Origin of the sequence: Chryseolinea serpens (assembly GCF_900129725.1) — a bacterium.
GTDB classification, from domain to species: domain Bacteria; phylum Bacteroidota; class Bacteroidia; order Cytophagales; family Cyclobacteriaceae; genus Chryseolinea; species Chryseolinea serpens.
The window spans coordinates 2,652,583-2,710,253 of record NZ_FQWQ01000001.1 but is presented as its reverse complement, the minus strand read 5'-3'; the positions used below and the strand labels follow the sequence as shown (position 1 = coordinate 2,710,253).

Annotated in this window: 47 protein-coding genes (2 of these 47 only partly in view); 23 read left to right on the top strand and 24 right to left on the bottom strand. The window is 51.9% G+C overall.

Annotated elements, in window-relative coordinates; genetic code table 11:
* From BUB30_RS10820 to BUB30_RS10780, 9 genes are all read right to left on the bottom strand, one after another.
* Nucleotides 1-1,319: the 5' portion of a complex I subunit 4 family protein gene (locus tag BUB30_RS10820; protein ID WP_073133531.1), read on the bottom strand. 295 nt of this gene lie to the left of the window's left edge; only the first 1,319 of its 1,614 coding nucleotides appear in the window; the start codon lies at nucleotides 1,317-1,319; its stop codon lies beyond the left edge, outside the window.
* Between the two features lie 28 nt (nucleotides 1,320-1,347).
* Nucleotides 1,348-3,288, bottom strand: a complete 1,941-nt coding sequence (locus BUB30_RS10815; protein WP_084138020.1) for an NADH-quinone oxidoreductase subunit 5 family protein — start codon at nucleotides 3,286-3,288, stop codon at nucleotides 1,348-1,350.
* A gap of 3 nt (nucleotides 3,289-3,291) precedes the next feature.
* On the bottom strand, nucleotides 3,292-3,600 hold the full coding sequence (gene nuoK, locus BUB30_RS10810; protein ID WP_073133529.1) for an NADH-quinone oxidoreductase subunit NuoK: 309 nt from the start codon (nucleotides 3,598-3,600) through the stop codon (nucleotides 3,292-3,294).
* Nucleotides 3,601-3,604: 4 nt separating this feature from the next.
* Entirely contained in the window at nucleotides 3,605-4,123 is a 519-nt protein-coding gene (locus BUB30_RS10805; RefSeq protein ID WP_073133527.1) for an NADH-quinone oxidoreductase subunit J family protein, read from the bottom strand.
* The gene (locus tag BUB30_RS10800; RefSeq protein WP_245804063.1) at nucleotides 4,120-4,869 is read right to left on the bottom strand and encodes a 4Fe-4S binding protein; all 750 of its coding nucleotides are present in this window, start codon (nucleotides 4,867-4,869) and stop codon (nucleotides 4,120-4,122) included. Before BUB30_RS10800 ends, BUB30_RS10805 begins: the two co-directional genes overlap by 4 nt.
* A 65-nt stretch (nucleotides 4,870-4,934) precedes the next feature.
* Nucleotides 4,935-6,956 carry an ATP-binding protein gene (locus BUB30_RS10795; protein WP_073133519.1) on the bottom strand — a complete coding sequence of 674 codons (2,022 nt, stop codon included), beginning with the start codon at nucleotides 6,954-6,956 and terminating at the stop codon, nucleotides 4,935-4,937.
* A 4-nt stretch (nucleotides 6,957-6,960) separates the two neighbouring features.
* Nucleotides 6,961-8,043 carry a complex I subunit 1/NuoH family protein gene (locus BUB30_RS10790; RefSeq protein WP_073133517.1) on the bottom strand — a complete coding sequence of 361 codons (1,083 nt, stop codon included), beginning with the start codon at nucleotides 8,041-8,043 and terminating at the stop codon, nucleotides 6,961-6,963.
* Nucleotides 8,044-8,136: 93 nt separating this feature from the next.
* Entirely contained in the window at nucleotides 8,137-8,949 is an 813-nt protein-coding gene (murI, locus tag BUB30_RS10785) for a glutamate racemase (RefSeq protein ID WP_073133515.1), read from the bottom strand.
* A gap of 60 nt (nucleotides 8,950-9,009) precedes the next feature.
* A complete protein-coding gene (locus BUB30_RS10780) occupies nucleotides 9,010-9,747 on the bottom strand; it encodes a tripartite tricarboxylate transporter TctB family protein (RefSeq protein WP_073133513.1) in 738 nt (245 codons plus the stop codon).
* A gap of 131 nt (nucleotides 9,748-9,878) precedes the next feature.
* On the opposite strand from BUB30_RS10780, the gene BUB30_RS10775 reads away from it, so the two are divergent.
* The 3 genes from BUB30_RS10775 to ispE all read left to right on the top strand — a co-directional run bounded on the left by BUB30_RS10775 (nucleotide 9,879) and on the right by ispE (nucleotide 13,650).
* Nucleotides 9,879-11,876, top strand: a complete 1,998-nt coding sequence (locus tag BUB30_RS10775) for an ATP-binding protein (protein WP_178377073.1) — start codon at nucleotides 9,879-9,881, stop codon at nucleotides 11,874-11,876.
* A gap of 89 nt (nucleotides 11,877-11,965) precedes the next feature.
* A complete protein-coding gene (locus BUB30_RS10770) occupies nucleotides 11,966-12,778 on the top strand; it encodes an enoyl-ACP reductase FabI (RefSeq protein WP_073133509.1) in 813 nt (270 codons plus the stop codon).
* Nucleotides 12,779-12,840: 62 nt separating this feature from the next.
* The gene (gene ispE, locus BUB30_RS10765; protein ID WP_073133507.1) at nucleotides 12,841-13,650 is read left to right on the top strand and encodes a 4-(cytidine 5'-diphospho)-2-C-methyl-D-erythritol kinase; all 810 of its coding nucleotides are present in this window, start codon (nucleotides 12,841-12,843) and stop codon (nucleotides 13,648-13,650) included.
* Between the two features lie 290 nt (nucleotides 13,651-13,940).
* Here the strand turns inward: ispE and BUB30_RS10760 are convergent, their stop codons facing one another.
* The 4 genes from BUB30_RS10760 to BUB30_RS10745 form a co-directional block, all read right to left on the bottom strand.
* Entirely contained in the window at nucleotides 13,941-14,852 is a 912-nt protein-coding gene (locus tag BUB30_RS10760; RefSeq protein WP_073133504.1) for a DMT family transporter, read from the bottom strand.
* Nucleotides 14,853-15,989, bottom strand: a complete 1,137-nt coding sequence (locus BUB30_RS10755; protein ID WP_073133502.1) for an LptF/LptG family permease — start codon at nucleotides 15,987-15,989, stop codon at nucleotides 14,853-14,855.
* 21 nt (nucleotides 15,990-16,010) lie between these two features.
* Complete coding sequence (gene tgt / locus BUB30_RS10750; RefSeq protein WP_073133500.1) at nucleotides 16,011-17,141, bottom strand: tRNA guanosine(34) transglycosylase Tgt; 1,131 nt, start codon at nucleotides 17,139-17,141, stop codon at nucleotides 16,011-16,013.
* Nucleotides 17,142-17,204: 63 nt separating this feature from the next.
* Complete coding sequence (locus tag BUB30_RS10745) at nucleotides 17,205-18,272, bottom strand: LacI family DNA-binding transcriptional regulator (protein ID WP_073133498.1); 1,068 nt, start codon at nucleotides 18,270-18,272, stop codon at nucleotides 17,205-17,207.
* Between the two features lie 215 nt (nucleotides 18,273-18,487).
* Here BUB30_RS10745 and BUB30_RS10740 point away from each other — a divergent pair, with 215 nt between their 5' ends.
* From BUB30_RS10740 to BUB30_RS10700, 9 genes are all read left to right on the top strand, one after another.
* The gene (locus BUB30_RS10740; RefSeq protein ID WP_073133496.1) at nucleotides 18,488-21,604 is read left to right on the top strand and encodes a SusC/RagA family TonB-linked outer membrane protein; all 3,117 of its coding nucleotides are present in this window, start codon (nucleotides 18,488-18,490) and stop codon (nucleotides 21,602-21,604) included.
* An 18-nt stretch (nucleotides 21,605-21,622) separates the two neighbouring features.
* Nucleotides 21,623-23,242 carry a SusD/RagB family nutrient-binding outer membrane lipoprotein gene (locus BUB30_RS10735; RefSeq protein WP_073135059.1) on the top strand — a complete coding sequence of 540 codons (1,620 nt, stop codon included), beginning with the start codon at nucleotides 21,623-21,625 and terminating at the stop codon, nucleotides 23,240-23,242.
* A 136-nt stretch (nucleotides 23,243-23,378) separates the two neighbouring features.
* Nucleotides 23,379-26,663 carry a VCBS repeat-containing protein gene (locus tag BUB30_RS10730; protein WP_084138019.1) on the top strand — a complete coding sequence of 1,095 codons (3,285 nt, stop codon included), beginning with the start codon at nucleotides 23,379-23,381 and terminating at the stop codon, nucleotides 26,661-26,663.
* Between the two features lie 99 nt (nucleotides 26,664-26,762).
* Nucleotides 26,763-27,863 (top strand): glycosyltransferase, encoded by a 1,101-nt coding sequence (locus BUB30_RS10725; protein ID WP_073133494.1) that lies wholly within the window; start codon nucleotides 26,763-26,765, stop codon nucleotides 27,861-27,863.
* Nucleotides 27,851-28,459 carry an RNA polymerase sigma factor gene (locus BUB30_RS10720; RefSeq protein ID WP_073133492.1) on the top strand — a complete coding sequence of 203 codons (609 nt, stop codon included), beginning with the start codon at nucleotides 27,851-27,853 and terminating at the stop codon, nucleotides 28,457-28,459. Before BUB30_RS10725 ends, BUB30_RS10720 begins: the two co-directional genes overlap by 13 nt.
* A gap of 41 nt (nucleotides 28,460-28,500) precedes the next feature.
* Nucleotides 28,501-29,130: a 16S rRNA (guanine(527)-N(7))-methyltransferase RsmG gene (gene rsmG / locus BUB30_RS10715; protein ID WP_073133490.1), complete on the top strand. Its 630-nt coding sequence runs from the start codon at nucleotides 28,501-28,503 to the stop codon at nucleotides 29,128-29,130.
* A gap of 131 nt (nucleotides 29,131-29,261) precedes the next feature.
* Nucleotides 29,262-29,801 carry a hypothetical protein gene (locus BUB30_RS10710; RefSeq protein ID WP_073133488.1) on the top strand — a complete coding sequence of 180 codons (540 nt, stop codon included), beginning with the start codon at nucleotides 29,262-29,264 and terminating at the stop codon, nucleotides 29,799-29,801.
* A gap of 210 nt (nucleotides 29,802-30,011) precedes the next feature.
* The gene (locus tag BUB30_RS10705; RefSeq protein ID WP_073133486.1) at nucleotides 30,012-30,953 is read left to right on the top strand and encodes a transporter; all 942 of its coding nucleotides are present in this window, start codon (nucleotides 30,012-30,014) and stop codon (nucleotides 30,951-30,953) included.
* On the top strand, nucleotides 30,943-32,496 hold the full coding sequence (locus BUB30_RS10700; RefSeq protein WP_073133484.1) for a vanadium-dependent haloperoxidase: 1,554 nt from the start codon (nucleotides 30,943-30,945) through the stop codon (nucleotides 32,494-32,496). The genes BUB30_RS10705 and BUB30_RS10700 overlap by 11 nt, the downstream gene beginning before the upstream one ends.
* Before the next feature lie 243 nt (nucleotides 32,497-32,739).
* Here BUB30_RS10700 and BUB30_RS10695 read toward each other — a convergent pair whose 3' ends face one another.
* From BUB30_RS10695 to BUB30_RS10680, 4 genes are all read right to left on the bottom strand, one after another.
* Nucleotides 32,740-33,492: a lysophospholipid acyltransferase family protein gene (locus BUB30_RS10695; protein ID WP_084138017.1), complete on the bottom strand. Its 753-nt coding sequence runs from the start codon at nucleotides 33,490-33,492 to the stop codon at nucleotides 32,740-32,742.
* 121 nt (nucleotides 33,493-33,613) lie between these two features.
* Nucleotides 33,614-34,951: a Gfo/Idh/MocA family protein gene (locus tag BUB30_RS10690; RefSeq protein WP_143164855.1), complete on the bottom strand. Its 1,338-nt coding sequence runs from the start codon at nucleotides 34,949-34,951 to the stop codon at nucleotides 33,614-33,616.
* 64 nt (nucleotides 34,952-35,015) lie between these two features.
* On the bottom strand, nucleotides 35,016-35,963 hold the full coding sequence (locus BUB30_RS10685; RefSeq protein ID WP_073135054.1) for a formylglycine-generating enzyme family protein: 948 nt from the start codon (nucleotides 35,961-35,963) through the stop codon (nucleotides 35,016-35,018).
* 404 nt (nucleotides 35,964-36,367) lie between these two features.
* The gene (locus tag BUB30_RS10680) at nucleotides 36,368-37,561 is read right to left on the bottom strand and encodes an RsmB/NOP family class I SAM-dependent RNA methyltransferase (RefSeq protein WP_073133480.1); all 1,194 of its coding nucleotides are present in this window, start codon (nucleotides 37,559-37,561) and stop codon (nucleotides 36,368-36,370) included.
* 181 nt (nucleotides 37,562-37,742) lie between these two features.
* Between BUB30_RS10680 and BUB30_RS10675 the strand changes: the two genes are divergently transcribed.
* From BUB30_RS10675 to BUB30_RS34560, 4 genes are all read left to right on the top strand, one after another.
* Nucleotides 37,743-38,681, top strand: coding sequence for a hydroxypyruvate isomerase family protein (locus BUB30_RS10675; protein ID WP_073133479.1), 939 nt, complete (start codon nucleotides 37,743-37,745; stop codon nucleotides 38,679-38,681).
* Nucleotides 38,682-38,861: 180 nt separating this feature from the next.
* The gene (locus BUB30_RS10670) at nucleotides 38,862-41,699 is read left to right on the top strand and encodes a CHAT domain-containing protein (protein WP_073133477.1); all 2,838 of its coding nucleotides are present in this window, start codon (nucleotides 38,862-38,864) and stop codon (nucleotides 41,697-41,699) included.
* Between the two features lie 331 nt (nucleotides 41,700-42,030).
* On the top strand, nucleotides 42,031-42,873 hold the full coding sequence (locus BUB30_RS10665; RefSeq protein ID WP_143164854.1) for a tail fiber protein: 843 nt from the start codon (nucleotides 42,031-42,033) through the stop codon (nucleotides 42,871-42,873).
* Nucleotides 42,874-42,938: 65 nt separating this feature from the next.
* Nucleotides 42,939-44,519, top strand: a complete 1,581-nt coding sequence (locus BUB30_RS34560; protein ID WP_084138016.1) for a T9SS type A sorting domain-containing protein — start codon at nucleotides 42,939-42,941, stop codon at nucleotides 44,517-44,519.
* 213 nt (nucleotides 44,520-44,732) lie between these two features.
* On the opposite strand, the gene BUB30_RS10655 is transcribed toward BUB30_RS34560, so the two are convergent.
* A complete protein-coding gene (locus BUB30_RS10655; RefSeq protein ID WP_084138015.1) occupies nucleotides 44,733-45,215 on the bottom strand; it encodes a TPM domain-containing protein in 483 nt (160 codons plus the stop codon).
* 28 nt (nucleotides 45,216-45,243) lie between these two features.
* Entirely contained in the window at nucleotides 45,244-46,032 is a 789-nt protein-coding gene (locus tag BUB30_RS10650) for a ThuA domain-containing protein (RefSeq protein WP_073133469.1), read from the bottom strand.
* Between the two features lie 149 nt (nucleotides 46,033-46,181).
* Here BUB30_RS10650 and BUB30_RS10645 point away from each other — a divergent pair, with 149 nt between their 5' ends.
* Nucleotides 46,182-47,177: an aldo/keto reductase gene (locus BUB30_RS10645; protein ID WP_073135053.1), complete on the top strand. Its 996-nt coding sequence runs from the start codon at nucleotides 46,182-46,184 to the stop codon at nucleotides 47,175-47,177.
* 212 nt (nucleotides 47,178-47,389) lie between these two features.
* On the opposite strand, the gene BUB30_RS10640 is transcribed toward BUB30_RS10645, so the two are convergent.
* The 3 genes from BUB30_RS10640 to BUB30_RS10630 form a co-directional block, all read right to left on the bottom strand.
* Nucleotides 47,390-47,899 carry an SLOG cluster 4 domain-containing protein gene (locus BUB30_RS10640; RefSeq protein WP_073133467.1) on the bottom strand — a complete coding sequence of 170 codons (510 nt, stop codon included), beginning with the start codon at nucleotides 47,897-47,899 and terminating at the stop codon, nucleotides 47,390-47,392.
* Between the two features lie 66 nt (nucleotides 47,900-47,965).
* Entirely contained in the window at nucleotides 47,966-48,376 is a 411-nt protein-coding gene (locus BUB30_RS10635; RefSeq protein ID WP_084138014.1) for a putative signal transducing protein, read from the bottom strand.
* Nucleotides 48,360-50,366 (bottom strand): glycoside hydrolase family 97 protein, encoded by a 2,007-nt coding sequence (locus BUB30_RS10630; protein ID WP_073133463.1) that lies wholly within the window; start codon nucleotides 50,364-50,366, stop codon nucleotides 48,360-48,362. The genes BUB30_RS10635 and BUB30_RS10630 overlap by 17 nt, the downstream gene beginning before the upstream one ends.
* A gap of 25 nt (nucleotides 50,367-50,391) precedes the next feature.
* Here BUB30_RS10630 and BUB30_RS10625 point away from each other — a divergent pair, with 25 nt between their 5' ends.
* The gene (locus BUB30_RS10625) at nucleotides 50,392-50,913 is read left to right on the top strand and encodes a 5' nucleotidase, NT5C type (RefSeq protein WP_073133461.1); all 522 of its coding nucleotides are present in this window, start codon (nucleotides 50,392-50,394) and stop codon (nucleotides 50,911-50,913) included.
* 9 nt (nucleotides 50,914-50,922) lie between these two features.
* On the opposite strand, the gene ygiD is transcribed toward BUB30_RS10625, so the two are convergent.
* Nucleotides 50,923-51,747 (bottom strand): 4,5-DOPA-extradiol-dioxygenase, encoded by an 825-nt coding sequence (ygiD, locus tag BUB30_RS10620; protein WP_073133460.1) that lies wholly within the window; start codon nucleotides 51,745-51,747, stop codon nucleotides 50,923-50,925.
* 176 nt (nucleotides 51,748-51,923) lie between these two features.
* The gene (locus tag BUB30_RS10615) at nucleotides 51,924-52,451 is read right to left on the bottom strand and encodes a YceI family protein (RefSeq protein ID WP_073133458.1); all 528 of its coding nucleotides are present in this window, start codon (nucleotides 52,449-52,451) and stop codon (nucleotides 51,924-51,926) included.
* Nucleotides 52,452-52,644: 193 nt separating this feature from the next.
* On the opposite strand from BUB30_RS10615, the gene BUB30_RS10610 reads away from it, so the two are divergent.
* From BUB30_RS10610 to BUB30_RS10590, 5 genes are all read left to right on the top strand, one after another.
* Complete coding sequence (locus BUB30_RS10610; RefSeq protein ID WP_073133456.1) at nucleotides 52,645-55,386, top strand: vWA domain-containing protein; 2,742 nt, start codon at nucleotides 52,645-52,647, stop codon at nucleotides 55,384-55,386.
* A gap of 117 nt (nucleotides 55,387-55,503) precedes the next feature.
* Nucleotides 55,504-56,016 carry an RNA polymerase sigma factor gene (locus tag BUB30_RS10605; RefSeq protein WP_073133454.1) on the top strand — a complete coding sequence of 171 codons (513 nt, stop codon included), beginning with the start codon at nucleotides 55,504-55,506 and terminating at the stop codon, nucleotides 56,014-56,016.
* Entirely contained in the window at nucleotides 56,006-56,506 is a 501-nt protein-coding gene (locus tag BUB30_RS10600) for a hypothetical protein (RefSeq protein WP_073133452.1), read from the top strand. The genes BUB30_RS10605 and BUB30_RS10600 overlap by 11 nt, the downstream gene beginning before the upstream one ends.
* A gap of 93 nt (nucleotides 56,507-56,599) precedes the next feature.
* The gene (locus BUB30_RS10595) at nucleotides 56,600-57,148 is read left to right on the top strand and encodes a DUF4252 domain-containing protein (protein WP_073133450.1); all 549 of its coding nucleotides are present in this window, start codon (nucleotides 56,600-56,602) and stop codon (nucleotides 57,146-57,148) included.
* 87 nt (nucleotides 57,149-57,235) lie between these two features.
* A protein-coding gene (locus tag BUB30_RS10590) for a DUF4252 domain-containing protein (RefSeq protein WP_073133448.1) crosses the window boundary here: on the top strand, nucleotides 57,236-57,671 show its 5' portion. It continues 50 nt past the right edge of the window; the window shows 436 of its 486 coding nt (coding positions 1-436); the start codon lies at nucleotides 57,236-57,238; its stop codon lies off the right edge, out of view.

The window sequence follows — 57,671 nt, the reverse complement described above, 5'->3', positions numbered from 1 at the left end:
GGGCCACCCAGGCCGGCCGATTTGAAGGCCCCCAGAAAGACCATGATCTCGGCAATGAATCCCGAAAAGCCAGGCAGCCCCAACGAAGCAAAGAAGGCAACCAAAATGAATGCGGTATAGGTTGGCATTTTACCAGCCAAGCCCGAATAATGTGAGATGGTGCGGTCGTTCGTGCGATCGGCGAGCACACCCGCCAGCACAAACAGCATGGCCGAAATGAGTCCATGGCTGAACATCTGGTACACGGCCCCCGCCGTTCCCTCCGCGGTGAACGACGCCAGTCCCAACAACACAAAACCCATGTGTGATACCGACGAGTAGGCGATGAGCCGCTTCAGATCTTTGCTGGCCATGGCATTGAGGCCCCCATAAATAATGGAGATCACCCCCATGAGTCCCACAAACCATCCGAGGTGAAAAGCCGCATCTGGAAAAATGGGGAACGCGATGCGTGCCAGACCATAGCCTCCGATCTTCAACAACAGCGCGGCCAGGATCACCGAAATCGGCGTCGGTGCCTCCACGTGCGCATCGGGCAGCCAGGTGTGCACCGGCACCATCGGCAATTTGATCGCAAAGCCAAAGAACAAAAGCAGGAACGCCCACGTGCGCGCCGAGAACGGACCCAGTTGCAATGCGCGGTGCGGATCGAGCACGGACGTTGAAATAAAATTCGAGGCATCGGCCATGTGCAACAGGTTGAAGCTGTGCACCAGTTGGCCGCTCGTAGACGGATCGTGCACCGAAACATACAACGCGATCATCACGATGAGGATCAGGATGGAGCCGAGCAGTGTATAAAGAAAGAATTTTATGGAAGCATACTCACGCTTCGGCCCGCCCCACAACGCGATGAGAAAGAACATCGGCAGCAGCATGAACTCGAAGAAGAGATAGAACAACAGGAAGTCCAGCGCCGTGAAACTGCCAATGATCGCCGCATTCAGGATGAGGAGCAGGATGAAATATCCTTTCACGTTTTGCGTGATCTTCCAGGAGGCGATCGTGGCGATGAAGAGAATGAAAACGGCCAGGGCCACCAACGGCAAACTCAAGCCGTCGACGCCCACAAAATAAGACGCTTTCAATATGCCCCAGTTGCCCATGTTCAACGTGATCCACGGTTTCAGTTCCACGAATTGAAGCCCCGCGCCGGCTTGATAATTCAACAGCAATACCAACAGGAACATGACTTGCAATACATTCACCACGACGGTAATGATCCGGAAGGTCGCCGTGGAAGTGGCGGGTAAGAAAAGACTGAGCAGCGCTGCCAGCAGGGGAGTGAACAGTAAGAGCGAAAGGAGGTATTGCTGCATTTAACTGGTCTTTAGGACTGCATACGGTTTAAAGCAGGGTCCAAATTATGAAAATTATGATTGCGAAAGTGGCCCAGAAAATATAAAGCTGGATTTTCCCACCCTGAAAAGACCGGGTAAACGAACCCAGCCCTTTTGCTGCGCCCGCCACACCATCGACCAGGCCGTCCACGATCGCGCGATCAAACCAACCGGTGAGGTGGGCAACGATCAGTTGCGCGTAGGCTGTGGCATGAAGGAAACCGTCGATCCATTTTTTGTCGGCGTGGTGTGTCAGCGCCGCCAGTTGAAGGATCGGTTTTTCCACGAACTGTTTCAGGAGGCGATCGAAATAGAAAGCGTTTAACAACAAGGGGGATCCCACGGTGACTTGTCGCGTGACGTAAGCAACGCCAAGAGCCAGGATCACCCAAATCGCCGACGCGATGGATACCATTCCGGAATGGAACGGTTTAGCTTCGCCGATGTTCGTATACATCCAGCCGTAAAAATTGAAAGGATTCCACGAGAACCAGATCCACAACGAGACGCCGGCCAGCACGGCCATGGGCGCACGCATCACGGCCGGTGGCTCCGAAATGTGGAGCTGCGCTGTAGCGGTTTCGGAGCCTTTGAAAATTTTCCAGATCATTCTGAACGTATACACCACGGTGAGAAAGGACACCAATGCGACCGCCGCCAGGATGAGCAATTTCCAGGAGAAGCCTTCGCCATGCCATTGCACGAGCGCGGTGAGGATGGCATCCTTCGACAAGAACCCGGACGTGAGGGGCAAGCCGGCCAGCGCGCTTCCGCTGATCACAAAAATCAGAAAGGTGAAGGGTAGTTTTTTTTCCAAGCCACCCAGGTTGCGAATGTCCTGCACATCAAAATGCACGTGGCTTTGATGTTGTGCCTGGTGCAGCGAGTGGATGACGGCACCTGCAGCGAGAAAGAGGCAGGCTTTGAAGAAGGCGTGCGTAAACAAATGCAGCAGCGCAGCTTGAGGCGAGCCGGCTCCGAGGGCCACTACCATCAAGCCGAGTTGAGATAGGGTGGAGTAGGCCAGGATCTTTTTGATGTCGTGTTGCGCCAGGGCGGATACCGCGCCGAGCAGGGCTGTTATGCACCCCACCACGGCAACGATGTGGAGCGCGGGCACCGTGAATAGAAAATGCACGCGCGCTAATAAGAACACGCCAGCCGCCACCATGGTAGCCGCATGGATCAAAGCCGAAACGGGCGTGGGCCCCACCATGGCGTCGGGAAGCCAGGTGAATAATGGAAACTGTGCAGACTTGCCCACGATGCCACAAAAAATGCCCAACGATGCAAGCGTCATCCAGGTGGGATCAACCGGCATGTGTTGCAGGGCGGCAATATCGAAACTGTGCCCATGAGCCCACACGATCATGAGGCCAACCAGGAATCCGGCATCGCCCACGCGGTTGATGATGAAGGCGCGTTTGGAGGCTTCGGCCGCTGCAGGGATCTCATGCCAGTGACCGATGAGCATGTAGGAAGAAAAGCCGACCAGTTCCCAAAACACAAACGTCATCAGCAAATTGCCCGACACCACGATGCCTTGCATGGCGAACGTGAAAAATCCGAGCATGGCAAAGTATCGCTGAATGCCCGCGTCGCCCGCCATGTATCCCACCGAGTAGAGATGCACCAGGAACGAAACACCGGTGACGATGAACAGCATCAGTGCCGAAATATTGTTGATGTAGACGCCGGCTGAAAAAGAATATCCCGCCAGCGAAAACCACTCAAGCCGATACGCAAACGGCGGATGATTCCAGGCCTGGTACAACACCACGGCCGACGCGAGCGTGCCCAACAGGAGCAGGAACGATGCGAGCACCGAAGTGATCCACGAATATTTTTCAGAGATATAGAACGATAGAACAAACGAAAGCAACGGGAACGCCAGCGCGGCCACAAGGCAAAAGTGAAAGAGGAATGAGTATGTGTGAATCGCGTCCAAACGTCAAAGGTTTAGTTCATTCACGTCGTCGGGAACAGAAGTCTGGTATTCCCGGTAGATGCGGAGCACGATGGCCAGGCCCACGGCGGCTTCACACACGGCCACGACAATGACAAAGATAGCAAACATCTGCCCTTGCAGGTTGCCCGGATGCAGGCGGTTAAAGGCTACCAGGTTTAGGTTGGACGCGTTCAGCATCAGCTCCAATCCCAACAACACCAGGATCGTGTTCCGCTTGCTGATGACCACCACAAGCCCTACCGAAAAAAGAAAGGCGCCAAGATAGAGGAAGTGGTGTACAGGAACGTTCATAGCGTCAGACGTTTTTGGATTTGCGTTCTGAAGCGATCACCGCGGCGCCAATCAGCGCCATCAGCAACAGGATGCCGGCCGTTTCGAAGGGGAGCACATAGTCGCTCATCAGCAAGGCGCCCAGGGTTTGTGTAGTGTCTAAGGTCGTGGGTGTCGCGGCTTTCGCCGGATGCGCTACGAAGGTTTCCCGCGACAGGAGATACATCAGCATGCCAAAGAAAGCGAGACCCACCAGGGTTGCCGAAATGGAACGGGTGTGTTCGATGACCAGGGGTTTCCCGCCCAGTCGTGTGGTTAACATGATCCCGAAAATGATGACCACCAAAATCCCCCCGGCATACACCAGGATTTGCGTGACGGCAACAAATTCTGCGAAAGCCAAAATATAAAGTCCCGCCAATGCCAGCAATACGGCAATGACGAGCAGCGCACCATAGAATACATTCCGGACAAACAACAACGCCCCGGCAGCACCGGCAGCGATGATCTCAAAAAAGTAGAACAGGAACGACGGTGCATTCATGATGGCGACGTTGATGAGCCGGGCGGTTTTATCTTGGGCTTGAACACGGGCTTTGCAGGGGAGGCCGTCTTCGGTGCTTCTTTCTTTTCTTCTGTACCAGCCGTTGACGCGGTTGACGAAGGTGTAGCAGCAGCGGCCGCTTTATTCTTTTGGAAATCTTCAAAAAGTTTTTTCTTCTCTTCAATCTCTGCCGGCGTCATTTCGCCGAACACAAAATTATGCTCGCGGATGTCGGTCACGCTGAAGTCGTACACCTTCGTCATCGTGAGGCATTCGGTGGGGCACACGGTGGTGCACAATCCACAGAAACAGCATTTGCCCATGTCGATATCAAACGTGGCGGCGTAGATCCGTTTGGATGTTCCGTCGGAGGTTTTGCCGATCTCTTCCGTGGCCCGGATCGGTTCGATGGTAATGCAATTTACGGGACACACCTTTGCGCACTTGTCGCACACAATGCAGTCGTCGATTTCATTGTGGAGGCGGTAGCGGCCCGTGTCGGGTACGGGCTGCATTTCGTAGGGGTATTGAATGGTGGCAATGCCTTCGCGCGATGTGAAATAGTTTTCTTCGGCGATGCTGGTCACGGCCTGGGTCTTGCGGGCCTGGAGCAAATGCGCGAACGTCACCTTCAGTCCCGCGCCGAGCGAACGAAGGGTGTCGGTGATGTTGTGCCAGTAGGAGGTGTCTTTGCCCATATTCATTTGCGATAGCAAAAATAAAAGGGAAAAGGATGTGGCGAACATTTAGGGTGGATTATTCCACAGAAGATTCCCCCTGGAAAACGAACAGGTGTTAGACCGGGTCTGGCTTAGCTGGCTTTGGGCAGCGTGAAATAGAACGTGCTGCCTTTGCCCTCCTCGCTTTCCACCCAGATCTTGCCGCCGTTCTTCTCCACAAATTCTTTGCAGAGAATGAGGCCAAGACCCGTGCCTTTTTCGTTGGCAGTGCCCCGCGTGGTGTAGGGAGCGGTTTTATCGAACAGGATCTTGAGCACGTCCGTGTTCATACCCACGCCGTTGTCGGCAACCGAGATCACCCATTGTGTGCCTTTTTCCTGGCTCTTGATGGTGACCTTGCCGCCGTCGTTGGTGAACTTCAGGGCGTTGGTCATGAGGTTTCGGATCACGAGGTTGATGGTGTTGGAATCGGCAAAGCCAATGGTGTTTTTTGGCACTTCGTTGACGAGCTCAATGTCTTTGTGGTGCACAGAACCCAGCAGCTGAATATTTTCCTCCACGATCCTTTGGATGTCGATTTTGGCGGCCTGCAGGCTCAGCTTGTCCATTTGCAGGAGCGTCCAATCCAGCAGGTTGTTGAGGAGGGTGCGCGTGTGATTGAAGCGCGCCTTCAGTTCGCGTACGTGGCCCGGCAATTCGGTTTCACTCACGGCGCCTTTGTCGAGCAGGTCAAGCAACCCGCTGAGGGCGTTGATGGGCGAGCGCAGGTCGTGTGAAATGATGGAGAAGAATTTGTCCTTCACCTGGTTGAGGCGTTCCAGCTCTTCGCTGCGTTTCTCCATCTCTTCCTGGTGTTGCAGCAGCAGCATGTTGATCTGGCGGCGGCGACGGCCACTGCGATAAACGGTGATCAGCAGGATAACGGTCAGCGCCACGACCACCACGAGGATGTTGCGCACGAACTCTTGTTTTTTCAATGCATTGGTCGTGTTTTGATCCTTTTGGCTGAGGTAGGCGATCTGTGAATCGCGCGACTCCGTTTCGAGACGCATTTGGTCGCGGATCAATTTGCCCTGCATTTCCTGGCTGAACAGCGTATCTTCCAAAAGCTTGAATTGCTTATAATATTCCAGTGACCTTTTGTAGTCCCCTTTCTTCTCCCACAGGAGCGAAAGCTGGTTGAAACACTTGATCTCCAATACGCGTGCGTTCAATTCCTTGGCTACGGCGAGGCTGTTTTCAATTTTGCTGAGTGCCTGGGCGTAGTCGCCTTCTTTGGTGTAGACAATGCCCCGGCCTAACTCAACTTCGGCTACGCCAAACCGGTCTTTCGTGCGGGCGTTGAGCGTGTAGGCCGAGTCGTAATGTGCGCGGGCATTTTGAAAGTCACCCTTGGCCAGGTAGATGGTGGCCAGCTTGGAATGCACTTTGGGTTCCAGCGAATTCACATGGAGCTTGCGCGTCAGTTCCAGGGCGCGGTTGAGGGTTGCCAATGCCGAATCATACTCGTTCTTGCGCAGTTGCACATCGCCGATCTCGTCGTAGGCATAAGCGATGCCCTCATCGTCCTTTTGCTTTTCGCTCATTTTTTTTGCGAGATTCAGGTGATCCAGGGCGCGTTGGTATTGTCCCAACTCTTTGAACACGCGACCCACGTTGTGGTAGGCCACCAGCATGCGGAACGTGTCTTTGACGGCCGTGGCAATGCGGTGTGATTGGGTGAAGTAGAAAAAGGAATCGTCGTATTCGCCGAGTTCGTAATAGTCGTTGCCGATGTTGTTATAGTCGCGGGCGATCTTCACGCTGTCTTTCAGCTCGATGTCGTTCTCCAGCGAAAGGTTGTCGAAGTGGATGGCGTTGCTATGGTCGCCGCTGCTGGTGAGCAAATAGGCCTTGCTTTGGAAGGCAAGGACTTTCAATTCGGGCACCCCAAGTTTTTCGGCCAGGGTCACCGCCTCGTCCGTGTAGCGGGTGCTGGCATTGAAGTTTATGTATTGGTTTAGGGTGGACAGGCGGACAAGGGCTCTCACGCGTGTGGAGTCCGGCAAAGAACCCTTCAGGGCTTTTTGCAAGCTGTCAATTTCATGCGGCGCCTGCGCATGCAGGGCGGCCTGTGAACATACAAAGAGTAGGATCCAAAAAGTTTTTTTCACGCGATCAACTAAAAATTAATTTCCAAAATCCGCATACAACCACCAATACCAATGCAATCGGTGTCAAATATTTCCATGATACATTCATTAATTGGTCAACCCTGAGACGGGGAAAAGTCCACCTCACCCACATTTGCATGGCTACAAAAAACAAGGACTTGGCCAATAACCAAAAAATCCCCCACAAGGTTGATTCCCATGAGCCCGCTGCTCCACTTGTCCAATCAGCAAAACGTAGCGCAGCGATGTTCGGTAAGGGAGTGCTCCAGCTGCCAAAAAATAATACTGCCCCTAATATACTTACTAAAAGCATCATTCCATATTCGGCCAGCATTATTACGGCCCACCGGAAGCCCGAGTATTCTGTCTGAAACCCTGCCACCAGTTCCGATTCTGCTTCCGGCAAATCGAACGGTGCCCGGTTGCACTCGGCCAGAGAGGCAATGAAAAACACAACCCAAGCCACAAACAATAACGGCATCCGGAAGACATTCCAGGTGGTGAATCCGCCGATCGTCGTGGTCTCGATTCCTAGCGCAGGGATTCCAAAAAGATATTGAGGCTCGGTGCTATAGAGGCTTTGCTGCTGTGAAATTTCTTGAAGGCTTAGCGTCTCACAGGTCATGCACACACACAAGACCGACAGGCCCAGCGGAACTTCATAGGAGATGATCTGTGCTGCCGAACGCATCGTGCCCAGCATGCTGTATTTGTTGTTGGAACTCCATCCTGCCATGACAATGCCGATGACATCCAGGGAAACGATGGCCAACAGAAAGAACAAGGCGGTGGAGATGTTGGCACCCGACCACGTAGGGGCCAGGGGCAGCACGGCAAAACCAGCAAACACCGCCGCAAAGATGAGCACGGGTGCCAGGCGAAAAAGCGAGGCTTCTGCGCGGGCCGGTACGATGTCTTCTTTTTGAAGGAGTTTCAGCAAGTCGGCTATGGTTTGGGTGATGCCATAGTATCCGGTTTCCATGGGCCCCAGGCGGTCCTGGACAAATGCGGAGATCTTGCGCTCAGCATAGATGGCGATCACCGTGTAGAATAACAGGAATGGCAATATAAATACCAGTGTTGTCAAGGTCGGGCTAAGGGTCTTTCAAAGAGTGGCCAAATTGGGCAAATTATACGTCTTGATTTTTTATTTTTTCTGCCGAAAAGTACATCGGTCGTATCAGTTCCACAAGGGGTGTTTTTCCAGCCTCACATCGTCGTGAAAGAACATGCGGGCTGCGGCCTCGAACGACTCGGTATAGTCCGACACCAGGAAATGGTGCTGTACCGGGGCCGTGGTATTCAATAACTTCTTATTTTCAAGATATTGTCGCAAGGCCCGGGCAATGATTTCCGAAGAGTCCAGGATGGTCATGCGTTCGCCATAAAAGGCGGCGATCTCCCGTTTAATAAGCGGGTAATGGGTGCAGGCCAGGATCAGCGCATCGATGCCATGAAGGCTCTCTTCGCCCAGGTACTGGGCAATGATCTCGTGGCTGATCTGGTTGTTGAAGAAGCCCTCCTCGATCATGGGTGCCAGCAACGGGGTGGCCAGCGAACGCAGGGAAATCCCTTTCCCGCCTTCGTCGACCTTGCGGGCATATACACCCGACTGTACCGTGCGTTTGGTGCCGATGAGCCCCACCTTCTGGCCCCCAAACCGCTGCAGCACCAGGTCGACCATGGGGTCGATCACGTTGATGATATGAACGTCGTTGCGGACGTATTCCTTCAACAACTCGTAAGCAGCCGAGGAGGCGGAATTGCAGGCGATGACAATAACCTTACATCCCTTTTTGAGCAAAACGTCGGCAATCTTGATGGAATAGGCTTGGATGGCCGCCTCCGACTTGTCGCCGTACGGTAGGTGGGCCGTGTCGCCAAAATAGATGAGGCTTTCCTGTGGCAGCAGGTTTCGGATGGCGTGTGCTACGGTGAGACCGCCGATGCCGCTGTCGAAAACTCCGATAGGATGTGAAGCCGATACGTTCATACAACGCGCCAATATACGGGTTGGACGCGTGTGGGAAAGAGCCTTGGGGTAAAAGTATTTTTACACAGCGTTGGCAGAAAGCTTGGCTACGGTGATCTCATGCTGTTCGCGATGGCCACAGTACGAGCATTTATAGTGTTTTAATAAAACACCGGGCTCCCCAAACGTCGGGGCTTTTTCAATCTCTTCGCGGGCGATGCTCATGGTGAAATAGCCGCACTCCGAGCATTCTTCGGCGTGTTGATAGGCCGGGTACTTTTCAATTTTTTTGAACCCCGTGGCTTCGTCCACCCACACATCGTAATCGATGGAATGGATCACGCCATCGGCACGTTGCGACTCGTCGAGGTGATGTTGTTCTTCCGATTCGCTGAGCTTGCGCATGGCATTGCCGGCCGGCGAGATGCGGGGCGTGTTGCGCAACCGTGCAAGGCGTTTTTCGAGCTGACGCGGATAGTAGATGCGGACCAGGCTGTAGAAAACGAAGTAAGCGATCACCGCGAATCCTGCCGTCACGAAAATACGGACAAAGAACCACCGTGTACCTTCACGGGCGATCTTCTCCGTCGCAATGGTGTTGGCATAGATGACCACGGCCGCGATGAAGGCCATCATGGAATACCAGAAGTATTTGATCTCATTGAGATTGACGTAGTCGTACTTCTCTTTGAGATCTTTGATCTGGAACACCTTGAACTCATGGTACAAAAGGATCAATACACCCAGCGCAATGCACATAACGGAGCCGACATACATGTATTGATCCCACGTGCTTAAGAAGGTTGACGTGGTTTCCATAGGGATTAAATTTTGATATACTAATATATACAAAAATATTCTATCGAATGCCAATGCAGACTGCCATTCTTTTGATGCCAGACGCTATTTTTGCGGTTTACTTCGTGGTTTTTTTTGCTATTTATACAAACATGATCGAATTGTGCCGCAAGTTTGGGTCTATCGCTTTCTTCCTGGTCGCCACCATTCTTGTAGCGGACCAGGTGCACGGCCAAACGTTGGCGAGCGCTGGCACAAAAAAGGTGCTCACCGAATTGGAGGTCGATAGCCTGGTGCGCGCTTTCGATGCCCTGCCGCTGGCGGAGGCCGAGAGAATTCTGGAACTAGAGGCCGAAAACACAACCTCATCCAAGAGCCAGCTGCAGTCGCTGCGCATTCTGGCCCATGTGCAACTCCACAAAGGCAAAACGGTAGAGGCCTTACAACGGGCGGAAGAGATTTTGCAGGGTGCCGAACGACTCAAACAGCCTTCCGAAAAAGGACCGGCCTTGTTTCTCATGGGGAGCATCTACAACCAGGAGAACCTGAAGGAAAAAGCGCTGGATGCCTTTCTGAAGGCTGCACCCTGGAGTGAAAAATACGGAGACCCCTACGAATCGTTTGCGAATTACTATCAGGCGGCCTACATCCAATACCACGGTGAAAATTACGAGGCCTCGGTCGACTTGCTGAACCGGGCCTTGCGCATCTACCAAACACAACCCCAGGACTTCAAGACCAAAGGGAGACGATTTGACGTCATGAACAGCTGGAACACGCTGGGCCTGGCCTATATGAAGCTGGGAAACTTTGCCTCGGCTTTTATTGCCCTGAGAGCGTCGCGCAAGATGGCGGAAGAAGATCGCAACGAATTTTGGGAAGGTCTGACCATAGGCAACCTGGGCTTGCTTTATTTTAAAACGGGGCAGTACGATTCAGCCTTGCTGATGACCACGATCGACAAGCGCATCAGCCTGCGCTACCGCGAGTGGCACAATGCGGCCAATGCCATCTTTGTGATCGGAAATACCTATGAGGCACTCGGCAAACGCCAGGAGGCCCGCCACGCCTTCGACACGGTGGGGGTGTTGATCCGCGCGCACCAGTTTATCATGCCGCAGTACTACAGCAAGGTGGCCGGATTCTATGCCGAAGCCGGCGATCATAAAACAGCCTATGCCTTCATAAAAAAATTTCAGGCCGAGCGCGATTCTTTGCTGGCCCGCCAGAATTCGAAAGAGCGCGCCTATCTGCAAGCCGCCTACGATTTTGACAAGAAGCTGGCCAACCACAGCCTGGTCGTAAAAGAAAATCAACTGAAAGACGAGCAAATCAAAAACCAATCGTATCTCATGGCGACGATAGGCTTAGGGTTGGGAATGGCCTTGGTGCTCATCTCGTTTTTATACCGGCGAAACCGCTTCCGCAAAAAGGTGAACAAGGACCTGGAAGACAAAGTGAAAACCCGCACGCGCAAATTACTGGAAGCCAATCGCGAACTCGACACATTTCTCTACCGCTCTTCGCATGACCTGCGCCGTCCCATCACCACCATCATCGGGTTGAACAACATCGGTCAGTACCTCGTCAAGGAAGATATCGCCCGTGAGATCCTGCATAAAGTGAACACCACAGCCCAGGCGATGGACCAGATGTTACTAAAACTCACGACGGCCCATGACCTCAACAGCCACGTGGTGGAGCTCTCGATCATCCGGCTCAACGAGCTCATCTCGGAAGTGATCAAGAAATTTGAGACTGACCTCCAGGAGCAACAGATCGCCGTGTCGGTAACGGTGGAGGACGTACGGTTTGTATCCGACGAAAAATTGCTCCGCATCATTGTCATGAACCTTATCGACAATGCCATACACTTCACCAGCCCGGAACATCTCAATGGCATTGACATCCGTGTCTACGATGGCCACGGCACCGTGAACCTGGAGATCCGCGACCGGGGTGTGGGCATTGCCCAGCCCTTTCGCAACGAGATCTTCAAACCCTTCTTCCGCGGCAGCGACCGCTCCAAAGGCAATGGCCTGGGTCTCTACCTGGTGAAAAAAGCCCTGGACCGGCTGGGTGGTAAAATTACTTTTGAGTCCGAGATCGGGAAGGGGACATCGTTTTCCATTTCCATTCCCAACGTATAACCCCCGGGCGCATAATTGCCTTCCCGGTTCGTGTCACGCCAATAAATTCGTATTATTGTGCCCTTGACACAACGACAATCTAAAGAATCATGGCCAACAACTTATTGAAAGGAAAACGTGGTATCATTTTCGGCGCCCTGGATGAAAACTCCATCGCCTGGAAAACCGCCTTGAAAGTAAAAGAAGAAGGTGGATCGTTTACCCTCACCAACGCGCCCATTGCCATGCGCATGGGAAAGATCAATGAACTCGCCAAAGCCTGTGATACGGAAGTGATCTCCGCCGACGCCACATCGGAAGAGGACCTCAAGAATCTCTTCACCAAATCCATGGAATTGCTGGGCGGCAAGATCGATTTTGTGCTCCACTCCATCGGCATGAGTCCCAACATCCGCAAGGGCAAAGAATACGGCGACATGAACTACGACTGGTATCTGAAAACGCTCGACATTTCGGCGTTGTCGTTCCACAAAATTCTGCAGACCGCCGAAAAGCTGGATGCCATGAACGAGTGGGGTTCCATCGTGGGCCTCAGCTACATTGCTGCACAGCGTTCATATCCCGACTACACCGACATGGCACAAGCCAAAGCCATGCTGGAATCCATTGCCCGCAGCTATGGTGCGCGGTTCGCGAAATTGAAAAAGGTGCGCGTGAACACCATCTCGCAATCGCCCACCAAAACCACCGCCGGCGCCGGCATCTCCGGCTTCGACGTGTTCTTCGACTTCGCCAACATGATGTCGCCACTGGGCAATGCCACCGCAGAAGATTGCGCGGCCTACATCACCGTGTTGTTCTCGGATTTCACCCGCATGGTCACCATGCAAAACCTGATGCACGACGGCGGCTTCTCCAGCACCGGCATCACCCAGGAAATGGTTGACCGACTGTCTAAATAAATTTTCCCGGTTGGGCTTTGTGCGCGGCATCATGCCACAAAGCCCAACCCATTTCAACGCCCATGGTTTCCTTCCCGCCCTGCAAGATCAACCTCGGCCTGAACATCCTCAGCAAGCGCCCCGACGGCTATCACAACCTGGAGACGTGTTTCTATCCCATTCCCTGGACGGACATTTTAGAAGTTATCCCTGCCGACCGATTTGCCTTTACCCAAACAGGACATCCTGTTCCTGGAAAAGAAGCCGATAATCTCTGCATAAAAGCGTATGAACTTCTGAGAGACAAACACCATCTCCCAGCGGTAAAGATCCACCTGCACAAGATCCTCCCCATGGGCGCAGGACTAGGAGGAGGGTCTTCGGATGCCGCGCACACCCTGCGGCTGCTCAACACGGTTTTCCATCTCCAATTGTCACCCGCGCAACTGGCAGGCTATGCAGCCCAACTGGGAAGCGATTGTGCATTCTTCACCCAAGACCAACCGATGCTGGGCGAAGGCCGGGGGGAAGTACTTTCGCCAACTACCGTAACCCTTCAAAAGAAATTCATCGTGCTGGTCAAGCCGGACATCCACGTCTCCACCGCCGAAGCCTATGCTGGAATAACCCCACGCCAACCGGAACAATCTTTGGGAACGTTGCTCAGCCGTTATCCTGTGGAAGCATGGCGCGAACAGATCAAGAATGATTTTGAAGAGACAGTTTTTAAGAAGCATCCTACGCTTCAATCTGTAAAAGAAAAGCTCTACGCATCCGGAGCGTTATACGCCAGCATGAGCGGCTCTGGCGCTACCTTGTTCGGCATCTTCGACAAGCCCACAAATTTACAAACAAGCTTTCCGGACATGACGGTATGGTCGGGGGGTATTTAAAGAATATTCCCCCAAATATTCCCGTGGCCAGCGTGCCCTTTTGTTGGTGTCCCACCAACAAAAATTGTTTTGGGATATTATCAATCAAGGTCAACGAAAATGTGTTCCGTTTTTATTGAAGCGCGCCGGCCGCTGAATGAGTTTGTTGGTGGGACACCAACAAGGGCGGTGTACATTTTTTAGTGCGGTGGGTAGATTCGGGGGGACTCGTCGGTGAAGAGCTCTAACAAGTGGGGTGCATTTGAAGCTGAATGAACTTGTTGGTGAAGAACTCCAACATCGGCGTTTTTTTACGACGCAGATTGTTTCAGCGCGGCCCGTTGATCAAATCGTTTCCTTAGATAAGGGTACACGAGGACGGCGGTCATGATGATGCCGGTGCCGACGTAGAAGTTTGTTCCCATTTTTTCGGAGCTGCCAAAGATGATGAGGGCCATGATGATGCCGTAGACCGGTTCCAGGTTTAGGGTGAGCTGGATGAGAAAGACGCTGATCTTTTTCATAAGCTCAACCGCCGTGGAGTAGGCATAGACGGAGCAAACGCCGGCCAGCGTGGCGATCCAGATCCAATCCAGGAGGGTTGGCCAGTACAGCATGGATTCTTCCGGAGCCCAAATGAATTTGTAGATCGGAAGAAATATTCCCAGGCCCACGAAGCAGCCCATCATTTCATAGAAGGTGATGGTGAAGGAAGGGATGGTCCGGACCATTTTGGAATTGAAAATCGAGAACACGGCGGACGTGAGGCCCGCCAGAATGCCAAGGGTTAGCCCGAGCTTGTATTGAAAATCGAAGGAGAAAATAATGTACAAACCGGAGAGCACGATGAAGCCCAGCACCAGCTCGAATTTTTTTATGCGTGTACGATTCATCCACGGCTCCAGGATGGCCGTCCACAACGAGTTGGTGGCGAAGCCTACGAGACTCACCGAAACGTTGGCTACACGGCCTGAGCCGAAGAAGCACACCCAATGCAGGGCCACGATAAATCCGATGAGAATAAGGTAGATGAAATTCCGGGATGTGACCTGGAACGTGCCTTTCGTTAGTATGATCACGAGCCCAATTCCCAAACAGGCCAATAGCGCGCGAAAGAACACCATCTCCATGGTCGGGATGGACACCAGTTTTCCGAGGATAGCGGAGAAGCCCCAGAGGAAAACGATAAAATGTAGCTTGAGATAATCTGCGCGGGTGGCCATTTATCGGGGAACGTATTTATACATGACGAGGGTGATGATGAAGAAGATGATGTTGGGTATCCACACGGAGATCTGCGGCGGCATGGAGCCCGCTTCCGCAAAGGTCCGGAATAAAGTAAAGAATAGAATGAACAGGAACGACAGCACAAACCCGAGGGCAATCTGCAACCCCGTGCCTCCGCGGCTTTTGCGCGAAGACACGATGACGCCCATAAAGACCAGGATGAGGATCGTAAAGGGCGAGGTGTAGCGCGTATATTTTTCCACCTGGTAAAGCTCCACGCCCGTAGACCCGCGCTTACTGAGCATATCAATGTAATCGTCCAGTTCGTTTAGCGTCAGGCCTTCGGAGCGGAGGTAGTCGCTCTCGAACTCTTTGGGTTGGATCACCAGGGCTGTGTCGCGCGCCGAGCCGCTGAAGACCTTGGCGGTGTCGGGCAAGGCGGAGTGAGGCGTGTAGCCTTGTTTCACTTCCAGGGCATTGGGAATATGGAAGAGGCTGTCCACCCGGCGGATGATCCAGTCGCGCATGATCCATTTGTGCTTGACGGAATCCCACTCAATGCGGTCGGCCGTAAGTTTTTCAACGAGGCGGTTGTGCTCGAACTTCTCCAGGGTGAAGTGATAGCCGGTCTGGTTCGAGTTGTTGTAGCTTTGCATATACAGGTAGACGTCGGGCGCCACCTGGATGTGAATATTGCGTTTGTCGAAATAGTATTTGTTTTTGAGGTATTGCAACTCGAAGGCTACACGTTCTTTTGTAGAGTTCGGGATGATCCATCCCGTCAGGGCAAAGTTGATCACACCCACAAACGCGGCGCCCACCAGGAAGGGAGTCAGCATGCGGCGGAAGCTGATGCCGGCGCTGAGCATGGCGATGATCTCGGTGTGCCCTGCCATCCGCGAACAAACATACACGGCCGCGATAAAGATCGTGATGGGCGTGAGCAAGCTGCCAATGCCGGGGATGTATACCAGGTAATAATACAGGATCGAACTGGCGTGGAGGTTTGCCGCGGAAAACTTGTCCATCTTGTCGGTCAGGTCAATGACCGTGATGACCGACAACAGGATCAGCACCACAAAGAAAAATGTGACGAGGAAGGTCTTAAGAATATATTTGTCGAGCAGCTTCATGTAACCTTCACCGGTTCCGTGTCAGAGGCGTTGAGAAACTATTTTTACCATGTTGTTTTTCCAGGTCGTGAACGTGCCGGCTTCAATCTGCTTCCGGGCCTCGCTCACCAACCAAAGGTAGAACGTAAGGTTATGAATGGAAGCAATTTGCGCGCCTAATATCTCTTTATTGATGATGAGGTGCCGTAAATAGGCCTTCGAATGAAACGTGCTCACATAGCCGCCCAAGGTGGCGTCGATGGGAGAAAGGTCGTCTTTCCACCGCTCATTGCGGATGTTGATGATGCCTTGGGTGGTAAACAGCATGCCATTGCGGGCATTTCGCGTGGGCATCACACAATCGAACATGTCGATGCCCAATGCAATGCACTCCAGGATATTCTCCGGCGTGCCCACGCCCATCAGGTAGCGCGGTTTGTCCTGGGGAAGGATGCCACAGACCAGGCTGGTCATGGCATACATGTCTTCATGCGGCTCGCCCACCGACAATCCGCCGATGGCGTTTCCGGGTTGATCCTGCGAGGCGATAAACTCCGCCGACATTTTTCGCAGGTCGTTATACACGCTGCCCTGCACAATGGGGAACAGCGCCTGCTCGTATCCGTACCGCGGTTCGGTCTCCGCCATGCGGTCCACACAACGCTTCAGCCACCGGTGCGTCATGTTCATGGAGTTTTTGGCGTAGGCGTATTCGCAGGGATAGGGCGTGCATTCGTCGAAGGCCATGACAATGTCGGCGCCAATGATGCGCTGGATGTCCATCACGCTTTCCGGGCTAAAGGTGTGCTTAGAGCCGTCGATGTGTGATTTAAAGATGACGCCCTCTTCGGTGATTTTCCGGTTGGCGCCCAGGGAATAAACCTGGTAGCCGCCGCTGTCGGTGAGAATGGGCTTAGACCATCCGTTAAAGCGATGGAGACCGCCGGCTCTTTCCAGCAGGTCGGTGCCGGGGCGCAAATAAAGGTGATAGGTGTTACCCAGGATGATCTGGGCCTGCACGTCGTACTCCAGCTCGCGCTGGTGAACGGCCTTTACAGAGCCGGCTGTTCCGACCGGCATAAATATAGGAGTCTGTATTTCACCGTGCCCGGTTTGCAGAATGCCCGTGCGGGCAGCCGATTTCGGGTCGACGGACGTGAGCTTGAATTTCATGAATGGGCGCAAAAATAGCGCTATGTCATCAGAAATCCTCGGCTCCTGGCGGGCTTGGGTGGCCTAATGAATGCCGGAACCCAGGTAGGAGTCCACATTTTGCTGGGTGATCACTTCCAGGGGGAACAATTCCAGGGCTGGTGCCGACTTTTTGAACATCAGGTGATTGACCAGGTGGCTGATCCCCAGCAGTGCCTGCCGTTTGGGATTTTGGTTGATCAGGAAGTCGATAATGCCTGAGCGAAGGTATTTCAGGTTCTCCTCCAGCAAATCGTAGCCGATCAGGCGGATGTCCTTTTTGCCATATTTTTCAAGGAATGAGGCTGCCACAGCGGTTCCTTTGGAGGTGCTCACAAAGATGCCCTTCAGTGTATCGTCGCCCAGCAGCTCGATGAGCTGGTTTTTGAACGTGGGCTCGTTGGGATTGAGGATAAAGTCGACGATCTCGAATTTATGCTTGCGGTGTTCCTGGAAATATTCCCGGAAGCCTTTTTCCTTTTCCAATAAGTGGATGGAGTCGTGAACGTCTTCATCTATATGGAGTACGGCAAAGGTGCCGGACTCGTGTTGTCCTAAATTAATGAGTTCTGCGCCCACCCGGCCGCTTTGGTTGAGGTTTTGTCCAATAAAGCCCAGCGGTTGTGCCTCGGGGATGTTGGTGTTGAACAATACATATGGAATCGACTGATTCTGAAACAGTTCGAAAGCCGGAAGGGATTCATGATAAAATATAGGAGCGATCACAATGCCGTCGGGTGCCGATTCCAGCACTTCCATAGCCAGGCCCCGGAAGGCGTCTTTATCAAAAATGTCGAACGTATAGGTGTCGACGGTGACGCCGTATTGTGCCCATTCGGCCTGTGCCTGGATGATGCCCAGGTTGGTTTGGGCCCAGTAGGGGTCGCCGGTCGGATCGGGGATCAGGGCGGCGATCTTATAATTTTTATTGGATCCCAGGGTACGGGCGATCAGATTCGGTTTGTAATCGATCTGGTCCATGACGGCCGTCACTTTTTTGAGGGCCTCATCGGAAACGCGTCCCCGGTTGTGGAGCACACGGTCAACTGTTCCGACCGAAACCCCGGCCAGTTTAGCGATATCCTTGATTCGGATGTTTTTTCCAATGTCCATAGGTCAAAAGAATGAAATTTAAGTGAATAGAAAACGTTCCCGGCAGCGTGCCCTAATGTGTTTTCGCACACAAATTAAGTGTGTGCGTACACATTTTAAAAATTTTCTTGCTTTTATTTCTTGTAGTTTCTACTTTGACATACGTTTTGGCTGCTAGAATATTCGGCCGGGGCCAAAACGTGCGAAATAATGTTTCACCCTAACCTAAATTTTCAATGAAAAAACGTTTACTACAGCTGCTGTTCTTGCTCACGCTGGCAAGTGCATCGGCGTATGCTCAAACAGTGACCGGAACGGTCACAGCAGCGGGCGACGGGACACCAGTACCAGGGGTGTCCGTCCTACTTAAGGGAAGTTCGTCGGGAACTACCACGGACTCGGAAGGTAAGTTCACCCTCACCGTGCCCGATCCTCAGAACAGTGTGTTGGTGCTTTCTTTTATTGGCTTTGCCACCCAGGAAGTCACCGTCGGAAATCAGACAACTTTGAACATTGTCCTGAAGGAGGATGCCACCGAATTGAGTGAAGTGGTGGTAACAGCCCTTGGCGTGGAACGCGAGACCAAGACCCTCGCCTATGCCACGCAGGCTGTCAAGCCGTCGCAACTGACCGAGGTGCGCGATGCCAACAACGTGATCAACTCCCTTCAGGGAAAGATCGCCAACGCTACCATCACTCAAGGTTCGGGTGGCCCGGGTAGCGGTGCGAAGATCGTACTGCGGGGTAACCGGTCCATCCAGGGCAACAACAATGCCCTTATTGTGGTGGACGGTGTTCCTATTAACAACAACACTCCCTCAACGGCCGGGAGTGACTTTGGATCGGTGCAAGGCTCAGATGGAGCTTCGAACCTGAACCCGGACGACATCGAGTCGATGACCGTGTTGCGTGGCGCCGCCGCGGCCGCACTGTATGGTAGCCAAGCCGGTAACGGTGTTATCGTAATCACCACGAAAAAAGGAAAAGCCGACCAGGTTTCAGTCGACATCAACTCGGGTGTAACGGCTGAAAAAGTATTTATCCTGCCGCAATTCCAAAATTCCTATGGACAAGGAAACGGTGGTGTTATGGATCCCACCTCGGGTGAAAGCTGGGGAGCCAGAATGACCGGACAATCGTACACGAACTACCTCGGTCAGGCCCGCACATATTCTGCAGAGCCCGACAATGTGAAGGACTTCTTCCGTACCGGTACCAGTCTGAACAACTCCATCGGCATACGCGCCGGAACTCAGAAAGTGCAAACCTACCTGTCGTATACCAACAACTTTGTTCAGGGTATTATCCCGAAAAACGAATTGCACCGGCATACGATCAACTTGCGCCTGACCAGTGAAGTGAGCAAGCGACTCTCTTTTGATACAAAAATCACGTACATCTCGCAGCAGATCAACAACCGTCCTCGCACAGGCGAAGAAAACTCGCCGGTTATGGACGTGTATCAAATGCCACGCAACGTAAGCAACTCGGATGCAAGAAATTCGGAAACCCGCGACGCCTTTGATGTACCCACGCCGACAGCATGGCCTTCCACGCTGAACTCAATCTATCAGAACCCCTACTGGATGATCAACCGAACGGCCATTAATGAGAATCGGGATCGCGTGATGGGATTCATTACCGCGAAATTCAAATTCACCGACTGGTTGAATATTCAAGGTCGTGCCAACCTGGATAAAAGTCTGGATACGCACGAAGAAATATACTCCGCAAACACGTTGCTTTGGGCTTCCAACCCCGGTGGATATTATTCTTTCACCAACGGAAACACCACGCAGAAATGGTTTGACGTGATGTTGACAGGCGACAATAAGCTTTCCGACCAGTTCAGTATCAATTATCGTGTGGGTGCTATTTATCAGGACAATTCTATCGGAAACAAGTATGCGGTAGCCAATGGATTGAACGTGACCAACAAGTTCAACATAGGCTATGGAACGTCGCCTCAAACGTCAGAGGATTTGACTCATACACGCGTAAACGCGGGATTTGCGCAGGCCACGGTCGATTTTAAAGATGCGATCTTCCTGGAAGGTAGCTATCGGGTTGACTATGCTTCTACATTGCCCTCACCGTATCGCTACAGCTATTACTCCGTGGGAACATCGGCGGTAATTTCGGATCTGATAACCGTGCCTGAGCCACTCTCCTTCCTGAAGGCCAGCATCACCTACGCACAAGTAGGTAACGGCGGACAAGCACAACTAAGAGATCTGTACTATTTCTATAACCAAGGTGCAGGTCGTGGTTTGATTAACCGGGGTACCACACAGCCTTTGCCGAACCTGAAGCCGGAAATTGTAAAGAACCTGGAATTCGGTATCGAAGCCAAGTTCCTCGAGAACCGAATCGGCTTTACAGCAACCTATTATAAGAGCAATTCCACTAACCAATTGCTTACCCTGGCGTTGCCTGTGGCTACTGGTTATGCCAGCAAATACTTGAACGCTGGTGATATACAGAACAAAGGGTTTGAATTGGTAGTTACGGGATCACCCCTTGCTGGCCGAGCCTTGAACTGGGATGTGACCTTTAACTTAGGTATGAACCGGAACAAGATCGTGAGCCTCGATAAGGATATCAAAGAGACTCCCCTTGGCGGTGGATACGGACGCTCGGCTACACCTATCGTAAAAGAAGGTGGCCGTTATGGCGACCTGACCTCTTTCAAGTGGCAACGCGATGCTAGCGGCAATTTCATGGTTATTGCCGATGGTGAGAAAAACGCCGGTACACCGGTTATCAGCAAGGACCAAGAATATATTGGAAACTTTAACCCCAGAGCTACATTGGGGTTGACCAATACCTTTGAATATAAGCGCTTCTCTCTCCGCATTCTGGCCGATGGTCGCGCCGGTGGTATCATTGTGTCCGGTGATGAAATGAACCTGGCATTCAGTGGTATTACAAAAGCTACAGAGCAATACCGCGAAGGCGGCTGGAACTTAGGTGGCGTCGATGCCAGTGGTAATCACGTTGCTGCCAATATTACTGCACAACAATTCTGGCAAGTGGCGTCAGGCAAGCGTTATGGTAATGCCGAATTCTTTGCTTACGATGCTACCAACTTCCGCGTGCGTGAGTTGTCGATCGGTTATTCGATCCCTGTGCCCAGCGGGTCTTTCATCAAGGCTGCTAAATTTTCGTTCGTGGCGCGCAACCTGTTCTGGCTCTATCGCGGATCGTCACTTCTGGACGTTCCCGGTCTTGGAAAACGCAAAATGTCCTTCGATCCCGATATGGCCTTGGGTAACGGTAATTACCAAGGTATTCAGTACGGAACGTTGCCTTCCACACGAAGCATCGGATGCAACCTGAAGCTTACATTTTAATTGAAAATGATGATGATTATGAAAAAGAAGATATTTAAAAAATTCAGAATGCCGTCGGCGATGCTCTTGGGCACGTTGATCGGTGTGATGTCGTGTACTACCAATTTTGACGACATCAACACCAACAAGAGCGCAATCTCTAATCCCGGGCCTGCTGAGCTACCGTTCCTGTTCTCGAAAGCACAGTCGACAGCAACCAACAGCCAATGGAACTACCAGGTGGCGCAGAACCTTTTCTCGGATCAATATGCACAGTATTTCGCCTGCACCGCGACATACTTTCCGTCCGACCGGTTGTTCATCCGTCAAGACTGGGTAGGTGCTGCATTCAATCCGATGTATACTGACGTCATGCCTCAATTGCAGACCCTGCTCACAAGCTATGAGTCTACTACCGCAGAATATGCGATCGCCAACGTATGGTGGGTGTACACCTTCCACAAGGTGACCGACTATTGGGGCCCCATCCCGTATTTCAAAGCTGGTGAAATTGCTACGTCGGTGGATTATGATCCTCAGGATAAGATATACGATGATTTCTTTAAGCGTCTCGAAGCTTCGATCGCTGTTTTGAAAACTGCAAGCGGCACGCCTTATGGTGACTACGACCTTCTCTACGGCGGTAAAGTGGATAAGTGGCTGAAGTTTGCCAATACCTTGCGTCTCCGTCTGGCAATGCGTGTGTCGAAAGTGGACCCCGATCGTGCACAGACTGAAGCTGAACAAGCCGTCAAAGACGGTGTTTTTGAAACCAGCCCCGACGATGACGCACTGGTTCAACGAAGTGTAAAAGGAAGTGATGGTAATGGTCTCTCGATCATGTCTGACTGGAACGAGTTCAGAATGAGCGCCTCCATGGAATCTGTTTTGAAGGGATATGACGATCCGCGTATCAGCGAGTATTTCTTGCCCGCATTGAAGACAGGAACCTACGAAGGCGCGCGCAATGGTTTGACAGCAACACAATTGGGAGAAGCGCCGAACAAGCCTGATGCACTTTCGCATGCAGGTCTTCGCTGGTCGTCATACGATGTTGTGGATAACAAAGACTATAATGGAACCAACAACAAACTCTCAACAAAGTCGCACCCCGGGCACCTGGAAACACCACAAAACGTAATGTGTACGGCTGAAGCCTATTTCATTCGTGCTGAAGGCGCTTTGTTGGGATGGGACATGGGCGGAACGGCCAAGGAGCTCTATGAGAAGGGCATTCAGAACTCCATGTATCAATGGGGTATCAACGACAACGCAGCCATTGCTGCCTATATCACGGGTGCCGGAACACCCATTGCACCTGGCGACTATCTGAGCTCCCCGGCCATGACAAACGTGCCGGTGGCGTTCGGTGGCACAGCCGCGGTTCAACTGGAGCAGATTATGACTCAGAAGTGGCTTGCTCTTTTCCCTGACGGAATGGAAGGTTGGGCCGACTATCGCAGAAGCCACGTGGTAAAACTTTACCCGGTGGCCAACTCGGATAACACCGACATTACCAACACCTCCACCCAATGGATACGCCGGATTCCGTTCTTGCTTACCGAAAAACAAAGCAACGCAGCCGGTGTAGCCACAGGCGAAGACTTGTTAGGCGGACCGGACAATGTATTGACCCCGCTATGGTGGGATAAAAACTAGTTGAAGGATATAGGCTAGAGTGATAAGGGGTCGGTGCTTGCACTGGCCCTTTATTTTTTATATAAAATTTTCAAAACGCCGTTGATCCAACACGGCAGGCAATGCTTACCTTGTTCCTACATTTTCACACAGACCTATGCTGCGTAATTTTTGTTTACTCTCGCTCCTGATCTTACTCTTTGCTGCTTGCGCAGAAAAAAAACCTGCAACGCTTTTTGAAGAACTGCCCGCTGAGAAGACGGGATTGTCATTTCAAAATACCGTAACACAGTCAGGTGAAAACAACGTTTTAAACTATCCGTATTACTTCAACGGTGGGGGCGTGGCGGTTGGCGACATTAACAACGACGGTCTACCTGATATATACTTTTCGGGAAACCAAGTACCCAACAAACTTTATCTCAACAAAGGCAACTTCAGTTTCGAAGATATTACCGAAAAGGCCGGCGTGGCCTTGTCGCAGGGGTGGAAAACCGGTGTGACGATGGCCGATGTGAACCTTGACGGATGGTTGGACATCTACGTTTGTCGCTCCGCCATGACGGATTCCGCACTGCGCAAAAATCAGCTCTTCATTAACCAGGGCGATCTCACATTTAAAGAAATGGCAGACACCTATGGCATCGCCGATAACGCCTACGCTACACACGCCGCCTTTTTTGACTATGACAAAGACGGTGATCTTGATCTGTTTTTATTGAACCACTCTATTCCCAAATATGCCGGCTTCAGCAAACTCCTGGGGAATTTAAAAGAACAAAAAAGCAACTCCTTTGGAAGCAAACTCTACCGCAACGACAACCTCAAATTCACCGACGTGTCGCAAAGCGCCGGCCTCGTCAATAATGTGTTGAGCTTTGGACTTGGGTTGGCCATCTCGGATTTGAACAACGACGGCTGGCCCGACGTGTATGTGTCCAACGACTTTAACGAAGAAGATTATCTGTACATCAACAACCACGACGGCACGTTCAAAAATGTGGTCAAGGATGCTACAGGTCACGTGTCACTTTTTTCGATGGGCTCCGATATTGCCGACATCAACAACGATGCTCAGCCCGACATCATCACACTCGACATGCTTCCCGAAAGCAATGAGCGTATCAAGCTTTCTTCCGGCGATGATAATTACGATAAATACAACCTGCTGGTGCGATCAGGATTCCATCGCCAGTCGATGCGCAACATGCTTCAGCTGAACAACGGCGACGGCACCTTCTCGGAGATCGGCCAACTCGCCGGGATCTCCAACACCGACTGGAGTTGGGCCACCTTGGTGGAGGATTTTGATGGGGACGGGTGGAAGGATGTGTTCATCAGCAATGGCTATGAAAAAGATTACACCAACATGCAGTTCCTGAAGTATACCGTAGACGAACAGTTGAAGGCGCGTCAAACCGGTGTGCAGCCGCGCATCGATGAGATCCTGAACAACATGCCGTCCATCGATGTGGGTAATTTCTTTTTCAGGAACAACGGCAACCTCACGTTTACAAAGAAATCAAGCGAATGGGGTATCACCCGGAATTTCAAATCCAACGGTGCTGCCTATGCCGACTTCGACAACGACGGCGATCCCGACCTGGTGATCAACGCCATGAACCAGCCCGCCGTGCTCTACAAAAACACCACCGCAAAAAGCGACTCAGCCCTGTTTTTGAAAATCGATCTGCGTAAGCAAAACCTCAAGCGCATTGTCACGGGAACAAAGATCTATGCCACCGCCTCGGGTCATACGCAGTATGCCGAAGTGTCGCCCGTGAGGGGCTTTGAGTCGTGCATGGAAGTGCCGGTGACGTTGGGCGCGCGGGGTATTGCAAAGTTTGACTCCGTTCGCATTGTGTGGCCCGACAGTAAAACACAATTGCTGACGAACGTGGACCCGGCCAAACCGCTCGAACCGCGTTATGAGGATGCTTCAGGAAATTACGTTTACGCACCAGCACCCAAACCCCTTTTCGAAAAAACGGCGTTGGCGGAATGGAAGCACGAGCCCGTTGAGTCGAACGACTTCAAACGCCAGTTACTGCTGCCGAAATTGTATTCGTACTCGGGGCCGCGAATTGCCACCGGCGACGTGAACCACGACGGCCTGCAGGATTTTTATAGCTGCGGCCCGCGCAAACAAAGCGGCGCACTCTTCATCCAAACGCCCGACGGAACATTCAAACAGCAACCCGAACCCGCTTTCCAAAAAGACAAAGACTTTCAAGATGAAGACGCCGTGTTCTTCGACGCCGACAACGACGGCGACGCCGACCTGTATGTGGTGAGTGGCGGATACATGTCGGTGGACAACGATCCGCTGCTGCAAGACAGGCTCTATTTGAATAACGGTAAAGGACATTTCGCCAAGGCAACAGGCGCCGTTCCCTCCGAGGCATGGGCCGGTGCTTGTGTGGTGCCCTTCGATCTCGACGGCGATAAGGATACCGATCTCTTTGTGGGCAGTCGTCTCACTCCGGGTCAATATCCGATCATCCCTTCCAGTATGTTGCTGGTCAACGATGGCAAAGGGCACTTCGCGGAGGCGATAAAAGAAAAAGCTTCGGCGCTGCAAGAGGCGGGTATGATCACCTCCGCTGCTGCGGCCGATGTGAACAAAGATGGCAAGGCCGACCTGATCGTCGTGGGCGAATGGATGCCCGTGAAAATATTCATCAACAACAACGGCAAACTCGACGATGCCTCCTCCACCTGGCTGGCCCATCCCGAGCAAGGCTGGTGGAACGCCGTGATAACCGACGACTTCGACGGCGACGGCGACCTGGATGCGGTCGTGGGCAATTATGGATTGAACCAACAATACAACGTCTCGGCTGAACACCCGGCCACCCTGGTGTACAAGAACTTTAACAACGACAGCCAGGTCGATTTCTTCTTTTGCTACTATCGCGACGGGGTGTCCTACCCCTATGCCAGCCGTGATGAAGCCCTGGGGCAGGTGGCTTTTTTGAAGCCGCGCTATCCAGACTATACATCCTACGCCCGCTCTACCCTGGCATCGCTCTTCAAACCCGACGAGATGAAGGACACCAAAACCCTCACCGCCGACAACCTGGCCTCGCTCTACCTCGAAAACAAGAACGGCCACTTCGAAGCCCGCCCGCTGCCCACAGAAGCCCAGTTCTCGACCCTACACGCCCTCGCGGCCGCCGATGTTGACGGCGATGGCGACAAGGACCTGGTCGTTGGAGGCAACGACAGCTACAACCGTGTGCGCATTGGCGAGTGTGACGCCCTGACGGGTCTTGTGCTGTTGAACGACGGCAAGGGAAATTTCACTCCACTGAGCAAACCTCGTAGTGGACTGGACATAAAAGGAGATACCCGCGGTCTGGTGTTCATCCCCACGGCCAAAGGCCTGCGCCTGGTGGCAGGTGTTACCGGCCAGCCGCTGCAGGAATATACCGTGAGGTGACGCTGCCGGTCGTCGGTCGCGTCCTGGGTGGAATTATCAGGTAATTACTTTCATCCTGATAAACCTCCTCTATATTTGTGATCGATAAACCAGCTTTCCTTGCAAATTTTAGAGATTTCGTTTTATACCGTCGTAGGGATACAAATCGTTTATTTCCTGGTCTACTGTATTGCTTTTTCCAAAAAGCAGGCCGAGAAACAGGCGGTAGCCCTGCCCGTGTCGGTTATCATATGCGCCCACGATGAAGAGGAAAATCTGAAGGAGCTTATTCCCCTGCTGCTGGCGCAGGATCATCCCGAATTTGAGATCATTATTGTGGACGACCGGTCCAACGATAGCACGTTTGATCTGTTACTAACGGAAACGGGCAAAGACCACCGGCTCAAAATGGTGCATGTGAACCGTAGCCCACCGCACGTCGATCCCAAAAAATGGGCCCTCACCCTGGGCATCAAGTCGGCGCGCTACGAATGGATCCTTTTGACAGATGCCGACTGCCGTCCGTCCGGAAAGGACTGGATCTCGGCCATGAGCACTCAGTTTAGCGACACCACGCAGTTTGTGTTAGGATACGCTCCCTACCTGCGCAAGGCCGGCGTGCTCAACGCCTTTATCCGGTTCGATACCTTGGTAACGGCCATCCAATACATCGCCTTTGCCCTGCTGGGCCGCCCCTACATGGGCGTGGGTCGAAACCTTGCCTACCGCCGCTCTAACTTCCTGGAAGTAAAGGGCTTCAATAACCTTTTGAACGTGACCGGGGGCGACGACGACCTGTTTGTGAACCGTCACGCCAAGGGCAGCAACACCGCCGTGTGTCTGGGGGCCACCTCGCTCACGCATTCTTTTCCCAAAGCCACCTGGAAGGCGTTCTATAACCAAAAGGTCCGCCATTTGTCGGTGGGCCGGAAATACAGGTTCATTCCTCGCCTTTTTCTGGGACTGTTCATGATCACCTGGTTGCTGTCGTGGTTCGGGGGTATTGGGTTGGCGTTCTTTTCGGAACAATACTATATCATCCTGGGGCTGTTGGCTTTGCGAACAATCGTGTTCACCATCACAACTCAGGTGGCTGCAAAAACGTTAGGAGAGAGGTTCGAGGGTTGGGCAGTGCCGGTTTTAGATTTTATTTATGCCTTTTATTATCTTGTCACCGGCCTTGCGGCGTCTGTAACAAAAAAAGTACGATGGAAGAATTAGAAAATAGGTTTTCATCTAAGGCACTCGAGGATTTCAAGCTGATTGACATGGCGGTGGGGGGTGACGATAAAGCCTACGCTAAATTGTTGCAACGCTACAAACGCCCTGTGTACCACATGATCCTGAAAATGGTGCGCAACGTCGACGACGCCGAAGACCTTACCATCGAGTCGTTTGCCAAGTCGTTTCGCAGCCTGCACCGCTTCAAGAAGGATTTCACGTTCAGCACGTGGCTGTTCCGCATTGCCACCAACAACACCATCGACTTCATCCGCAAGAAAAAGCTGAACACGCTCAGCATCGAAAATACCTTCACCGACGATGACGGCCAGTCCGTTTCCATCGACGTGGAAGACGAAAACCTGGACCCGCAAGAGGAGGCCATCAAGGCCCAGAAAGCCGAGCTGATCCAGATTTTCGTGGACAAGCTCCCCGGCAAATACCAAAAGCTGGTGCGGCTCCGCTATTTCCACGAATTGTCCTACGAAGAGATCGCCGAAGAACTGGACGCCCCGCTAGGTACCGTGAAGGCCCAGCTTCACCGTGCGCGCGAGTTGATGTTCGACATGGTGAAGAACAAACGGGACCATATCTAACCACGTACCGCCAACGCGGGAATATATCAAGCAACCTCATCTTGCCATCCGCCGACATTATATTTCAGTATTTTCCAGACCTCACGGAAAAACAAAAAACACAGTTCACTAAGCTATTCCCGCTCTACCAGGAATGGAACGAGAAGATCAACGTCGTCTCCCGCAAGGACATCGACAACCTGTACGTCAACCACGTGCTCCACTCGTTGGGCATTGCCAAGGTGAACACCTTTAAACCTGGCGCTTCCGTGCTGGATGTGGGTACCGGGGGAGGCTTTCCCGGCATACCACTGGCCATCCTTTTCCCGGAGACGCAGTTTCATTTGGTGGACTCCATTGGTAAGAAGATCACTGTCGTGAACGCCGTGGCGGAAGGGTTGGGACTGAAAAACGTGAAAGCGGAACAGATCCGCGCCGAACAGATCAAGGGCGAATACGATTTTATTGTGAGCCGAGCCGTCACGCGACTGAAGGAGTTTTATGGCTGGATCAATAAAAAAGTGAAGAAGCAATCGGTCCATGATCTCTACAATGGCATCCTCTATTTAAAAGGCGGCGACCTGGAAGAGGAGTTGGGGGAACTGCACAGGTCCTACCAGCTTTTTGAGCTACCCGACTATTTTAAAGAGGAGTTTTTTGAGACGAAGAAAGTGGTGTACGTGCCGCTTTAAGGCTAACAACTGATAGTATCCGCCGATCCATGGGTGAGCAGACCACTCACCCCTCGGAGTTCCCTCTGATCAGGACGTAATCGTTTGCTATTTTCAGTAATTTTTCTAACTATTGTAGTCCTGAAGCCCGAATGAGAAAGATCCTTTCTATAGTACTCTCCCTGCTCCTGCTCATGAATGTGCTGGGATACTATGGCGTCTTCATGGGATTACATTACAAGAACTCCCAGGACCTGATGCAGCGGTTTGACGCCAACGATTATGGCGAACAGGAGACCGTAACCATCAAAGTGCCCCTGGCCCTCCCGTATGCTTCCAGCGATGACCAATTTGAACGTGTAGATGGCGAGTTGGAACACAACGGCGAATACTACCGCCTGGTAAAACAACGCCTGCACGAGGACACGTTGTACATCGTCTGTTACAAGGACAACCAGAGCAAACGCATCAAACAGGCCCTGGCGGACTATGTGAAGACCTTTACCGACAAACCCGTCGACGCGAAATCTTCCGGTAAGGTGATCCAAAATTTTATCAAGGACTACATCAGCAGTGTCATCAAAATAGAATCGGCGACCGGTGGATGGGAGAATTCACTTTCTTTCTTTGCCATCGAGCACGCGTATCATCATTCGGTCGTTTCCCTCGTAAAACACCCACCCAAAGCCTGAGTCGCAAATTGTGCGATCAGACTCCCTTGTCGTCGCAGACAAGCGTCATTTCCATCTTTTATTTTTTTAGTCAAATGTGAAAACCGGTAAGCGTGCTTTGCCTGGTCTTCATGAGCAACATGTGAAATTTATTTTCGCATGGGCAAACACAAGGTCGCGGCGAACGGACATTGTGACGAATGAAGTGTAACTAACCAAACCAAGTCATATATGAAGAGAATCTTTACAATTTTACTATTGTCGTGCCTGGGGTGCCTTCACCTGCAGGCGCAGACGATAAACGATGGGTTTATGATGCCAAAGAAGACATTGTGTACGGGCCTTCTCTACACCCACGATCAGTGGACCAAGTATTGGGAAGGGACATTGAAGCGCGAAAACGGGAACATCGGCACCATCACCACACAAAGCTTAATGTGGATGGGCACCTATGGCATCACGGACAAATTGAATGTGATCGCCATGTTGCCTTATGTGAAGACCAAAGCCAGCATGGGCACACTTCATTCCATGGAAGGCATCCAGGACATCACGGTGGCGTTGAAGTATAATTTCTTCTCGCACAAGACGGAGAAATTCACCCTCCGTTTCTTCGGCGTAGGTGCTTTCTCCACACCGTTGACAGATTATACGCCCGACTTCCTGCCGTTGTCGCTTGGCTTGGCCAGCACCACCGGATCGGCAAGACTCACCGGCTATTTTGCGCTCTCGAAAGGATGGTTTATCAATGCTTCCGGCGCCTACACGCTCCGTTCAAACGTGACATTGGATCGTCCGTCCTATTACGACGATGGTAAGTTATACAACACCGATGAAGTGAAGATGCCGAACGTGTTCGATTACAGCGTCAGCATCGGGTATCGTGCGCATGGCTTGCAGGCACAACTCGATTTCATGCGGCAAAACACTTTGGGTGGTGTCGACATTCGCCGCCAGGATATGCCCTTTGTTTCCAATCGTATGAACTACACCAAGGGTGGAGCCCTCATCATGTATTACCTGCCTCAACCCCGCGGCCTCGCCGTGAGAGGTGCGGTGAGCTACACGCTGGACGGCCGCAATGTTGGTCAGTCCACTACGCTGATGGGCGGCCTGATGTACACTTTCATCTTCAAGAAAAACGAGACTACTTCCGACGTATATGAGAACTAAATTTCATACAAGAATCATCCTGGCAGCCATAGCCTGCCTGGTGTTTGTGACCAGCTGCGATAAAAGCATCACGCTTAGCGAACAACTTACGCCCCTGAAACCGGCGGACAACGATGCCGATGCCGGCACATGGTCGATGGTGCTGATGACCAGCCCCTCGCAAATTGCTGTAGCCGCGCCCACCGACGTAACATCCGACGCCTACAAAGCCGAGCTGGCCTCATTAAAAGATATTCAAAGCAAGCTCAACCAAAACCAACGCAACGCCATCGACTATTGGAGTGGTGGTGGTGTGCTGCGCTGGGATCAGATCTTCCGTGAACTGGTTGCCCGGTATAATCTTCCCCCCTCGCCAAATGCGGATGGATCATATCCCGTGCCCGATGCCGAGAATCCTTTTGCCAATCCCCAGTATCCGTTCTCCAACCCTCCCTATGCATCGCGTTCCTATGCGTATGTGAGCGCAACGATCTACGATGCATTAAAGGCAGCGTGGTATTATAAATATCTTTACAACCGCCCCGCACCCTATAAAACGGACAGTGGCGTAACAGCACTGGTGCCGCAAACCGATATGCCGGCCTATCCTTCGGAAGACGCTGTGATGTCGGGCGCTGCTGCGGAAATGTTGAAAGTGCTTTTCCCTGCTGCCGTAGAAGAGATCACCTTGAAAGCCGGTGAACAACGCAATGCCGCCTTGTGGTCAGGCAAAGCAACCTCGAGTGATATTGCCGCCGGACTGGCACTGGGCAAATCCGTGGCCGAACTTTTCAAAGCACGCGCAGCAAACGACGGTATGAAAACCGCCGGTGGCAACAAGGCACTTTGGGAAGGCCTGAAAGCAAATGCGACAAGCCGTGGCGACGTGGCCTGGCTTAGCCTGGAAACTCCTCCACGCCCGCCTATGCTTCCATTCTTCTATAAAGTGACGCCATTCAAAATGACGTATGACGATATCGCCGCGCTGCGTCCCGGACCTCCTCCGGTTGCCTACAGCACGGAAATGAATGGCGAAGTAGAAGAAGTAAAATGGTACTCCAATAACCTGACACGCGAACGCCTCGCTATCGTACATAAATGGGCCGATGGTGTGGGAACCTACACACCTGCCGGACACTGGAATGACATTGCTGCGGAACACATACGCGATGCGAATTTCAGCGAAGTGCGCGCTGCCCGTGCCTTTGCCTTATTGAACATGACGATGCACAATGCAGCTGTTGCTTGTTGGGATACGAAATTTTTCTATTTCAACGCACGCCCCTGCCAGCTTGATAATTCCATTAAGACCGGAACCGGGGTGCCGAATTTCCCCGCCTATGTATCGGGTCACTCTACGTTCTCCGCTTCGGGTGCGGCAATATTGTCCTACTTATTCCCGGATCATGCCGGCGACTTCGAAGCGTATGCCAACGAGGCTTCCATGTCGCGCTTGTATGCCGGTATTCACTATCGCTCGGATTGCACCGGCGGTCTTGCCTTAGGAAAATCGGTCGGCAATTTCCTGGTTGACCATTTTGCAAGTGTCGACGGCGCGGATTGATTTTAATAGTGGCGAATCTGTATGCTGAGTCGTTGACTCGGTGTACAGATTCTGATAAATAATCAAAACTGTCCCGCATGTAGCGTTGTGTGAATAAGGCGGGCGGAAGCTGACATGTTGGTGAAGAACACCAACATGGGCGGTTAAAATATAAAGTCATCCGCCGAAAGGCGAATGATAAAGATGGGTTAGAGTTATCCGGGTAAGGCCTTTTTTTCATACGGGAAGGCCTTCCCGGTGATTCTATGATTTTTTCTCCGCCAATGATCTCTCGATCATGGCCTTCATCACATCGAAAGTTTGTTGGCGCAAGGCCGGAAGGTCATTACTGGTCAATCCCTCGGTTTTAATTTCAGGAGCCACATAGATGCGGATGCGTCCGGGTTTCATGCGGATGGTGCCGGGCGGCATGAGTGGACCCGCACCGACCACCACCATGGGCAGAATAGGTTGCTGTGTGTCGATGGCAATGCGAAAAGCGCCTTCTTTGAAGGGTTGAAGAAGTTCTTTGGTCCGGTTCTGGGTGCCTTCGGCAAACAAGAGGATGGAGACACCATCGAGCAAGATGCGTTTCAATTTATCCATGCTCCGCTTGCGACTCTCACCACTCGAGCGGTCGACAATGACCGTGGCGCCGCGCGCGATCCAGCCAAACACGGGGATCTTTAGCAGCTCTTTTTTTGCCAGCGGGCGAAACTCGCCCGGAATGATCATGCGGATGCCGGGAAGATCGAGGAACGAGGTGTGATTGCTTACATAGATATAGGCTTGTCCCTTCCGGAAATTTTCCTGGCCATAAAAATCATAGCGGATGAACGTGAGCATGCTGAACACCCACGACCAGATCCACAGGAACGAGTAGCCGATCCAGCTGACTTTTCTTCCAAACAGAAACGGCAAAACCAATCCCGGCAGGAAAAAGAGCATGGAAGAAGTAAACACGAGGAATACCCAAAAGGCATAGAGCCCAAGCAGGATAGAACGGATGATTTTCAAGCGGTACGTGTCAAAACTTCCGCGAAAGATCAGAAAGTTTCAGAAAGATGCAAAACAATGGGGGCCTTCGCGTGTCGTTGCGGGCCTGGGATGGACCGCAACGACACACAGGGCCTTAGGACTACGAAAAGAACTTCGTGGTGCCCGGGGTGGCAATAGGGTAGAAGCCATTGGCGTCCGGTAAGGTGGGCGGTGTGGCATCCCATGCAAAACGGGTCGGCATGATGCTGATGCCCGAGTTGAGGGCCTTATCCCACTCTACTACCTCGCCGGAATAGGTTGCCATCCGGCCCAGGATGGACGTCATGGTGGACCTGGCTACGCGGTCGGCATCCTCAAATTTGAATTCTCCCTTGGCGATGGCCGCAAAGAGTTCGTCGTGTTCGGTTTGATAGGGATTGTTCTCCAGTTTTTTGTCGTATTGGTAGGACACTTTTCCCTTCTTGATGATCTGTGCGTCGCCGCATTTCACTACGCCTTTTGTACCCACCAGCATTTCGTCTACGATGGCGTAGGTTCCTTTTTGGTGACGGCATTGGCTGTTCAGGATGGTGCCATCCGCATAGTGGAATTCAACAAAATGGTGATCATAAATTTCGCCATACTCTTTGCCTGTGCGAACCTGGCGTCCGCCCATGCCCTGGGCTTTTACCGGATAGGCTCCTTTGAACCAGTTCATCACGTCGATGTTGTGGATGTGTTGTTCATTGATGTGATCGCCGCAGAGCCAATTGAAGTAATACCAGTTGCGCATCTGGTATTCCATTTCGGTTTGGGAAGGCTCGCGCATCTTCACCCACACGCCGTCGTTGTTCCACCACACCTGGCCGGAAGTGATCTCGCCGATCGCGCCGTCCTTCACGCGTTTATATAATTCACGATACGAGTTCTGATAGTGACGTTGCAGTCCTACCACGACGTTCAATTTTTTTGCTTTGGCAAGTAGCGCGGTTTCAATCACCGACTTCACACCTGCGGGATCTGTGGCTATAGGTTTTTCCATGAACACGTGCTTGCCTGCGCGAATCGCTTCCGCAAAATGGATGGGGCGGAAACCGGGTGGCGTGGTCAGGATCACCACATCGGCCAGGGCGATCGCTTTGGTATACGCATCAAAGCCGACAAACTTTGCATCCTCCGGTACGCTCACTTTAGCGCTCACGTTGCCCTCTTCATTGTTGGGATCGGAAAGCAATTTGTAGCAATCGTCGAGGCGGTCGCGGAAGGCGTCGGCCATCGCCACGAGTTTCACGTTTTGTTTGGTGAGCAATGCCTGCATGGCGGCACCGGTGCCACGGCCACCGCAGCCGACGAGGGCAATCTTGATGGTATCGTCAACGGAATGAAAATATCCGGCTTTCGACATGAGGGGAGCGGCCAGCAAACCGCCGGCGAGAAGCGTGGACTGTTTCACAAAATCCCTGCGCGAGGTTTTTGCGGATTCATCGATGGATTTCATAGGCATGTTGGTTTTAATATTTAGGATATCTCCCTGCGTCAGGGAATTTACAATTCATTCCGTGTCATTTTAAATAGCTGACATAAAATTCTTCGATCGCTTCTTTCGAAGGGGCCACCGCCGGACGCACCACGCGGAAGCCGATGGATTTGCCGTCCGTGAGCCACCAGCGGCTTTTCGGTACTTGTGGATCGCGCTTGTTCCACTCGGCCAGGGAAGAAATGCGGTTTGCGCAGCGCGATTCTTTTGCGGGCGCCAGGTAAGACCCACCACGCGTTACCCGTGGATAGCGTGCGCCGGGACCCTTTACAGGATCTTTGGCCTGGTCTTCCAATTTTTTATAGTTGTCATCATACTGATCCAGGGTCCATTCCGTGAGGTTGCCCAGCATGTCATACAAACCCCAGGCGTTGGGTTTCAGTTGAGCCACTTTGTGATACTTGTCACCGCTGTTGTCTTTGAAGTAAGCATAGTCCCTCAGCGCGCCGGCGTCGTCGCCAAACGGATAGGCAGTGGTGGTCCCTGCGCGGCACGCATATTCCCACTCGGCTTCGGTGGGCAACCGGTAGAAGATGCCGGTCTGGCTGTACAGCCACTTGCAGTACATGATGGCTGCGGCCTGGCTCATGCTGTTGGAAGGTTGTTTGGCGTCGCGCCCCATGCCCCAGGTGAGGTCGATGTATTGGGCCGTTGGCCGCGAGATGGCGTCTACCGCGATGGGCTTGGTTTGGGGAACGTCCATGTTTTTAAAGAAAGCGTCCCACTCGGAGAAGGTGACTTCGTGTTCGGCCATCCAGAAAGCGGAGAGCTCGACGGTTTTTTGCGGCCCCTCGTCATTGTCGCGGCCCGTTTCGCCGGAGGGGGAGCCCATCAAAAAAGATCCGGCCGGGATCGGCACCATTTTGAAATTAACGGCCGTTCCCGGTATCGGCTGCTCATACGCCTCCAGGGATTGCGCGAAGCCTGAAATAACCAAAAAAACAAGAGAACAAATGGAAACGAAAGATTTCACCGTTAAAAACAAGTTTAAATGAAGGGTTCAAGATAAGGAAATATGAGCCTTGCCGCAACGTGAATTGTCCTGCTCAACCACCGTTTAACACAATTCCGTTGCGGCGCCCTCCTTCGGTAAAGCTTCGGCCCTCCTTCGCTAAAGCTTCGGCCCTCCTTCGCTAAAGCTTCGGCCCTCCTTCGCTAAAGCTTCGGCGGGCGAAGCGAAAAAGGAGCGGAGAGTTTATCTCTGCTCCTTTTTTAGACACACGTATTCATTAGTCATTTTAATTCCAGTACGTACGGTGATACCGTGCCGCCTTTTTTTGTCCTGTCGACCAGGGTGCTTGCTGAAAACAAGAGCATGCAAAAAAAGGGACATATCCGTGACGAATATTCCCTTCCGGTACCCCTAACGTTAGACGTTTATTTTTTCTTGATCAGGGCCATGTAGAACCCATCAAAACCTTCGGAGGGCCAACTGTGTTTCTGCTCGACAAATTCGTATTTGTCGCCGTGTTTTGCGATAAAGGATTCTACTTGTTTTTCATTTTCTGATGGCAAAATGCTGCAGGTGGAATACACCATCATGCCGCCGGGCTTCAGCATCGTTCCGTAGTCCTCTAAGATATGAAGCTGCAAGGTTTTGACCTCATCGATAAACTGCGGCGATAACTTCCACTTGGCGTCCGGGTTCCGCTTCAACACACCCAGTCCCGAACAAGGCACGTCCAGCAATAAACGGTCGGCCGAATTGTCCAGGCGTTTGATGGTTTTTGACGACTCGATGAATCGCGTCTCCAGGTTACTTACGCCGGCCCGGCGTGCGCGTTTCTGAAGTTCTTCGAGTTTCCAGGCTTCCACATCCATGGCGATGATGCGTCCTTTGTTTTTCATGAGGGCCGCCAGGTGCAACGTTTTGCCGCCGGCCCCTGCACAGGCGTCGATCACGCGCATGCCGGGTTCTACGCGGAGAAAGGGGGCGATGAATTGTGAGGCCGCATCCTGCACTTCAAAAAATCCTTCCTTGAAGGCGGGGTGGCGAAAGACGTTCTGGCGCTCGGCCAATACCAGGCCTGCGGGGAAATCTTCTAACAAGTCGGTTTCGATGTCGCTGACGGCAAGCTCGCGTTGCAGGTCTTCGGCAGAGATTTTTAGCGTGTTGGCGCGCAGCACCACGTAGGCCTCTTCGTTGAGGGCTTTCAATTCGGCTTCCCAGCGGAGTTCTCCCAACTCGGTTTCGCCCAGGGTGTCGAGCCAATCGGGTATGGATTCGCGGAAGCGACGGATGGCGCGCATTTTCATGTCGCGTTCATGGATCCGTTTTTCGTTGAGGCCTTTGAATTCTTCCCAGTCGGGAAGTTGAATGTTGTGAAGAACGCACCAGCCGCCCAATAATCGCCAATAGTTGGCGTCTTCGGTTTCCGTAATGTTCTGCAGGAAGCGGTACCAGCGCACGATGTCGTAGGTGGTTTCGGCGATGAAGCGGCGGTCGCGGGCGCCCCACTTGGGATTTTGTTTCAGCACTTTTTCGATGACCTTGTCGGCGTACTTATCGTTCTCGAAGATCATTTCCAGGGCCTGTACGACGGCTCGGGCGAGGTTTACATAAAGCTTCATGGGGCGTAAAGATAGCATATTAAGCCCTCCTTCGCTGAAGCTTCAGCGGGCAGCGGGCAAAGTTGGCGTAAAGTTTTTTGATGTCCTTTGCAGGGTTCTGCTCGCGCCATTGCTGTAAAAGGCTGCAACTTTTCGGGAATGTTTTTAACTTGGCTTACTTCTAATCCTTAAAACTCACACCATGAAACGCAGAAATTTTCTCCGCAACGGTCTCACAGCAACAGCGTCTACGTTAGCCCTTGGGAACGCATTTGCCGGCGCCGACCGCGCTGCCGAAAAGCATAAAACCATCACGTCGCCAGCCGCCGAAAAAACATTCAGGCTTAACTATGCACCCCACGACGGCATGTTCGCCAACAGCGCGGGTAAGGATTTCCTGGACCAGATCCGCTTCATGTACGATCAGGGTTTCCGCGGCATCGAAGACAACGGCATGCTGAAACGCCCCAAAGAAGAACAGGAAAAGATCGGCGCGTTGCTGGCCAAGCTGGGCATGACCATGGGCGTGTTTGTGATCGACGGCGGCGAGAACTGGAAGACGTCGCTCACCACCGGCAAGCAGGAGCACAAAGACGTGTTCCTCAAAGCCTGTAAGGACAGCGTGGAGTTGGCCAAGCGCATCAACGCCAAGTGGGCCACCATCGTGCCCGGCTTTTTTGAACGCAACATTCCCATCGGCATCCAGACCGGCAACGTGATCGATGCTTTCCGCCGCGGCGCGGAGATCTGCGAACCGGCAGGTTTGATCATGGTGATGGAACCGCTGAGCGATACGCCCGACCTATTCCTGCGCGGCTCCGACCAAAGCTATGGCATCTGTCGCGCGGTGAACAGCCCTTCGTGCAAGATCCTTTTCGATATCTACCACATGCAGCGCAACGAGGGCAACCTCATTCCCAACATCGAAAAATGCTGGGACGAGATCGCCTATTTCCAGATCGGCGACAACCCCGGCCGGAAAGAACCCGGCTCGGGTGAAGTGCACTACAAGAACATCTTCAAATACATCCACGGCCGCGGCTACAAAGGCATCATGGGCATGGAACACGGCAACGCCAACCCCGGCAAAGAAGGCGAGCTCGCCCTCATCAAAGCCTACCGCGACAGCGACAGCTTTTAGATATTTCTTTGCGTCTCCTCTGCGCTCTTTGCGTCTTTCTGCGCTCGCCGAAGCTTTAGCGAAGCGGTTAAAATTTTCCACCGCAAAGAGCGCAAAGAAAGGCGCAAAGTTTTCTCCGTCGAATTCGAAACCCTTACCGCTGGTTTTAGTTAAATTGGGTATTTATTTAACGAAACCCTCATGAAGCGCATCTCCCTTGGCATAGCCCTCTTTCTTTTATATTTCTCCACTTCCGCCCAAATCCTTCAGAACATAAAAAATAAGGCCAAGAGCCTGAACACAAAAGAGAACCGCGAAAAGGTGGTGAACGCCGTGATGAGCGATATGGAAGCCGCTCGCTCCAAATTCGACTCCACCGATTTTGACTATGCCATCTTGTTGAGCGACAACTCGGGCTTGTTCGACGTGAAGGAAAAAGGAGAGAACGCCGCTCGTGTAACCACCCTGATGAGCTTCGGCACGTCATACGTTAAAAACAACGAGATGGCCGATGCCGACAAAGCCCGTTTCCAACTGGACATGGGCGAGATGTTTTATGCGAGCGCAAAATTTTCGATTGCCGAAAAAAGGTTTGCTTCTGCCAAGACCCTCTATGAACAAGGCAGTCTCACCGAAGACCTGGGCTACCTGAAGACACTCTCCAACCAAGGCCTGCTCTACGCCACCATGGGCCGCTTCACGCAAGCCGAAGATTTCACAAAAGATGCCCTCGAAAAACGCAAAGCCAAGTTCGGCGACAACAACATGAGTGTGGCTGCCTCGCTGAATAACTATGCCGTGTTGAAATACAACCTGGCCCGCTATAACGAATCGGAAAAGGATTTCCAGTCGGCCGTCGCGATCATCAAAGGGAAAGCGCTCACGGCAGACATGCCCTATGCTATCGTGTTGAACAACGAGGCCATGTTGTTTCAGGCCGTGGGGCGGTATGCCGAAGCGGAAGGCGAGTTGAAGGAGGCCATTGCGATAGCGGAGAAGTTGCAGAGCGCCAAATCTAAAAATCACCTGAAGTTCCTGTCCAACCTGGCGTTGCTGTATCAACAGATGGGTAAGTATCCCGAAGCCGAGGCCATCTACACCAGCATGGAGAAGCGTCTGGGTAAAAGCAACCCTGACTATGCCAGCATGTTGAACAACCAGGCGGCGCTCTACATGGTGATGGGCAAGGAAGATAAAGTGGAGGATCTTTTAAAGAAATCGGTGGCCATCTATAAATCGAGCTTCGGTGAAGAGAACCCTGCTTACGCCAAAGCCACCAGCGACCTGGGTAATTTTTATCGCTATAAGGCGCGCTACACCGACGCCGAACCCTTGTTGGAAAAGGCGTTGGCCATCCGCGAAACCACGCTTGGAAAAAATCATCCCCTGTTTGTACAGTCACAGGAAGACCTTGCCATCCTCGCGTGGAAGAAGAAGGCATGGGATCGCGCCTTCATGACCTACCGGGAAGTGATGGACAAATCGCTGGATTTTGTGAACAATTATTTCCCGCCGATGAGCGAAGCGGAGAAGACCAAATATTGGGATGTGCTCTCACCGCGTTTTCAGCGTTTCTATAATTTCGCCACCGAGGCAAGCCTCGAAAACCCGGCGGTAGTGCAGGATCTTTACGACTACCAGATTGCTACAAAAGCGTTGCTGTTGAATTCCACCAACAAAGTGAAGCAGGCGATACTCTCCAGCAAAGACGCCGCATTGATCAAAGATTACCTGACCTGGCTTGATCAAAAAGAAACGCTGGCCCGTCTGTATGCCTACAGCAAAGAGGAACTCAGCCTGCAAAAAATAAACCTCGACTCCATGCAACGGGCGGCCAATGCGATGGAGAAAAAATTATCGGAACGGTCCGCAGACTTCTCTGCCGGATACTCCGCGCAAAAGATGAGCTACAAACAAATCAAGAATCTGCTCACCGATACGGAGGCCGTGGTGGAGATCATCCGCGTCCAAAAATACGACCAGGCCTTCACGGCGGATTCCAAATACCTGGCCCTGGTGTTGACCAAAGCTTCCGAGATGCCCAAGCTGGTGGTGCTCGACAACGGCCAGCAATTGGACACGCGCTATGCCAAATTTTATCGCAACGCCATCCAACAACACGCTGCTGACGAATATTCCTACGACCAGTACTGGGCGCGGATAGAGCCAGCGTTGGCCGGCAAAAAAATGATCTACATCTCCCCCGACGGCAGTTTCAACCAGCTCAACCTGAACACGATGAAGAAGCCGGACGGCGATTATGTGATCAATCGCTATGACCTGGTGATCGTGGGCAACTCGAAAGACCTGATCGCCCTGAAAGCCCGCAAGCAAAAGACGATGAAGAAGAACGCCACGTTGTTGGGCTTTCCCGACTATGGCGGAACCTCGATCGCCGCCCTGCCCGGCACAAAAGTGGAGATCGATGGCATCACGAAGATCTTGAAAGCGAATACCTGGCAGATAAAAACGTTTACGCAAAAGACCGCCACCGAGTCCAATCTCAAATCCATCAAAGGTCCCGCGCTGATGCACATTGCCACACACGGCTATTTTCTCCAGGACGTGGAAAGCACCGGCTCCGCCTTTGGCGTGAACCTGGAGAATGCCAACAACAATCCGTTGCTGCGATCCGGACTCATGTTGGCTGGTGCCGCCACAACCGTGAGCGGCACGCGCATGCCCAACCTGGAAAGCAACGACAATGGTATCCTCACGGCCTATGAAGCGATGAATTTGAATCTTGAAGGCACCGATCTGATCGTGTTGAGCGCCTGCGAAACGGGATTGGGCGATGTGAAAAGCGGCGAAGGTGTTTATGGTTTGCAACGAGCTTTTCTCGTGGCAGGAGCGGACGCGCTGATTATGAGTTTGTGGAAAGTGGATGACGCGGCAACGCAGCAACTCATGACAAATTTTTACACGAACTGGATCAAATTGGGTAATAAGCAAAAGGCGTTCAAGCAGGCACAACTCCAGCTAATGACCAAATATAAGGAGCCCTATTATTGGGGCGCGTTTGTGATGATGGGATTATAGAATTAATAATTTTTGCTATTCATACCCCCAACCCTGGGGGTATGCTAACTCACGAAATCATTGAACATCTATGGCTGTCTATGCTAAGAATCTGTGAGTTGAGTGTTTAAATAGGTTTCATAAATAAAAAATCTACTCTTTCTATTGTATTCCCGGCATTGTCTCTACTTTTGTTTGCGTCACGGATAGCAGTTATTTGACAACCTAAGCGACACGAAGCGTTTCATTTTTTTTCGCAGCGTAAAATTCCCCCAGCGTAGAAGATGTGAGTTTTCGGGATAGGACCCGCGGTGTTATTTGAACGATTTTTTAACAAACCCCAATTATACATATGAAATCTATTGCTACAATTTTCTTTTGCTTGGTGATTTACACTCAAACCCAAGCCCAATGGTCAGGTAGTCCAAATGTAACGCAGGCTGGTTATGCCAGTATCGGCACCGCGGCAACCGATGCGAAGTTGACGGTGTCTTCACCAAACACAACAACTCCTGTACTTTCCCTGTCCGCAACGGGTACCGTAGCCAATTTACGAATGGGTGTTGAGACGAATTATGCGTGGATGCAATCCTATGGAGGCCTCCCCTTGCGCATCAATAATATTGGAAACGATGTCTATTTCAATTTAGGCGGCGGAAAGGTTGGAGTTGGCACGGCCAGCCCGGATGCGAAGTTCACGGTAACGGAATCAGCCCCCGGTGCAATCTTCTCTATGAATGCCAGTGGTGCCAATGCATATTTCAAAATGGGATTAGCCGCAGACTATGCCTGGTTGCAAAGCTATGGCCCGCGCCCGTTGCGGATCAATGATTCCGGAAACGACGTATTATTCAATGTGGGTGGCGGGAACGTTGGGATAGGAACGGCTACGACTGACGCGAAGCTCACGGTGAAAGGGGTCATTCATGCCCAAGAAGTAAAAGTCGATCTCAGCGTTCCGGGACCTGACTACGTTTTTGAAACCAATTATAAACTTCTTTCATTGGTTGATTTGAACAAGTATATCCAGGAGAACAAACACCTGCCGGAAATTCCTTCCGCAAAGGAGATGGAAGAGCAGGGTGTTAACGTGAGCGAAATGAATATGCTGTTACTCAAAAAGGTGGAAGAGTTGACATTGTACGTGATTGAACTCGAGAAAAAAGTCAGTGCTATGGAGAAGCAAGGAAAGTAGCCTATAGGTTGAAATTTTGTTAATGTTAGAGACTGTTTTTGGTTAACAATTAAACTTTTTTGATAATGAATGTAAAGCTATTGAGTGTGCCGAAACTCCGTTGGCTATGGGCGACGGGTTTCTTTTTTTTGTTCGTTAGCACGATCAGGGCGCAAAGTATTGAAGATGGTAACCGATACTTCTTCGAATGCGGTGGGACAACCGTGGAGTACTCGGTTACCGTCGACCGGCAGCAGGATATCGTCTGGACCGTCAATGGCGGGGTATTCCCAGATTATAGTAATTCGATACAAACCCAGTTGGCGACCACGGAAAGCTCTCCGGGGCAATACACGTCAAAAATCAAGGTAAAATGGAGTCCGTGGAGTAGTACAACGCAGGCAACCATTTCTGCAGCGGGCAACTTTCTAAGTAGTATCTCCAAAAATGTAGACATTGCGCATTTGAGTATTCCAATCGCTGCGTCACCGACCACCGTTCATTCCGGCAGCCCGGTAACCTTGACAGCGAGTCCTACAAGTGGCTATACCAACCCGGTTTATAACAGCTATACCTGGACGAGTAGCTCAAATGGCAACCTGGCGACTACCACCGGTTCTAGTGTCACAGCGAATCCTATCATACCTTTGAGCGGTAGTCCGACCACAGCCACGTTTACGGTCAAAATAAACTATACGGTCAATCTCTATGTCAACACGACCCTCGTAAGACAGGCAAAGTGTGATGATTCAAATTCATTAACGGTTCCCTTATCCGCGAGCGTGGTGACTGGAAATACCATTTGTTGCTCGCAGTGTATAGGAACGGGCACAGCTCCCGCTGGGCTGGATCAGAAGTCTGGTGTTTCCTTGGGCGGAGCCAGTCAATACCTCTATCAGTGGTACAGCAGCACGAACGGAACGACATTTACCCAAATTTTGGGTGCGATCAGTTCAGCGTATTCGCCGCCTGCCCTATCCCAAACCACGTGGTATGTGCGTGCCGTTAATCTGGGATCTTTTAGTAACATCGTAAAGATGGATGTTTATCCACAGAACCTTACGTGGGCATATTACTCCTTCAGTGCAAATGCTGATGTGAAGGCCATAAATAGCATTGTGATCACGGAGGATCAATTTGCTTCTACCGGAATCACGGGCAATTTTATCGCGGGAAATTCGATCGTGGTGCGCCCGACCGTCAGTGCCCGGATAACGCCAGGCATAAACCTTAAAATTGCATCGCCTTGCGCGCCGCCCGGTGGACGGGTAGGAGATGTCGAAGAAGTTGTGAAGGGTGACATGACGATCGTACCGGATACAACGGGGGCAGTTGTCAAATTGAACCCTTCCCAGGGGGCACCAACTTCCCAAGGTGCAATGTCCTATTACATTTATACGGACGACAATACCCAATATTTGTGGGCATATCCAAATCCCGTGAAAGACGTTTTAAAAGTCAAATACAGGGTGAAGGTAGAGGGTCCGGTAAAACTGGTGATTACCAATGAAAAAGGCTCTTTGATGACAACCTTGGTGGATCGCGCCAGTGTTCCTCAAGGCACGTATGAAACAAGCGTGAACATGGGACAGATGGGAACTGGAGTCTATCTATTCACGCTGATCGCGAATGGTAAAAAACAAACACAAAAAGTGGTCGTCCAATAGTGTCGAACCCGATAAAGAAGTGAGGAGATTGAAATAGCGGGAACAGGTAAGGTTTGAGATCAAGTAAATTTCTTTGTATGGAAAAATGTATCGGGACAGACCCGATACATTTTTTTTTGATTCACTTGAATCAGCCGAAAAAACCGATGTCAATGTAAAAGGTATTGTCCGGTTCCCAACGGGTATAATTTTCAGTTCATCTGAAAAGTCGCACTACTTCGCAATCGCATCCTTATTCACAATAAACACCGCCTTCAATTTCTCCACCCCATCCACCAGGCCGGAGCCATATTTTTGTTTGGTGAATTTTGGCGCCATGTCCCAGACCAGGTGCACGCGCAGCGGATCGTCGAGGACCTTCTCCACCTCGCTGCCCGTAACAATGTGTGCGGCATGCCCGGTGGTGGCCAGGAAAAAGAAAACATCTTTGGAGGCGTCGAATCCGTGGGCCTTGGCTTCCTTTGCAGAAAGGGCTTCTACTGTTTCCCCGTTCAGGCTCTCTACCGTCATGATGGCAATGCGCGGGCCGATATTGGTTTCCACCACGCGGATGGCATTGATGAGACTATCTTTTTGCGCATCGGAAATAACATGGGCTTCATCGAAGATGCGGCTGTCGATCGTGGCTTCTTTGCTTCCGCAGGCGATCATCCCGGCAAACAAGGCACAGGCAATAACAAAATGGAGGGCTCTCATGGCGTTGGGTTAGGTTGTATGGTCGTAGTTAATCTTTGAATACGTTTCCTTTTTTGTCGGAGGCCACCACATGGCGCAGGCCCGCGACGATGATCCGGTTTTGGGTGGCGTCTGTGAAGATCTTGCTGCCGTGACCGATGTTCATGTAGACCATGCGATATTTTGTGTTGGTCCACATCACAGGCGTGTCGCCGTCGTGGATGATGTCTTTCAGGCCTAAGGGGTAATTGTCGGCCGAGAGCGAAGCGAGGATCGTCACGTCTTTATTTTCGCGTGGACTGGGCTTCCATTGATACCACTCGTTGGTGGGTGCAATGTAGGATTCGGGGAGTCCTTTGGTGATGGGATGCGTGTGGTCTTCGATCACCAGCTTCGCGGGCATGGGGGGCCAGCTGTTGGTATAGAATACAGCCCCGCCAAGAAATTGCACGAACCAGGGCCAGTGTGTATCCTTATCGTTGTAGGCGGCCACGTGAAAGCCAAACCAGCCGCCGCCGTTTTCCATGTAGCGCGTAAAGGCGTTGCGTTGTTCCTGGTTGTGGGGAAAATCGTTCAGCATCATCACCACGGAATAGTCCCTCAGCTTCTGGTCGTTAAGGTCGCTCATATTGCTGGTGGTGTCGAACACAAAGCCGTTGCCCGCCGTGAGGTCTTTGAAGAAACGGACGGCATCACGAGCAAAGTCCACATGATCGCGCTCCACTTTGTTGGAGTAGAAGGCAAGCACTTTAAAACGCGGAAACTGCGCCACGGCCAGGTGACTGCCGGTCACGAGTACCAACAGGCACAGCACGCCTTTGAGATAAGGAAAATTCATAAGAGCCAAATTACAATCCGACACGTGCCGGGACAAGGTCGCCCGGCTTTTTTTGCTATAAGATGCACAAGATACTACAAAGAAACTTTGTGCCCTCCTTTGCGCCTTAGCGCCCCGGCGGTTTACCTTTATGAAAAAACGCCATGCCCATGAAACGCAAATCCCTCGGAACCTCTGCCGTAACCGTAACACCGATAGCCTTTGGCGCCTGGGCCATAGGCGGATGGATGTGGGGCGGTGCCGAAGACGCCGCAGCCTTGCGCGCCCTCAAAGCCTCCTTTGATGCGGGCATCACCACGATCGATACGGCTCCCATCTACGGCTTTGGTAAAAGTGAGGAATTGGTGGGCAAGGCCATGGCCGGCATCGCCCGCGACAAATACGAGATCCTCACCAAGTATGGCATGAACTGGAAAACCAACCAGGGCGAATTTTATTTCGATACGACCGACAACAGTGGCAAGCCTACAAAAGTATATAAATACTCCGCGAAGGCGGCCGTGATCGGCGAATGCGAAGACAGCCTTCGCCGTCTGAAAACCGACTATATCGATCTCTATCAAATCCATTGGGCCGACGCTACCACGCCCATATCCGAAACCATGGAAGCCGTGGCCACCCTCATCCAACAAGGGAAAGTGCGCGCTGCCGGTGTGTGTAACTATTCCGCTGCGCAGGTGGACGAAGGTTTGAAATCGGTGAACCTCGTTTCGAACCAGGTGCCCTATAGCCTTGTGAACCGCGGCATCGAAAAAGACCTCGTGCCCCAAGCCCTACAAAAAAAGTTGAGCATCATTCCCTACAGTCCGTTGCAACGCGGCTTGCTCACGGGCAAGATCAAGCCCGGTCATATTTTTGGTCCCGGCGATACACGCGAGAACAACAAGTTCTACAAAGATGAAAACATCGCCCGCGTGAACGCGATGTTGGAGACCTTGAAACCGATCGCCGAAAAACACAATGCCACCCTGACACAACTCATCATCAACTGGACGACGCGACAGCCCGCGATGGATTGCGTGCTCGTGGGCGCCCGCGATGAGAAGCAGGTAACGGATAATGTGAAAGCCCTGGCCTTTACGCTGACAGATGAAGAGTTGAAAGCGATCGGAAAAGCCTCCAAAGAACTGGTCTTGGTAGATTAAGCTCGAGAATGAACCGGTGGATCTTTCGACGCCGGGAGTTTTTAAACCCGGGTGCTCAAGAAAGTAACTGGAAAATTGGGTCAACCCTGCCGCTAGTGCAAAGACGTTGGAAAATACATGCGCGTAGAAAGCGACTTTCCGCCCGGTGATGTGTGGATAGTCCTGCTTGAATTTGGAAAGCAAGTTTGCAACAAAAGGCGCGACGCCTTCCGCTACACCACCTTGTTCATCGCCATGTATTCCTTGATATGCTGGATCGTCTCCGGCACGTCTTTGCTGACCAGCACGTTGTAGCTGCCGATATTTTTGAAAAAACGGATGGTGATCTCATCCTGGTTCAGCAAAATGATCTTCTTCTTCGACTTCAACGCCAGCGCTACTTCCGAAGCGGTGCCTGCAGCCATGCCCAACACCACCATGACATGGCACGACAACACACTGATGTAGTTGCGGCCGCTGCCCATGCTGGTAACGATCTTTATTTGCGCATGATCGGAAGAACCCTTCTCGTTTTCGCCGGGCAGGATGCCAATGGTGAGACCGCCGCCTTCCGTGGCGCCTTTTAGCGCGGCATCCATAATGCCAAAGCTCCGGCCGCCGGTGAGGGTGATCCATCCCTGTTTGGCGATGGCTTTGCCCAGGTCGAAGGCCATGATATTTTCGTCGGGCGTGGCATTCTCGCCAGGACCCAGGACACCGATTATTACTTTTGAGGGAGACATAAGAGGCTTTATTCTAAGCAGTGCAATTTAAAGGCAGGCGCCCAGAGTGCCAAAAAAATCAACGGGTCATTCGTCAAATTCGTGGAGACAATCGCAACACCGGAAGATTTTTTCGTGGGGAAAGAATACGCCAAAAAAAAGCGCGGTTAAGACCGACCCTATTTTCAGGTTGTAACGCTGCGGGAAGTCACGCACGATATTTTTGGAAAGGCACCGCGGGCAGGCATAGCTGCCGTCGTACACCAGCAAGTTCTTTTCGTCCAGGATTTGCCCGGCGCGCTCCGCGTCATTTGCAAAAATATGGAGGCGTACACTAAAGATCATCAGGTTGTTCGCACCTGGGTAGAGGTTGGCCATGTTCTCTTCGGTAAGAAAGCACGGAATGCCATAGGCATCGAGCTTCGCCTTGACAATGTTGGCGTCGATGGCGCTGTCGAACTGTTTAAATACGATGATATCGTCAGGGTCGGGCATCATTCAATTTTATTAGCTTCACCACATAGCCGCCGCCGGGCGCCATGTTGATGGTGAGTTTTGAGTGCTTATCCACCAGGGCGTATCCCATGCGGTAGTCCTCACTGTTTTTGGTGGCATTCGGGCCGTCCTCACACGTAAACGCGCGATAACTGCCGTTGTTCAAGAACGAAAGGTCGATGGTTATCGTTCGCGGCGTCCAATCGGTCATGGCCGCCAGGTACCAGTCGTTGTCTTTTCGCCGCGCCACCACCAGGTAGTCGCCCACCTTCGCGTCGGGCACGACCGTGTCGTCCCATGTTGTCGGTAGCGAGGCAAGGTAGGTCGTGTAGGCAATCTCAGGCCAGGCGTCGGAGGGATTGCCGGAGAAAATTTGCATCGGGCTGTCATAGGCCACAAACATCGCCAACTGGTGACACCGCGTGCCTTGCGACATCACCATGTCGCGCAAGGGGCGGAACGTTTCCCGGTTGGCATTTTTATAGAACCCTGGCTCGTAATCCATCGGCCCGCCCACCATGCGGATAAACGGAATGAGCAGGTCGTGTTCCGGTGTTGCCTTTTCGCTCCAGATGTTGTATTCCGAACCCAACACGGCTTCCCGCGAAATGGCGTTGGGATAGGTGCGCTCGAAACCCGCGCCCTTGAAAGCGCCATGAAACATGATCATGATCTTGTGCCGCGCCGCCGCCTCGGCCATGCGTTGATAGAAGGCCACGGTCTTTTGGTCGTCGCGATCCATGAAGTCGGTGAGGATCAATTTTACATCCAGTGCTTCGAACATCGCCATGGCCTCGTCAAGTTGGCGGTCGAGGGTCATGGCCAGCGTCCACAGCATGATGTGGATATTTTTTGTCTTGGCATAGGCGGCGACGTCTTTCAAGTCGAGACCCGGTGTGATCTTGAGCAGATCGTTGTTGTCGGACCAGCCGGCATCCAGCATCACATATTGCATCCCAAACCGGCTCGCGAAATCGATGTAATGTTTATACGTGGCTGTGTTGATACCCGTTTTGAAATCCACACCGCGCAAATTCGCGCCGCAGATCCACTCATCCGTACCGATCCCGGGCGTCACCCACGACCAGTCCGTTTGCTTTGCCGGCGTGGCCAGGCGATAGGGCATGTCGTTCAGCAACAGGTCGCCGTCTTTTTCGGCCAGGCCGATAATGCGCCAGGGAAATGAACGCATGCCTTGTGTTTTGGCAATATAGTTTTTGCGCGCCGTCACGATCCACTGTCTGAACTCGCCATCCTGAATCTCTTCCTTAGCGGGATAGGGAGCAAATTCGCCGTGCAAACTATTGCGCTGTGTGCCCCGCACAAACATGCCCGGATAGTCCAACAGATCCGACTCGGTGACGACGACCTTGCGTGTACCTTCGTCGACCAACACCGGGTTGAAAGCTAATTGCTCGCGTTTGAATTGTGACAGCGGTTGAACGGTGTAGGGTTCTTCAAAACTGGTATGGAAAATATCGACCTTATCGCGTTTTTGAACCAGGGGCAAATAGCCCGTGGCATCTCCCGGGAAACGGAACGTGGCAATTTCTTTTTCCACGATCAATGAATCTTTGAAGACGGTGGTGAACCGGTAAGCCACACCGTCGTCGTAGGCACGGAAAACCAGGCTAAAATTTTCACGGAATGAAAGCGTGAGTTCCCGGTAGTGATCGGGAATGTTTCTTCGTTTGATGGGCACGGCATTCACGATGGTGTCTTGCACTTGCCGCGTGGTTTGTTTTGTCACGTGGCTGTTAATGCCCAATGCTTTCTGTGAAGTGATGAGCGCAATGGGTGAGGGGGTGACTGCGGGGGCTCCTTTCACCGCTACGGAATAATAAACCGAATCGGCCACGCGCACCGTCAGCGTAATGGCCCCGGCGGGAGAGGTGAGCGTATAATTTTTCTGAGCGACGGCCGTCGCCGAAAGCGCGATAAAGAGAAAGAAAATCCCTGTTGGCCTGCACGCCACAAATACACATCTTTGCATCCAACAAGATAATGAAAAGCTGCAGATGAAACGACTCATTGTTGATATGGACGATGTTATTGCCGATGCCACCGGTCAGATCCTCCACTATTACGAACAGGAATTTGGTGTGCGTGTGCCCCGCGAAAGCCTCAATAACAAAGAAGAACTGGAAGGCTTTCCCGACCACCACGAAAAGATCCAACAATTTCTCTACCGCGAAAACTTCTTTCGCACCATGACCCCCCACGTCGACAGCCGCGAAGTGATGGCCGAGCTAAACAAGAAATATGAATTGTTCATCGTTTCGGCCGCGATGGAATTTCCACAGTCGCTTCCCGAAAAGTTGGCGTGGCTGAACGAGCATTTCTCGTTCCTCACCTGGAAGCAAATTGTTTTCTGTGGCAGCAAAGCGGTCGTGCACGGCGACTATATGATCGACGACCTTCCCCACAACCTGGAACGGTTCAACGGCGAAAAATTTATCTACACCGCACCCCACAACATGCACATCCACCTGTACAACCGGTTGAACAGCTGGAAGGAAGTGGGCGACAGGTTGCTTTAGGTTGGTTGCTTAATCCAGTTTGACCGAGGTCATGGAAATGGACCCCATCGTAGTCTTGTCGTTAAAGAACGACAGGGCATCGTGTTTATCTTTTACTCCCAGTGTGTAGAGCAAAGGCAGGTAATGGTCCGGGGTGGGAATGGACAATGCCGCGGCCTTACCCAGGTCCTGAAAGTTGATGAGCGCCTGGTGATTGTTCTCCAAAATCAGTCGCTTGAAGGTCGCGTTCATTTCATCGGCCCAGTCGTAGCCGCCATCGGGTTTGTTCCAGTCGAGGATGCGCAGGTTGTGCACCATGTTGCCACTGCCGATGATGAGCACGCCTTTTTTGCGCAGTGCGGCAAGCTCCATGGCCAGGTCATAATGGTATTGTGCACTTTTGTTATAATCGATGCTCAATTGCAGCACGGGTAGGTTGGCCTCCGGATACATGTTCTTCACCACCGACCAACTGCCGTGGTCCAGACCCCAATCGTGGTCCAGTTGAACTTTCGTTTTCTTGATCAGGGCAGCGGTCTCTTCCGCCAGTTTAGGATGGCCGGGTGCAGGGTATTGCACTTCGAATAAGGCTTGGGGGAAACCACCAAAGTCGTGGATGGTCTGCGGTTGTGCCATGGCCGTGATGGCCGTGCCACGCGTGAGCCAGTGTGCCGAGATGACGAGCACTGCTTGCGGCGTCGGGATTTCTTTTCCCATGGCCGCCCAGCGTTGGCTGAAAGCATTGTCTTCGATGCCGTTCATCGGACTGCCGTGTCCAATAAAAAGGGCCGGCATCTTCCGGTCCTGAACGGGTAAGGTATCGCTAAAATTTTTGAGGTCCGTTAAAGCATTCATAGCAGCAATAGGCGTGAGGGAAGATAGAAGAAACTCCCTTCGGTTCATGTTCACAACGTGATAAGTTTTTTTAGAGAAAATACGATCACATCAACAAGCTCCACCCTTCGATAAACCCCTCTCAACCCTGAAGGGGGAGATTGTGTGATGTGAATTTTTTTAGGGCAATGTGCTGCTTACGCTTTCACGAACTCGGCCAGCACTTCGATTTTCACGTCGTCACCTACTACGATGCCGCCGGTTTCGGTGAGCGCGCTCCAGTTCAAACCGAATTCTTTACGGTTGATCTTGCCCGTGATCTCAAAGGCAGCCACATCGAAGCTACCGCCAAAGCCTTTCACCGTGCCGTTATATTCTGCCGCCAAAGCCACTTCTTTCGTGGTGCCGCGGACGGTCAGGTCGCCGTTCAATTCGTAGTTGTTGCCGGATTTCTTTTTGAATGATTTCGATACAAAGGTGATCGCCGGGTGGTTGGCAGCGTCAAAGAAATCAGCCGATTTCAAGTGACCGTCGCGCTGACCGTTTTTCGTATCGATGCTGTCTACAATAGCTTCGAACGTTACTTTGGCGTCGGTAAAATCTTCCTTGTTGCTGTCCACAGTGGCAGAAAAGGTGTTGAAGTTTCCAGAGATGGTGGATACCACTAAGTGTTTCACTTTGAATTTCACTTCGGAGTGGTTGGGATCAAGTTTCCAGGTCGACATAATAAAAGTGTTTAAGAGTTAATAGATTCGTTTTTGTTTATATGTTGTCAAAGCGACAGTTGTCTATACAACAAATGTATAGTTCAGAAGTTCACGACCCTCGAACATTTTTAATTTATTTTTGAATTCTGCGTTTTTAGGCTCCCAAGGCCATTTTTTATATCTTTCCAGCCCCACCGCTAAATCCAGGACCATGCGCTATCCGCTTCTCTCTATTATTATAATGCTTTTGGTCGCCCCGGCTGTGGGGCAGGTGATCACCCAGACCCAGCAAAAGGCCCTGAATGCTTATGTGGACTATGCCAACCAATCGGCGGAGGAGGTAACGGCGGTCGTGAAAAGCATTATGAACTATTACCCGGAGGTTCACCGCGAAAAAAGATTCTCGGCCCCGCGCTACGTTTGCCCAATCCAATTGGAGGATTATTATCTGAAAACAGCCCGGGATCTCACCAAATTCATTCCACCCACCCATGCCAACATCATCCTTCCCCGGTTGAATGCCCTGCGCGAGGCATCCGAAAAAATCGATGCGAAATGCAAGGAACTGGACACGTATCACAAGTTGGAGGACTACAAGCAGGATAATTTTGAAAAAGCAAATCAGATCATCGGGGAATTGCAGGGCCTGGTGGGAGAGTATGTGAAGAAGCAAAACGACCTCGCCTCGGGCCTTGTGGAGCGGTACAGATCACTCAATCGCTATGTGGCGACCAATCCCTATCATAAAACGGATCTGATGATGCTCCAACAGATCGCCCGGGAAAAGTCTTTCATCGACGCCTGGACCTTCAACCTGGATGAATCCGTGCATTCCGGCTGGCCCGTAGACAAACTGGAGAAGAGTATTGCCGACACCGATGCCCAACTCAAAATATTCAGCGCCTACAAACCGGCTTTGAAATATCCCGCCTCCAGTATGTACCCGTCTTTCCAGGAAGCGATGGGCGACATGCTGGAAGTGAAACGCAACGGATTGGACGGCTATAATTTTGAAGCAAAGAAATCGGATCGTCACAGCAACCAGGTGTACCTCGACCTGATCAACTACTACAACGGTGTGCTGGTGTCGAACTACAATACGTTTATGGACTTTGCCGCGGGAGACTACAACGGTCTGAAGGCTTTCAAATATGTGCCGGCGTTTGGCATCCGCGAGGACCCGAAATCAGACGGCGTCAGTGTAAAGCCGTTCGACGACATCAAGCATACCAACCTTGTCGCTCCAAAACAAAAGGTTGCCATCGGCAAGCCGGCGTTTGATGCACTGAACAACTACATCGATTTTATAAACGAAGGCGAACGCCAATTGCGTTACATCCAGATGGTGTTGCGAAATTTAAATTCAAGCGCAGCCTACTATGAGACACTCGATTCGTTTAGCGGCCACGGCGGCTTGTCGTATGACTACAAAGATTACCAGGTGCCGTTGTCACTGTTTCAAAAGACGGTTTCCGAAAGCGACGCCCTCCCCGCAAACTTTGCAAAACTGTTGAACGACCAGGCCGCGGTGTTGCTCAGCATCCTGAAAGAAATGGACCAGCAAAGCGCCTCAATGCAAGTGGACGTCTCCGAAAAACAATATGAGAAGGATCACCTCAAACACATCTTCAGCATCCTCGACAGAAATAAAACCCTGTTCGATATTTTCGACGCCCGGAAAGAGCAGCTGTATAATGACGTGCGCGGTGTCTACGAATCCTATCCGCCGGCCGACCCCGCAAGTTCGTGGTACGTTTCCGGCCAGGCGCTGCAAAGCCTCATCGACGCCGACCACGAGCAGTTGTTCAAAGCCAGGGGCCGCTACAAAGGCGACACCACCGCCCACATCACCACCGCCAAGATCGACCAGCAATTGCGCGACGTGCTCGCCAAGGAATATGCCAACATGAAAGGCATCGAGAAATACGGACGCAACAACGGTCTTTGCCCATACACGCCCTACGAGGACATGCCCCAATCCTCGAAATCGCTCAGCGAACAACTCACCAAGTTCGCGCCACCCAAAGGCGGTAACTCCGAACACCCTTATCACGGCATGGTGTATCACTACAACGACGCCATCGACGACCTCAACAAATTCAGCGAACTCTCCAAAGGAATTTTCTTGTTGCGCAGCGTCAAGCAACCGGAACTTTTCGAAGTGACACACGGCGAGAAAAAAGCGGAAAACAAAACGGCCGATGCCAATGGAGCGACTGCGGCGGGTACTGTTGCAGTCGGGAAAAGTAATCCACCCGCCACTCCGCCCCCTTCCACCACCAATACAGCAGCAGCCAAAACCAAGGTCGCCCCACTCAAAACCAAGGTGCTGCACGACACGATCTACATCGAGAAGCGCGACACCATCTATATGGGCGCGCCGGGGGAGAACCTGCGTTCGATGGAAGGCTATGCGTCCAACAACATGATCCTGCTGCTGGACGTCTCGGGTTCCATGAACACACCGGAAAAACTCCCGTTGCTAAAGGCATCGGTGCTCGACCTGCTTTCGATGATGCGCCAGGAAGACGAGGTGTCCATCATCACTTTTTCGGGCAAGCCCAAAGTATTGTTGGAGGGCGCCTCGTTCAAGGAAGATGAGAAGATCAAAAAAGCCATCAACGACCTGAAATCAGCCGGCAAGACCGACGGGAACGCCGGGGTGAAGCTGGCCTATAAAGTGGCCGACAGCAACTACATCCGTGGCGGCAACAACCGGATCATCCTGGCCACAGATGGCGAATTCGCGCTCAGCGAGGAATCGCTCCAACTGATCGAGAAGTTTTCCAGGGAAGATATCTTTCTCTCGGTTTTCAACTTTGGGAAAGGCATGGGAGCGTCCAAAAGCCTGGAACGCTTTGCCGCCCTGGGCAAAGGCAACTATGAATCCATCTCCAAAGAAAACGTAGACTATAAACTCATCCGCGAAGCCAAATCCAAGCGAAAGAAGTAGCTTTTGTGCGCGCTTGCCCGCCGAAGCTTTAGCCAAGGTGGGGCGGGTCTTAAAAGTTTTTCCGAAACCGTTGTAACATCCCCCAAACCTCACCGTCTTGTATTTGAATTTGACCGAATGAACATCGAAGCTTTTCAAAACCGGGTATTACCTGCAAAAAACAAGCTTTTTCGCTTCGCCCTCCGCTTTTTAGGCAACGAGGAAGAGGCCAAGGACGTGGTGCAGGAAGTCTTTATCCGGGTGTGGAATGGTCGCGAGCAGATGAACGAAGTGCAGAATTGGGAGGCGTGGTGCATGCGCATCACAAAAAACCTCTCCCTCGACCGCATCCGCACCCTGGCCCGCAAACAGACCCACCCCCTGGAAACCGGCTACGATGTCCGTCAGGAAACTTTGTCACCCCATGAATCAACCGAAATACAGGAGAGCATGAATCGGGTAAATCAATTTATAGCGGCACTGCCCGAGAAGCAGCGCCAAGTGATACACCTCCGCGATGTGGAAGGGTATAGCTACAACGAGATCTGTGAGATCCTGGAACTGGACATGAACCAGGTGAAAGTGAACCTGTTCAGAGCACGGAACGCCGTGCGTGAAAAATTGATGAAGATAAACGCGTATGGACTCTAAAAAAATAGAAGCACTGCTCCAAAAGTACTGGAACTGCGAGACCACGCTCGAAGAAGAGCAACAGCTGCGCCAGTATTTCCAGCACGAGGCCATCCCCGAACCCTGGAAAGAAACGGCAGCCCTGTTCCGCTACTTCGAGGAGAACAAAAAAAAATCCCTCAACGACGTAGCATTCGATAGCCGGGTGATGACCACCGTGCAAACCTCAAAACGCAGCAAAATGGTGAAGTTCTTTTACAACACCATGCGCATCGCCGCCGGCGTCACGGTCCTGCTCACCGCCACCTGGTTCATCCGCAACGAAGTGCGCAAAACCACACCCCAGGAAATGGTCGACACCTATGATGATCCGAAGCTGGCCTTCGAAGAAACCAAAAAGGCATTGCTCATGATCTCGAAGGGTTTTGGAACCGCCGAAACGCAGACCCGGAAAATAAATATGTTCAACGAAGCTCAGGAAGAAATCAAAAAGAAAGATACGAAGCTATAGCGCAGGGCCCTGCGCCAATACTTCAAACGAAAGCAGAAAAAAGAAAAACAATCGCAGTTAAAAGGATCAGTAAACAAGGAAATTCAAGATACTATGAAAAAGATAATCGCAGCAGTGGTTTTGATGTTGGTAGCGACAGGTGGATTTGCACAGGATGCCATATCGAAATTCTTTAGTAAATACCAGGCCGACGAATCGTTCAGCCAGGTGACCGTGTCCAGCAAAATGTTCGGCCTCTTCACCAACATGGAGGCAGACACGCCGGAAGATAAGGAAGTGCTGAATGCCATCAGCAAATTGAAAGGCCTGCGCATCCTGGCCAAAGAAGATGCCCGCAACGCCCGCGAACTCTACAAGGAAGCCTTCACCCTCATCCCCATGAAGGACTACGAAGAACTCCTGTCGGTTCGCGACAAAGACAAAGACATGAAATTCCTCATCAAGGAATCGGGCGGAAAGATCTCGGAACTGATCATGATCATGGGCGGCACAAAAGATTTCATGGTGATGACGCTCTTCGGCGAGATAGACTTGAAACAAGTTTCCCGCATCGGCAAAAAGATGAACGTGGAAGGCTTGGAAAAACTGGAGAAAATGAATCAGCCCGACAAATCGGATAAGCAACCCGAAAAGAAGAATTGACTCTAAAATATCAATGTCCGGCCGAGGCTTGATGCAACGGCCGGACCTTGATATGCATCTGTCAGGTAGATCAAACCCTACACGCCCATGAAAACATTCATAGCCTCCATCATCCTGACCGCTCTCATCAGCACCAGCCTGGCGCAAAGCACCAGCTTCACCACCTTCCGCGAAAAATTTATCGGTGAAGAAGACGTTCACCATTTTAGTGTCAACGGATTTTTTACCCGCATGATCCTACGCATGGCCACCGAAGACGAATTTAACAAGGCGGTGAAGGAAGTAAAGAACATCCGGCTGGTCACGGTGCCCAAAGCTGCATTCGAAAAACAAAAAGTGACGGTCGATGGCTTCAAACATGAGTTGAGGAAAGACGCGTTCGAAGAATTGGCCCATGCCAAGGAACACGGCAAAAATATTACCCTGTATATTCAGTCAACCTTAAAGCACGACAACCGTTACATGGTATTGATAGATGAGCCGTACGTCGTGACACTCGTCGAATTCAGAGGCAAAGTTGATC

Excerpts from the sequence above, each read along its gene's own strand:
- nuoK (WP_073133529.1), bottom strand. The coding sequence starts at position 3,600 with ATGAACGTTCCTGTACACCACTTCCTCTATCTTGGCGCCTTTCTTTTT.
- BUB30_RS10805 (WP_073133527.1), bottom strand. The coding sequence starts at position 4,123 with ATGAATGCACCGTCGTTCCTGTTCTACTTTTTTGAGATCATCGCTGCC.
- BUB30_RS10800 (WP_245804063.1), bottom strand. The coding sequence starts at position 4,869 with ATGTTCGCCACATCCTTTTCCCTTTTATTTTTGCTATCGCAAATGAAT.
- murI (WP_073133515.1), bottom strand. The coding sequence starts at position 8,949 with ATGAACGTATCGGCTTCACATCCTATCGGAGTTTTCGACAGCGGCATC.
- BUB30_RS10780 (WP_073133513.1), bottom strand. The coding sequence starts at position 9,747 with ATGGAAACCACGTCAACCTTCTTAAGCACGTGGGATCAATACATGTAT.
- BUB30_RS10775 (WP_178377073.1), top strand. The coding sequence starts at position 9,879 with ATGATCGAATTGTGCCGCAAGTTTGGGTCTATCGCTTTCTTCCTGGTC.
- BUB30_RS10770 (WP_073133509.1), top strand. The coding sequence starts at position 11,966 with ATGGCCAACAACTTATTGAAAGGAAAACGTGGTATCATTTTCGGCGCC.
- ispE (WP_073133507.1), top strand. The coding sequence starts at position 12,841 with ATGGTTTCCTTCCCGCCCTGCAAGATCAACCTCGGCCTGAACATCCTC.
- BUB30_RS10760 (WP_073133504.1), bottom strand. The coding sequence starts at position 14,852 with ATGGCCACCCGCGCAGATTATCTCAAGCTACATTTTATCGTTTTCCTC.
- BUB30_RS10755 (WP_073133502.1), bottom strand. The coding sequence starts at position 15,989 with ATGAAGCTGCTCGACAAATATATTCTTAAGACCTTCCTCGTCACATTT.
- tgt (WP_073133500.1), bottom strand. The coding sequence starts at position 17,141 with ATGAAATTCAAGCTCACGTCCGTCGACCCGAAATCGGCTGCCCGCACG.
- BUB30_RS10745 (WP_073133498.1), bottom strand. The coding sequence starts at position 18,272 with ATGGACATTGGAAAAAACATCCGAATCAAGGATATCGCTAAACTGGCC.
- BUB30_RS10740 (WP_073133496.1), top strand. The coding sequence starts at position 18,488 with ATGAAAAAACGTTTACTACAGCTGCTGTTCTTGCTCACGCTGGCAAGT.
- BUB30_RS10735 (WP_073135059.1), top strand. The coding sequence starts at position 21,623 with ATGAAAAAGAAGATATTTAAAAAATTCAGAATGCCGTCGGCGATGCTC.
- BUB30_RS10730 (WP_084138019.1), top strand. The coding sequence starts at position 23,379 with ATGCTGCGTAATTTTTGTTTACTCTCGCTCCTGATCTTACTCTTTGCT.
- BUB30_RS10720 (WP_073133492.1), top strand. The coding sequence starts at position 27,851 with ATGGAAGAATTAGAAAATAGGTTTTCATCTAAGGCACTCGAGGATTTC.
- BUB30_RS10710 (WP_073133488.1), top strand. The coding sequence starts at position 29,262 with ATGAGAAAGATCCTTTCTATAGTACTCTCCCTGCTCCTGCTCATGAAT.
- BUB30_RS10705 (WP_073133486.1), top strand. The coding sequence starts at position 30,012 with ATGAAGAGAATCTTTACAATTTTACTATTGTCGTGCCTGGGGTGCCTT.
- BUB30_RS10700 (WP_073133484.1), top strand. The coding sequence starts at position 30,943 with ATGAGAACTAAATTTCATACAAGAATCATCCTGGCAGCCATAGCCTGC.
- BUB30_RS10690 (WP_143164855.1), bottom strand. The coding sequence starts at position 34,951 with ATGAAATCCATCGATGAATCCGCAAAAACCTCGCGCAGGGATTTTGTG.
- BUB30_RS10680 (WP_073133480.1), bottom strand. The coding sequence starts at position 37,561 with ATGAAGCTTTATGTAAACCTCGCCCGAGCCGTCGTACAGGCCCTGGAA.
- BUB30_RS10675 (WP_073133479.1), top strand. The coding sequence starts at position 37,743 with ATGAAACGCAGAAATTTTCTCCGCAACGGTCTCACAGCAACAGCGTCT.
- BUB30_RS10670 (WP_073133477.1), top strand. The coding sequence starts at position 38,862 with ATGAAGCGCATCTCCCTTGGCATAGCCCTCTTTCTTTTATATTTCTCC.
- BUB30_RS10665 (WP_143164854.1), top strand. The coding sequence starts at position 42,031 with ATGAAATCTATTGCTACAATTTTCTTTTGCTTGGTGATTTACACTCAA.
- BUB30_RS34560 (WP_084138016.1), top strand. The coding sequence starts at position 42,939 with ATGAATGTAAAGCTATTGAGTGTGCCGAAACTCCGTTGGCTATGGGCG.
- BUB30_RS10655 (WP_084138015.1), bottom strand. The coding sequence starts at position 45,215 with ATGAGAGCCCTCCATTTTGTTATTGCCTGTGCCTTGTTTGCCGGGATG.
- BUB30_RS10650 (WP_073133469.1), bottom strand. The coding sequence starts at position 46,032 with ATGAATTTTCCTTATCTCAAAGGCGTGCTGTGCCTGTTGGTACTCGTG.
- BUB30_RS10645 (WP_073135053.1), top strand. The coding sequence starts at position 46,182 with ATGAAACGCAAATCCCTCGGAACCTCTGCCGTAACCGTAACACCGATA.
- BUB30_RS10640 (WP_073133467.1), bottom strand. The coding sequence starts at position 47,899 with ATGTCTCCCTCAAAAGTAATAATCGGTGTCCTGGGTCCTGGCGAGAAT.
- BUB30_RS10635 (WP_084138014.1), bottom strand. The coding sequence starts at position 48,376 with ATGATGCCCGACCCTGACGATATCATCGTATTTAAACAGTTCGACAGC.
- BUB30_RS10630 (WP_073133463.1), bottom strand. The coding sequence starts at position 50,366 with ATGCAAAGATGTGTATTTGTGGCGTGCAGGCCAACAGGGATTTTCTTT.
- BUB30_RS10625 (WP_073133461.1), top strand. The coding sequence starts at position 50,392 with ATGAAACGACTCATTGTTGATATGGACGATGTTATTGCCGATGCCACC.
- ygiD (WP_073133460.1), bottom strand. The coding sequence starts at position 51,747 with ATGAATGCTTTAACGGACCTCAAAAATTTTAGCGATACCTTACCCGTT.
- BUB30_RS10615 (WP_073133458.1), bottom strand. The coding sequence starts at position 52,451 with ATGTCGACCTGGAAACTTGATCCCAACCACTCCGAAGTGAAATTCAAA.
- BUB30_RS10610 (WP_073133456.1), top strand. The coding sequence starts at position 52,645 with ATGCGCTATCCGCTTCTCTCTATTATTATAATGCTTTTGGTCGCCCCG.
- BUB30_RS10605 (WP_073133454.1), top strand. The coding sequence starts at position 55,504 with ATGAACATCGAAGCTTTTCAAAACCGGGTATTACCTGCAAAAAACAAG.
- BUB30_RS10600 (WP_073133452.1), top strand. The coding sequence starts at position 56,006 with ATGGACTCTAAAAAAATAGAAGCACTGCTCCAAAAGTACTGGAACTGC.
- BUB30_RS10595 (WP_073133450.1), top strand. The coding sequence starts at position 56,600 with ATGAAAAAGATAATCGCAGCAGTGGTTTTGATGTTGGTAGCGACAGGT.